Below are 55,742 nucleotides of genomic sequence, written 5' to 3' on the forward strand. Positions count from 1 at the left end.
TGGTTCCCGGAGGGGCCGGCGGCCATGCCGATCCGCCGGTGGCCCAGCCGGTGCAGGTGGTCGACGGCCAGTTCGGCGGCGAGGGCGTCGTCGGTGGAGAAGACGGGGGCGGGCACGCCGTCGGCGAAGACCCCGTTGACGCCGACGTACGGCACGCGGCGCTGGCGCAGGAGCTCGTACGCCTCGGTGTCCGCGCCGTCGACGGTGTTCGAGGCGGAGAGGAAGACGACCGCGGCGAGGCCCTTGTCGACCAGGGCGGAGATGAAGTCCCGCTCCTGGACCCCGCCGGAGAAGGCGGGGCAGACGACGGTCTTGAGCCCGTGGGGGGCCAGGGCCGACTCGATGCGCTCGGCGACGTCGGCGAAGAAGGGGTTCGAGACCAGTTCGGTGACCACGGCGACGAGCTGGCCCTGGGTCTGGCGCTCGTAGCCGAGTTCGGCCATGGCCTGCTCGACCGCGTCGCGGGTCTTCTTGGACACGCCCTGGCGGCGGTTGACCACCCGGCTGACGGTCGCCTCGCTGACCTGTGCGCGGGCTGCGACGTCGGTGATGCCGACCTTCATCGCGGTCCTTCCGTGATCGTGAGCGATGCCAGACCTCCGCGCGGTACGGCCAGCGAGCTGGGTCCTTCCGGCAGGAACGTCAGCGGGCCGTCCATCATAAGGCCGCCGTCCGGGCCGTGGACCACCTTCCTGACCCAGCCTCCACCGCCGGTGACCTCGATCATCAGCCGGTGCCGGTCGGAGCCGTTGACCAGGTGGAACTCCCGGTGGGCGGCGAGGTCGAGCGGGACCACGCGGTCCGCGTGGACGCTGATCAGGCAGCGCTCGCCGGCCGTGGCCCGCACCAGCGGGTACAGCTCGTCGGGGCGGCCGGGCTCGGTCTCCCCGTCGAGGAGCAGCCCGCGGTGGCGGTGCCACTGGCCCAGCCAGAAGGCGACGGCGGCGCGGTGGGAGTCCGGTACGCGGTCCAGCCGCACGGAGATCTGCGGGACGGAATGCAGGGCGCCGGTGAGCTGGCGGGCGACGGCCTCGACGGGGGCGTCCTCGGACCACAGCAGCATGTCGGAGTGGACGGCGCCGCCGATCGCGAGGAAGGCGGTGTCGAGGGTGCGGACCCGGTTGGCGGCGGCGTCGGCGGGGCAGTCGAAGGACCGCAGCATGTTGCCGTACGGGGCCATGCCGGGGCCGACGTAGGGCTGCCGCAGTTCGAGGAGCACCCCGGGGCGTACGGACTCCAGGGTGTCGCGCAGTTCCGCGAGCAGGGTGATCATGGCCTGGCCGACGTCCTCGCCGCCGTCGCCCGCGTAGGCCATGGCCTGGTCGAGGAAGTCGAGTTTGAGTCCGTCGAAGCCGAACTCCCGGATGAGCAGCGCAGACTGGTCGATGATCCGGCGGCGGACCTCGGGCCGGCGGGGGTCGAGGACGTGCGCGCCGGGGACGGTCGCGGGCCGGGGGGCGTACGGGGCCCACTCGGCGTGGCAGGCGGCGTCGGGGCCGAGCAGCAGCGGGGCCGTCCACAGCAGGTAGGCGAGGCCGTGGGAGCGGACCCGGGCGACGTGGGCGGCGAAGTCGGGGAATTTGACCGGGTCGGGGCGCCAGTCGCCGAGGCCGGCGTAGCCGCGGCCGTGCCCGAGCTCCTGCCAGCCGTCGTCGAGGATGACGGCCCCGCAGCCGAGGGCGGCGGCGGGTGCGGCCTGGGCCTCGACGGTCTCGGCGGTGACGTCCTGGTTGAAGGCGTACCAGGTGGAGTAGACGGGGGTGCGGGCCTGTTCGGGCACCGGCCGGGCGGCGCTGCGGGCGGCGAACCAGCCACGCAGGGCCCGCATGGCAGTGGCGACGGAGGGGGCGCGGGGGGCGAGGAGGATGCGGTGGGGTCCGGGTCCGGCGGGCAGTCTGAGGTGGACGACGTGGGTGTCGTTCTCCTCGGAGACCCCGAAGCGGACCTCGGTCTCGGGGACGGGGTCGGCCGCCGCGAAGGCGAGCAGGGTGCGGCCGGAGTGGTCGTACAGGCAGCCCGCGGCGTGCCCGTCGACGAGGGAGACGCGGGTGAGGCCCTCCCAGTCGGCGAGCAGGGTGCGGCGCCAGCCGCCCTTGGGGTGCCAGTACCCGGCGGCGTCGCCGAGGGGGACGGACAGCCGGATCTCGACGGGGGTGCCGCGGGAGGGGACCTCCAGCATCCTCAGTCCGCCGGGGAGTTCGGCCAGGGACCAGCCGGAGTCGGTGAGCGGGGCCGGGCCCGCGGGGCCCGCCGGGTCCGGGGTGGCTGCGCCCGGAACAGGCTTTCCCGGGGCTGGTGCTGCCGGTGCCTGGGCGAGTACGGCGACGGAGACCCCGTCGATGAGGGGGGCGTAGCGGGCGGGGGCGAGTCCGGCGGTGGTGACGGCCTCGGGGGCGGGGGGGCGGGGGCTCTGCACGGGGGTCACTCCTTGACGGCGCCGGCGAGCAGGCCGGAGACGAAGTGGCGCTGGAGCGCCAGGAACACGAGGGCCATGGGGATGGCGGCGACGGAGGTGCCGGCCAGGATCGCCCCGTAGTCGGTCTCGTCCAGTCCCTGGAGGGAGGCCAGGGCCAACGGGATCGTGAAGGACGCGCTGTCGCGCAGGACGATGAGCGGCCAGACGAAGTCGTTCCACTGGTAGAGGAAGAGGAAGATGGCCAGGGCGGCGAGGGCGGGGCGCATCGGCGGCAGGGCCACCGACCAGAAGAGCCGCAGTTCGCCGCAGCCGTCCATCCGCCCGGAGTCGAGGAGTTCGGCGGGCAGGGCCGCCATGGACTGACGCATGAGGAAGATGCCGAAGGGCAGCGCCAGATGGGGCATGATCACGGCCTGGTACGTGTCGAGCCAGCGCAGTTCGGCCATCATCGTGAACAGCGGGACCAGGGTGACCTGTCCGGGGATGACCAGGCCGAGCATGAGCAGTCCGAAGAGGGCGTCGCGGCCGCGGAAGCGGTAGACGGCGAACCCGTAGCCGGCCAGGGTGCAGACGGCTCCGGCGCCCAGGGTGTACAGCACGGCGATGACCGTGGAGTTGAGGACGACACGGCCGAACTGCGCCTCGCGCTGGAGGGTGGCGAGGTTCTCCGCGAGGTGCCCGCCGGGCAGCAGCGGCGGCGGGCTGTCGAAGATCTCGGCGGAGCTGTGCGTGGAGGCCACCGCGAGCCAGTAGAAGGGGACGGCGACCGCGGCGAGCGCGATGGCGAGTCCCGAGGTGAGCAGGAGGGCCCTGCCCTGGCGGGTGGTCATGAGCGGTCTCCCAGGACACGGAACTGGACCAGGCCGAGCAGGCCTATGAGCACGGCGAGGACGTACGCGATCGCGGAGGCGTAGCCGAAGTCGAAGTAGCCGAAGGCGTTGCGGTAGAGGTACACGCCGATGGTGAGGGTGGCGTTGTCGGGTCCGCCGCCGGTGAGGACGAACGGCTCGTCGAAGAGCTGGAGGGTGCCGATGGTGGAGAGCACGGTGGTGAGCAGCAGGGCCGGGCGCAGTCCGGGCAGGGTGACGTGGCGGAAGGTCTGCCAGGGTCCGGCGCCGTCGACGGCTGCGGCGTCGTAGAGCTCGCCGGGGACGGTCTGGAGTCGGGCGAGCAGGATGACGGCGTTGTAGCCGGTGTAGTGCCAGGTCAGGGCGAGGCCGAGGGAGATCTTCGCCCAGAGGGGGTCGGTCAGCCAGGGCACCGCGTCGAACCCGGCGAGGCCGAGGACCCAGTTGACGAACCCGTACTCCTTGTTGAGGAGGACGGAGAAGATGATCCCGTACGCGACCAGGCCGGTGATCATCGGCAGGAAGAAGCCGAGGCGGAAGACGGCTCTGCCGTGCAGCAGCGTGGAGTTGAGGGCCACGGCGAGGGCGGTGGCGAGGGCCAGCATGACCGGCACCTGGACGGCGAGGATGACCGCGGTGTTGGCCAGTGCGGTGGCGAACAGCGGGTCGTCCAGCAGCCGCAGGTAGTTGTCGGCGCCGACGAAGGTGTCCACGCCGGCCACGTTCTTGTGGAGGCTGAGGACGAAGGACCAGACGATCGGGTAGAGCTTGAAGGCCGCGAAGAGCAGGACGGCGGGCAGGACGAAGAGGTACGGGGCCGGGCGGCGCCGGCGCCGGGCGCGCGGGCCCGCGCCCGCGGCCGGGGGGCCGGGCGGGGCGGGGGCGCGGCGCCCGGCGAGCGTGGTGGGGCCGGACATCACAGGACCTTGCGGCCCGTCTGGCGGCCGAGCTGCTCGGCGGCGTCGCCCAGGACCCCGGCCGGGTCGGCGCCCTTGAGGAGGACCTTGGACTGGGCGTCGGTGACGAGCTTGAGGGCGCGGGCGTAGTCGGAGGTGTAGTTGTAGGCGGGCGAGGGGGCCTTGAGGGCCTCGAGGAAGATCTCGCCCTTCTTCTGGTTGCTGAAGAAGGCCGAGGGCTCGTGGAAGACCGGGTCCTCGTACGCCTTCATCAGGGCGGGGGCGATGCCCTTGCCGCGGTAGATCTGCACCTGGGAGGCGGGGCGGGTCAGGACGAACTCGACGAAGGACCAGGCGGCGGCCTGGTGCCTGCTGGTGCCGGAGACCGCGAGGTGGGTGGAGTTGACCGTGGCGGCGGTGGGGCCGCCGCGGCGGACGGCCGGGGGCAGCCGGACCTTCCACTTGCCGGCCTCGTCGGGGACCTGCTCCTCGACGATGCCGCCGAACCAGGTGGGCGAGGGGACGACGGCGTTGGTGCCCTTCTTCAGGGAGCTCATCAGGGAGTTCCAGCCACCGGACAGGTCGCTGACCAGCCCGGCGTCGTTCATGGTCTTGATGAGGGTCATGGCCTTCACGGCCTCGGGGGAGGCGAGGGTGATCTCGCCGGCGAGGTTGAAGTAGAAGGCGCCCTGGAGCTGGAGCAGCATCTGGAAGAAGTTGGCCGCGTCGGCCTGGGAGGCGGGCTTGTCGAGGCCGAGGAGGTGGGCCCCGGTCCTGGCCTTGATCTTCTTTCCGGCCTCGATGGTCTCGTCCCAGGTCTGGAGCGCCCCGGCGTCGACGCCGGCCTTCTCGAAGAGGTCGGCGCGGTAGTAGAAGCCGCCCGAGTTGGCCTCCCAGGGCAGGGCGTTGACGCGCTTGCCGTCGGGGCAGACGGTCTGCCACAGGCCCTGGGCGAAGGCGTCCTTGTGGGCGGTGGCTCCGAGGGGCCCGAGGTCGGCGAGGCCGCCGGGGAAGCGCTCGACGTAGCCGGGCAGGTAGTCGACTCCGATGTGCAGGACGTCGGCGAGGCCCTGGCCGCCGGCCGCGAGCCCGGTGGTGATCTTGTCCCAGATGGCCGGGTTGCCGATGTCCTCGACCGTGACCTGGATGTCCGGATACTTCTTGTTGAACTCCGGGAGCAGGAGCTTCAGTTCGGCGGCGGGCCCCTGCCAGGACCAGACGCTGATGCGGCCCTTGTCCTTGGCGCCGGCGGATCCGCCGGCACCCGCGCCGCCGCCCGCGGCGCCCGTGCCGCTGCACCCGGCGAGTCCGGCGGCGCCGGCTCCCGCGACCGCCGCGCCCGCCGCCTTCAGCACTCTGCGTCGTCCCAATTCCATGGCTGACCACCCCTGACCTGCTCGTGCTCCGCGGCCGTGCGGGCCGCAGATGTTGACGGCCGGGAATCTACCCACGCGAATGCAGCACTTACAAGGCTTGAGTGAAAACTTTCAGTCGGACACGACAATAGGTTCTGACGGATCCGTTGCAAGAATTCATGGACGGTTGCTAGCGTGCCGCGCGCCGCCACGTCCACCACGGCCGGCTCCGCCACCTGATCCGGGAGAAACCCGATGACGCGTTCCCGTGTGTCGCTGCTGTGCGCGCTCGCGCTGCTCACCCCGCTCGTACCGCTGACCCTGGGCGGGCCCGCCGCGGCCCAGTCCGCCGGGCGCTGCGGCGGCCGGGTGGCCCCCGCCCCGGCCCCGGCGGCGGCCCCCGCCCCGCTGGCCGTGGCCAACCCGGGCTTCGAAGAGGGCACCTCGGGCTGGGAGTTCACCTCCGGCACCGGGGTGGCCGGGAACTACCCGCACGGCGGGACCCGCCTCGCCTACCTGGACGGGGGCACGGGCATGAAGGTCTCCCAGACCGTCACCGCCACCGGCCACGGCACGTACGACGTCTCCGCGTGGACCGCGACCGGCGGCCCCGACGGCCGCTTCGCGGCCCGCGTCAACGGCGTCCCCGCGGCGGAGAAGGTGCTGCCCGCCGCGGCCAACTACCGCCGCCACACCCTCAGCCGGATCACCCTCGCCCCCGGCGACACCCTGGAGATCGCCTTCGAGTCCGGCCGGGGCTGGGTGAACGCCGACGACCTGATGCTCTCCCCCGCCTCCCCCGCGGACCCGGTGGTCAGCTCCTCGGACCCGAAGATCGTCGAGATGTTCGACTGGGCCAAGCGCAAGGCGAACAGCTGGGTCCACCTGCCCGGCACCACGGGCCCGCTGAACGTGGACGAGAACAACACCTCCGGCAGCGGCCCCGGCACGTACGGCGCCTCGTACTGGGCGGGCTACGCCAACCGCAGCGGGTACTACTCCCGCGACACGGCCCACCAGCTCGCCGGGGCGGGCGCCCTCGGGCTCGCGGCCGAGAACCGCGACATGCTGCGCGCGTTCGCCGCCTCCGCGACCGCGGAGCACAAGTACTACCCCGTATGGGCCCTGAACTTCGACAACCGCAGCTACCTGTCGATCGACTACCGAAGCCCCACGCGCTTCGTCCGCGAGGTGCCCGCCCCCTTCGAGCTGGTCCAGAAGGCCGCCGAGGCCTTCCGCTGGAGCGGGGACCGCACCTACCTCGACGACCCGGCGCTGTGGGAGTTCTACCGCAGGGCCACCGGGGAGTTCGTCACCCTCCACGACGGGGTCAAGGACAACGGCGCGACCCCCGTCGCCGAGGGCACCGGCGGCGGCATCTTCCAGGGCACCGCCAGCTACAACGAGCAGAGCAGCGAGCCGCTCGCCGAGGCCGGCGACGGCATCGGCTCCCAGTACCAGGCCTACCTGGCCATGGCCTCCCTGGCCCGCGCCAAGGGCGACTGCGCCCTGGCCGCGCAGTCCCAGCGGCGCGCCGAGCGGCTGAAGCGGTACTTCAACACGACCTGGAGCGGCAGCGGTTCGGGCGCCGACATGGTGCGCGGCTACACCACCGACGGGCGGGCGCTGACCGGCTGGGGCAAGGAGAACAGCTGGTTCATGCCGATGAAGCGGATCGTGGACCCGGGTCCGCGGCGCGAGGCCTACCTCGACTTCATCGACGAGCAGGCCGCGGGCGGGGACCGCCCCACCAACATCGAGGCGCTGACCTACCTGCCCGACACGTTCTTCGTGAACAACCGCAACGACACCGCATGGAAGTGGATGAAGCACGTCTACGACCGCAAGGACATCCAGCACGTCAACGCCCGCCAGGGCACCAACGGCGACTACCCGGAGGTCTCCTTCACCCTGGTCGGCCAGACCGTGGAGGGCCTGATGGGCGTCAGCCCGGACGCGCCCGCCCGCGCCCTGTCCACCCAGTCCCGGCTGCCCTCGGGCATGGACTGGCTGAAGATCGACGGCCTGCGGATCGGCGGCAGCACCTTCTCGCTGCGCCACGACGGGGCGGCCGGGTCCACGCTGGTGCACACCGGGGGCCCCGGCGCCTACACCTGGGAGGCGCGCTTCCCCGGCCGGCACGCGCGCGTCACCGTCAACGGGGTCCCGCGGCCGGCCCGTACCAAGGTCGTGGACGGAGCGGCGTACACGTACGCGGTCGTCAAGGTCGCGCCGGGGCGCTCGGCCTCGGTCCGGGTGGGCTGACCCGGACGGGGATCCGCGCAGGAGGGCGCGGCACAGACCGCCCTGCCCGCGGTAGGGGCGGGCAGGGCGCGGTACGGCCGGGTGCGGGGAGGCACCCGGCCGTACGTCGTACGGGGGCGGGAGCGGGGGCCGTCACAGCGGCGTCCAGGGGGGTTCCAGGGGCTCTCCAGGGCTCTTCCAGGGCCCGTCGAGGCCTCGTCGAGAGCTCTTCGAGCGGCTGTGGACACGATGTTCATGCGTCATCGACCGTTCATCGAGTCCACGCCCGTCCGCCGCCCCTGGGAGTTGCCGTGTTGCTGCGCGCCAAGCCGACCTGCCCGCCGAACGGCTCCCACCCGGGCCCGCGTCCCGTGCGGCCCCGCCCGGCCGCCGCCCGGACCCTCCGGCCGGCCCTGCACCGGGCGGCCGGTCCGGACCGGGGCCGCCCCCGCCGGCCGGCCCCGTCCGCCCGCCCCGCGCCCTGCACGGGCCCGGGCGCGGCGGTCCGGCGGCGCAGGCCCACCGCTGCGCACGGCGCGGAGAGCGCGCACGGCACCCCGCGGGCGGAGTGCGCACCGGTCGGGCTGAGCGCGTACGAGCTCGCGCAGTTCGAGCTCATCACGCAGGCCGCTGCAGTCGATGCGCATCCCCACGACGGCCCTGCGGAGGTCCGGCCCGAGCCCGTCCGCGCGAGCGGCACGGACGGCGCGGCGGGCCCCCGCACCCACTGGACAAGGGGCACACGAGCGCATGGCGGTACACGAACTGCTGACTCCTGCGCAGCACAGGCACCCGGACCGGGAGCCGCGGGCACCACGGGAGTTCACGGACCTGGCGTCCATGGACACCGGGATCCTGCTGGACATCCGCTACGCCGGCCCGCACAACTTCGCCGGACGGCCGCTGGACGGCTACGAGCAGCCCCTCTGCCTGCTGACGCGGGTGGCCGCGCGGGCCCTGGCGGCCGTACAGGCCTCGGTCGGCAGGCGGGGGTACGGGCTGCTGGTATACGACGCGTACCGCCCCTCACGGGCTGTCGCGGACATCGTCCGCTGGGCGGCCGACCCCCACGACCTTTCCAGTCGGCGGGAGTTCTACCCGAACACGGACAAGTCGCGGCTCTTCGCGGAGGGTTACATCCATCACCGCTCCGGACACAGCAGGGGCGGCACGGTGGACCTGACGCTGGTCGGCCCCGGGGGGCTGCCGGTGGACATGGGGACGGGCTTCGACTGCTTCGACACCCTGTCGCACACGCTCGATCCGCGCGTACGGGGGCCCCAGCGGGAGCACCGGCTGCTGCTCAAAGCCGAGATGGAGCGGGCCGGGTTCACCAACCTGCCCGAGGAGTGGTGGCACTTCACCCACCGCGAAGAGCCCTTCCCCCACACGTACTTCGACTTCCCGGTCTCGCCCCGGTCCTGCGGCTGACGCCGCGGGGGCCTGCGGGCACGGCGAGCCGGGCCCGGGGCAGCGCGGCCCGGGACCCGGAGGCCTCCGCGGGAGCGGCGGCCGGGAGGGGGCCGGAGGCGGGTACGGAACCGTCGGCGCGCGGGGCGCGGCGACGGGTGCGGGCGGCGTGCCGGGGTTCGCCGCGGCGCGGCTGAGGCGCGGGAGGAGGGCGAGGGAGCGGGGGGCCACCCGCCGCCTCGCCCTCCTCCCGCTGCTGCGCGTGTGCTGCTCTCCTTCGCGTGCGCTGCCGTCTCCGGCCCGTCCTGCCGTATGCGGCCCCCGGCCGTTCGGCGGGGCGGGCTGCGCCCCTACTGGGAGCGGGAGGGGACGCGGACGGCGGCGGGCTCCGGGTAGGTCGCCTTCTCCGCGTGCAGGACGGCCTTGATCTCCTCGCGGAACTCCGCGTCGAAGACCCGTACGGTCAGCAGCAGCTGCAGGGCGCAGGTGGTGGGGTCGAGGAGCGGGCGGGCCATCCGGGCGCCGCCCCCGCCGAGGCCGGTGAAGCCGGACCGGGCCGCGGCGAGGCGGCCGGCGGCCCGGTCGTCCAGGCCCGCGGTGGCGAATCCGACGACCAGCGCCAGCTCGGAGAGGTATCTTCGCGTGCCGCGGACCATCTCCTCGGCTCCCTGGAGGGTCTGCACGGCCCCGCCGGGCACGGTGTAGTCGTCTCCGGTGCGCTGGAGGCCGCGCCCCTCGTACACGGCCAGGGACTCCTCGAAGAGGCGGCCCGCCTCGTCGACGGCCTTCATGGCGCTGACGATCTCACCGATGTTCAGGTCCTGCATGTGCTGCCTCCCGGTACGTTTCCTTGCTGGCACCGACCGTAGGGGCGTGGGGGCTCCTGCGGAACACCCGTGCACCGGCTGCCTGGCAGTCGGCCGCCCGGACCCGGCCGGTTCCGGGGCCGGGTGGAAGATGGGGTGCATGAGCGCCTTCACCACCCGGGTCCTGGACCTGACCACCGGCCGCACCGAGACGGTGACCGACCTGACCCGGCTCTGCGAGGAGTTCCTCGCCGAGGCCGCTCCCGGCCGGGACGGCCTGCTGAACCTCTTCGTGCCGCACGCCACCGCCGGACTCGCCGTGATCGAGACGGGCGCGGGCAGCGACGACGACCTCCTCGCCGCCCTGCACACCGTCCTCCCGGCCGACGACCGCTGGCAGCACCGGCACGGCTCCCCCGGCCACGGCCGGGACCACGTCCTGCCGGCCCTCGTACCGCCGCACGCCACCCTCCCGGTGGTGGCGGGCCGCCTCCAGCTGGGCACCTGGCAGTCCGTCTGCCTGGTGGACACCAACAAGGACAATCCGCACCGGCAGGTGCGGCTCAGCTTCCTCGGCGGCTGACCGCTGCTCCGTCCGAGTCCTCTTGGCGGTCCCGTTCGGCCGCAGATCCGGGTCCATGATCATCAATTCGGTCCGGGCCCGGTCTGATGCTGCCGACCTCGGTGGCGAGCCTGGGAGGGCAGTGGTGATGACGCGGGTGCGCAGGGTGCGGCGGGTGCGCGGGGGCCGGCGGGCCGCGGTGTGGGGGGCGGCGGTCGCGGTGGCGGGGAGCCTCCTGGCCGGGGCCGCCGAACCGGCCGCAGGGGCGGCCCCGCAGGCCGCGGCGGCCGGGGCGGGGCTGCGGGCCGGCGGGCCGGGGGCCCAGGGGGCCGGGGCGCGGGCGGGGCTGCGGGCCCCGGTGGTGCTGCTGGTCGGGCGGGTGCTGGAGGGCGAGGCCGGGTCCGGCGCGGGGCCCGGCGCCGGTTCGTGCGCGGCCGCGGGTGCCTTCCGCTCGGGGCTGTGCCCCGGCTGGCGGCAGCAGAAGGTGCTCGCCACCGTGCGCGGGGCCGGCGCCGTCCTGCCCTGGGCCGCGTACGGCGGGGGCGGGGCCCGGGCGGCATCGGCTCCGGGGCCGGCCACGGATCCGGCCGGGCCGCTCGACATCGCGCTCGCCGGGCCTGGGGTGCTGGGCGAGGTGACGGTACGCGACGGGCGCGGGCGGCGGCTCGGCGGGCGGACCGGGCCCGACGGCCGGCGCTGGCTCAACACCGAGCCGATGCGGGCCGGTGAGACGTACACGGTGCACGTGGGCACGGAGAACGCGGCGGGCACCCCGGTCGGCGCGACCTTCGCCTTCACCACCGCCGCCGCGGACGGCGGGGAGCGGCTGTCGGCGGTGTTCGGGCCGCGCTCCGGCACGTACGGGGCGGGGCAGATCGTCACGGCGGAGCTCAGCGGGCGGGTCCCGGCCGCCGACCGCGACGTCCGCGCGCGGGTGGAGCGGGCGCTCCAGGTCGGCTCCGAGCCGCGCGTCGAGGGCTCCTGGCACTGGGTGGACGACCGTACACTCCACTACCGCCCCCGGACGTACTGGCCGGCGCACACCCTCATCCGGGTGCGCAGCGGGCTCGACGGGGTGGACCTGGGCGACGGGCGGCACGGCGGGCCCTCGGCCCCGCTGCGGCTGGTCATCGGCGACCGGGTGGAGGCCCTGACCGACTCGGCCGCGCACCGGATGACCGTACGCCGCAACGGCCGCGTGCTGCGGACCCTCCCGGTGACCACGGGCAAGGCCGGGTTCCTGACCCGCAGCGGGATCAAGGTGGTGCTGCGCAAGGAGCGCAGGGTGCGGATGCGGGGGGACTCGATCGGCATCAAGCGCGGCACGCGCGAGTACTACGACCTGAAGGTGCACTGGGCCACGCGGGTGACCTGGAGCGGGGAGTACGTGCACGCCGCGCCCTGGTCGGTGGCGGCCCAGGGCGAGGAGAACGTCAGCCACGGGTGCACGGGGATGAGCACCGCGGACGCCGCGTGGTTCTTCCGGACGGTGCGCGAGGGGGACATCGTCGAGGTGGTCAACAGCGGGGGCCGGCCCATGGCGCCGTTCGGGAACGGCTTCGGGGACTGGAACCTGGACTGGCGCAGCTGGCTGGCGGGCAGCGCCCTGGCGGGGCCCGCCACGACAGGACCGGCGGGGGTGGCGGGTCCGGCGGGGGCGGCGGGGGTGGCAGGTTCAGCGGGTGCGGTGCGTACGGAGGCCGTCACCTGAAGCCCGTACCGGTACGGGCACCCGCACGCGCGCAGGCGCAGGGCCCGGCCCCCGCTGCGCCGGACGGCCCAAGGCCCGCCCTCTACCGGATCAATCAGCGCTACCGCCCGCCCGGCCGCGGTTACATCGTCGCTGTCCGTCCGAACCCCCCTAGGGAGTCGACCATGCGTATCCGTACCTCCATCGCCGCTCTGGCCCTCGCCGCCGCGGGCCTCCTCGCCGCCGGTGGAACCGCCGTCGCCGACGCGCACGCCGAGGGTGTCGCCGTCGGCTCCCCGGGGGTGCTCTCCGGCAACGTGGTCCAGATCCCGATCCACGTGCCGATCAACGTCTGCGGCAACTCGGTCAACCTGCTCGGCGCGCTGAACCCGGCCGCCGGCAACGTCTGCGTCAACCACTGACCGGCCACGCCGGCCACGCCGAAGCCCCCACCCACGTCCGGGAGTTCCCATGCCACCCGCGCCCCTGCGCATCGCGACCCACGTCCTGGCCACCTCCGTCATCGCCGCGGGGCTGCTGTGCGCCGCCCCCGCACAGGCCGCAGCCCCCGCCCGGGCCGCGGACCTGCCCGCCCACTGGTGCACCGTCAACGGGGTCGAGGCGCCTCCCGGTCCGCAGGTGAACGGGACCTCCGGCCCCGACACGATCATGTGCGAGGGCGATGTCGAGAACGTCGTCCTGTGGGGCGGCGCCGGGAACGACAACATCCGCGTCAAGGGCATGGTGGTCGACTCCTCCGTGCTCGGGGGCGACGGGGACGACACCATCCAGGTGAACAACCTCTTCCCCCGCAAGGGCAGCGCCATGGTGCGCGGCGGGTTCGGCGACGACACGATCACCACCGCCCTCGTGGTGGGCACGGCCGAGTTCGGGGCCAACGTGCACGGCGACCACGGCGACGACACCATCACCACCGGCAGCGTGCTCGGCCAGCCGGGCGAGTACCAGCGCGGCGGCGGCCAGGTCTTCGGCAACGACGGCAAGGACATCATCCGCACCGGGAACGTGGACCTCGGCGGCCGGGTGGTCGGCGGCAGCGAGGACGACGTCATCGAGCCGAAGTCGGTGGGCCTGGAGTCCTCGGGCGTCATCCAGGGCGGGCCGGGCAAGGACAAGATCCGGGCCCGTTCGGAGCAGCCGACGACCTCGCAGGGCGCGCCGCAGCCCGCGAAGGCGCTGACCATCGGCCCCGGCTGGGGCCAGGTGGACGGCGGTCCGGGCGTGGACGAGTGCACCGTCGCCCACGCCTCGACCGGCGAGCGGATCCGCAGCTCGGTCTCCGGCTGCCCCTGATCCGCTGTCGTACGGGCCCCGGCCCGTGAGCCGTACGGGTCCCTGCCCTTCTGCCGTACGTGCGGCAGGGCGGGGGCCCGGTTCTTCGTACGGGCCCGGCTGCGCAGGGGGGACCTGGTCCCAGAAGCGGGCCCGGCTTCAGAAGTAGACCCGGTGGGCCCGGGCCTGCCAGGAGTTGGCCGGATGGGCAGGGCCCGGTCTGCTGTGGTCCCAGGTGGGCCGGCGGGTGCCCGCCGCGGGCCGGTGGTGCAGCACGTGCTGGACGTGCGCCGCCTCCTCCAGGCACCCGCGGCGGACCAGGTAGAGGAGGGCGGCGGTGAGCGCCGCCACCTCTATGTGGTCCGGGTCCCCGCCGACCACCCGTATCTCGTGGGGGCCGCTCACCAGGTCACCGGCAGGGTGCGGGGCCCGCGGATCAGCGCGCCGGTCTGCCATTCGAGGCTCTCCGGCGGGACCGCGAGGGCGAGCCGGGGGTAGCGGGCGAGGAGGGTCTCGAGGACGATCTCGGACTCCATGCGGGCGAGCATCGAGCCGACGCAGTGGTGCGGGCCGTTGCCGAAGGACATGTGGGCGATGGGCCCGCGGTCGAAGTCGATGCGGTCGGGCTCGGGGAAGACGGCCGGGTCCCGGTTGGCCGCGAGGTACGAGGCGTAGACGGCCTCCCCGGCCCGGATGGTCACCCCGGCCATCTCCACGTCCTGCATGGCCACGCGCGGCAGGCCCACCCCGCTGCGGTGGGGGATGTAGCGCAGCAGCTCGTCGACGGCCTGCGGGACCATGTCCGGTTCGGCGCGCAGCCGTTCGAGCTGCTCCGGATGGGTGAGGAGCGCGAAGACCATGTTGGCGCTGTTGTTGCGCACCGCGTGCGCCCCGCTGACGAGGATCGCGGTGGCGAGGGAGACGGCCTCGGCCTCGCTGATCTCCCCGGACTCGGCTGCGGCCGCGAGGACCCCGCCGAGGTCGTCCGGGCCCTCCTGCCGGTCGCGGAGCTCCTGACGGCGCAGGTTGAGCAGGTCGACCACGCTGTCGCGGACGGTGGTCTTGGCGTCGGCGCTGCGGGCGGGGGCCGCTCCGGGGGCCATGATGACGTTCGCCCAGTCGGTCATGTTGCGGCGCATCTCCTCGGGTACGCCGAGGAGGTCGCTGACCACTTCGAGGGGGAACGGGCCGTGGAGGTGCTCGACCAGGTCGGCGGGCGGGCCGTGCTCCTCCATCCGGTCGAGGAGCGCGTCGGCGGTCTGCTGGGCCACGGGCCGCAGCCGCATCATGCTCTTGCCGGTGAAGGCGCGGGCCACGACGCGGCGCAGCACGTTGAGGCGGGGCGGGTCGGCGTAGTTCAGGGAGGCCTTGAGGGAGGCGATGGCGTGCGGCGAGGAGGCGGTGACCGTACGGCCGACCAGTTCCCCGCGGCTGAAGCGGGGGTCCGTCGTCACCTGTTTGACGTCCGCGTACCGGGTCATGAGCCAGGCCGAGTCCTCGCCGTACGGCATCCGGATGCGGGCGGCGCGGGTCTCGCGCAGCCGGTCGTGGAGGAACGGGTCGAAGTCCAGGGCCTCCAGGTCCGCCAGGCGCCAGAAGTGCACGCCCTCGGCCGCCTGCGGACAGCCGCCCGGCGCCGGCTCCTGCGTCGTCCGAACGGCGGTATCCGGGTCTGAGGTCATCTCGGGTCTCCCAGGGGTCGTGGCGAGGGGTGCTCGCGGGGGTGTTCACGGGGGCCGCGCCGGGCCCGGGCCGGTCAGGGCGTAGGTGACGCACGGTGACCGGACCCGTGTGGGCGCGGTGGAGCGATCCCTTCCCGTTCGCCCGCATTCCGGCCCCGACACGCCCGGATGTCACCGGATTGGCCCAGGTGGCACCCGGTCCGCTCGACGCGCGCATTCATCCGGCGTCCGTGAGGCTGTGTCGGGACGCGAAAGGAGACCCCACGCGATGGCTACTCTGTGCAGACCGACGGTGTCCGTGCCCGAGCATGTGATCACCATGGAGCAGACGCTCGAACTCGCCCGCTCCGTCCACGCGGATCACCCCCAGCTCGACCTGGCCCTCCGGCTCATCCGGAACACCGGCGTCGAGAAGCGCCACCTCGTGCGCCCCATCGAGGAGACGCTGAGGCATCCGGGCTTCGAGCACCGCAACGCCGCCTACGTCACCGAGGCGAAGGCGCGCGTACCGGCCGTCGTACGGGCGGCCCTGGAGGACGCCGAACTCCGCGCGAGCGACATCGACGCGATCGTCTACGTGTCGTGCACCGGCTTCACCATGCCGGCGCTGACCGCCTGGATGATCAACAAGATGGGCTTCCGGACCGACTGCCGGCAGATCCCGATCGCCCAACTCGGCTGCGCCGCAGGCGGATCCGCGATCAACCGGGCGCACGACTTCTGCACCGCCTACCCGGAGGCGAACGCCCTGATCGTGGCCTGCGAGTTCTGCTCGCTGTGCTACCAGCCCTCCGACCTGGAGGTGGGCAACCTGCTCTCGAACGGCCTCTTCGGCGACGGCGTGGCCGCCGCCGTCGTCCGCGGCCGCGGGGGCACGGGGGTCGAGCTCCAGCGCAACGGCTCGTACCTGGTCCCGGACACCGAGGACTGGATCGCGTACGACGTCCGCTCGACGGGGTTCCACTTCCAGTTGGACCGGCGGGTGCCGGGCACGATGGAGCCGCTGGCTCCGGCCCTCAAGCAGCTGGCCGGACTGCACGGGTGGGACGCCGCCGACCTGGACTTCTACATCATCCACGCGGGCGGTCCGAGGATCCTGGACGACCTGAGCCGGTTCCTGGGCGTGGCCCCGGAGGCCTTCCGGTTCAGCCGGGCCACCCTGACGGAGTACGGCAACATCGCGAGTGCGGTGGTGCTGGACGCGCTGCGCAGGATGTTCGACGAGGGCGGGGCCGCCGACGCGGCGCGCGGGCTGCTCGCCGGGTTCGGCCCGGGGATCACCGCGGAGATCTCGCTCGGCTGCTGGACCTCCCCGGAGGACCGGGAGCTCGACCTGCTCGTGGCCAGGGAGTCGCTGCATGTCGACTGAGACGGCGGGCGCCGCCGGTCCGCGGCCGGGTGCGAACCCGGCCGCGGGCCGGGGCGGCTGCCCGGTCAACGGCCCGGGTACGGGCGCGGATGCGGACCGGGCCCGGGATCCGGCCCTGCCGCCCGTACGCGAGTGGCCGGCGCAGGAGCTGCGCGGGGTCGACTTCGACCCCGTCCTGGCGAACCTGATGCGCGAGGGACCGGTCACCCGGATCCAGCTGCCCAACGGGAACGGCTGGGCGTGGATGGTCTCGCGCTACGAGGACGTGCGGATGGTGACGAACGACCGGCGCTTCAGCCGCAAGGCCGTCGTCTCGCACAACGTCACCCGGCTGGCACCGCACTTCATCCCGGTGGACGGGGCGGTGGGCTTTGAGGATCCGCCGGACCACACCCGGCTGCGCCGGGCGGTGGCACCCGCCTTCACCACCAGGGGTGTGGAGCGGCTGCGCGAGCGGGCCCGCGGGATGCTCGACGAGCTGGTCGACGGGATGCTGCGCGACGGCCCGCCGGCCGACCTGACCGAGCGGATGCTCGCGCCGTTCCCGCTGGCGGTGGTCTGCGAGCTGATGGGCGTACCCGGGGAGGACCGGCCGCAGCTGCACGAGTGGACCGCGCTCATCCTCTCCTCCTCCGCCGGCGCGAAGGCGAGCGAGGCCGCCAAGGACCACATGTCCGCCTACTTCTCCGGCCTGTTGGAGCAGCGGCGCGGCAGCGGCGGCGAGGACATCGTCGGCCTGCTCGGCACGGCCGTCGCCGCGGGGGAGGTCACGGCCTCCGAGGCGGTGGGCCTGGCCCTGCTGATCCAGATCGGCGGCGAGGCGGTCACCAACAACACCGGGAACATGGCGTACATCCTACTGAGCCGGCCCGAACTGGCCGCGCGGCTAAGGGAGTCGCCGGAGCTGCGGCCGACCGCCCTGGACGAGCTGCTCCGCTACATCCCGCACCGCAGCGCTGTGGGGCTGTCGCGGATCGCGATGGAGGACGTGACCGTCGCCGGTCACGACATCCGGGCGGGCGAGGCGGTGTACGTCTCGTACCTCGCGGCGAACCGGGACCCGGAGGTCTTCCCGGACCCGGAGGAGATCCTCCTCGACCGCTCCCCCAACCCGCACGTGTCCTTCGGGTACGGACCGCACTACTGCCTGGGCGGGCTGCTGGCCCGGCTGGAGGCGGAGCTGATGGTCGACGCGCTGCTGGACCGGTTCCCCGGGCTGCGGCTCGCGGTGCCGGAGTCCGAGCTGAAGTGGCGGCCGGGCGCGCTGATCCGCGGGCCCGAGGGATTGCCGGTGGCGTGGTGACGGTCTTCGCGAGCTCCCCCGACGGGCTCCTGGTGCCCGCCGGGCACGGCCGGACCCTCACCACGCCCGCCCAGGAGGTCACCTTCAAGGTGACGGGCGAGCACTCCCAGGTCGCCTCGTCCTTCGAGGTGGTGGTGCCGCCCGGATTCGACGTCGGCGCCCACGTCCACACGCACAGCGAGGAGCTGTTCTACGTACTGGAAGGAGAACTGGACGTCCTCGCCTTCGAACCGAGGGTCCGCACCACCGAGGACTGGCACACCTGGCGCTCCCCCACGGGCCGGGGCCCCGTCCGGGCGGGCCCGGGCACCGTCATCGTGGTCCCCCCGGGCTGCCCCCACGCCTTCGCGAACCACTCCGCCGACCCGGCCCGCATGTTCTTCCAGTCCTCTCCCCCACCCGACCACGAACGCTACTTCGAGGAGCTCTTCGCCATCCTGTCCGCCCCGGGCCCCCTGGACGAACAGGCCATCGCGGACCTCCGGACCCGCTACGACATCGAACAACTGACCCCGCTGCGCCACAGCCGCGGCCACCAGCACTGACCGGCTTACGACCGGCCCCGGACCTCGACCGCGTGCCGCCCGTCCCCCGCCACCCGGCGGGAACGGGCGGCACGCACGCGTCTGCGGGGCCCCCCGAGGACAGCAGCTCCGCATGCAGGAAATCGCATGAGCCGCACAGCCGGCCGGCAACTCCGCTACCCGCGGGCTACCGCACGTCAACGTGCCCGCATGCGGAATCAACCGGCCAGCCCTGACAACCTGGTCCAGGCCGGGGAGGGTTCGTACCACCTGGTCCTCGACGCCGAGCTGGTCTCCGACGTGGCGCGCGGCGCCCTCACCCGTACCGGTTCCTGGGATGGCACGGGCGGCAGCCGGAGCGGAAAGTTCTCGGAATCGGCGTACAACCGTCCGGGCGGCTCGGCGGTCTGGGTTCTTGATCGTTTCGATCGAGAACCGTCACGGGGAAGAGGAAACCGCTCCATGCACGTACGTACCCGCACGACCCGCCGGCGGCTGGCTGCCGCCGTTGCCACCGCCTCGATGGTCGTTTCCGGCGGTCTCGTGGTTCCGCTGCTCGCCGCGAATCCGGCCCGGGCCGCGGCCGTTCCCGGGTGGAACGTCCCCGTCGGCGTCGGCGGGGACGAGTACAGCCCGCAGGCGACCGAGCTGGTCGTGCGTACGGACGGCTCGGCCGTGTCGCTGTGGCGTGAGGGGGACGACCTCTACGCCGCCGTCCGGGCGGCCGACACCGACCACTGGGGCGCCGCGCAGCGCCTGGCCGGCGGGGTCTCCGCGCGGTTGCCCCTCCGCCTGACCGCCGACGCCTCGGGCGGGGCCACCGCGGTGTGGGCGGAGTCCGCGGACGCCGGACAGGGTCGACCCGCCCCGGCCACGCGGCTGGTGAGCGTCTCGTTCCAGGGGCTGACCCGGTCCGCGCCGCAGGAGCTGCTCGCCTCCGCCGCCGGCAGCGTCGTCGACTCCTTCCAGGTGGCGGCGGGCCCCGAGGGCACCGCGCTCGCCGTCTGGTCCGCGGCCGCGGCGGACGGCGCGTCCTCCGGCGTGTACGCCGCTTCCCGTGCCGGTCAAGGGAGTTGGGGCGCTCCGGCCCCGATCGCCGTAGCCGTCGCCGGGGCCGGGAGCATCGACCGGGCCGACGTGGCGCAGACGCCCGCCGGGGACGCCCTGGTCGCCTACCGGCTCACCGGGGCGGACGGCCTGGCCGGCATCTCCGTGTCGGAGCGCAAGGGGACCGGCGGCGCCTGGAGCGCCCCCGCCGTCGCGGCGGCCCCGGAGGAGGGGACGGGCTTCCTGAACGCGGGCGCGGGCCCGGACGGTACGTTCGTCCTGGCGTGGTCGGTCCTGGTCGAGGGCGACGGCACCGTGTTCGCCTCCGTCAAGCGGCCCGGCGCGGCGTGGAGCGCGCGCTCGTACATTCCGGCCGACTTCAGCGACTCGCCCGTCACGGTGCCGGAGCCGCTGATCGCCCCCGACGGCGATGTGACCGCCGTCTGGTGGGAGTGGCGCGACCGCGGCGACTGGGTCAGCCAGACCGTCCAGTCGGCCACCCTCACGGCCGACCGCGGCACTTGGACGAAGACCCTGGTCAGCAGGGGCTCCGCGGACAGCTTCGTCGACGCGGGCATCGGCCCGGACGGCACCGTCCGCGTGGCCTGGACCGAGAGGCGCTACCCCTCCGAAGGCGGGGTCTGGGGCCAGGTGGTCACCGCCGCCCGCACCTCCGGCGACGACGCGTGGACCGCGCCCGCTACGGTCCCGCACGACCGCCACAACAGCCCGTGGGGGGAGACCACGCAGATCGCGGCGGGCCCCGACCGCTCCGCGACCCTGCTGTGGAACTCCGCGGACGGCCCGCAGTCCTCCCGTACGGCCTTCGGACCGCGGATCGGGCTCGTCTCGTCCACCGTCCCGGACACCGCGGCCCTCGCCGGCAGCACCGCCTCGACCGTGGCGTGGAACCCCGTGTGGCAGCTCAGCCAGCTCGCCGACTCCTGGCAGGTCACCCTCGCCGACCGTACGGGCAAGGTCGTCAAGACCTTCACCGACGACCAGCGCCGGCAGCGGATCGCGCTCAAGTGGAACGGCCGTACGGACTCCGGCGCCGTCGCCCCCAACGGCCCGCTGACCTGGCGCCTGACGGCCCGCGGACCGCAGGCGCCCACCGTCACCCCGCTCGCCACCGGAACCCTCGCGGTCACCGGCGGGGCCGCCGTGCACCGGGACTTCGGCTCCCGCACCGGCACCCCCGACGGCACCGGCGACCTGTTCCAGACCACCGCCACGAACCTGCGCGTCCCCTACGGGCACGCGGGCTCGGGCAACTTCAGCGGCAGCACCACCAGCAGCGGCTGGCCGGCCGGCTTCCGGCCCGTCCCCATGGGCGACATGAACGGCGACCGCTGCAACGACACCCTGGTCCGCCTCGCGAACGGCGAGATGCGCCGCTACACCCCCGCCTGCGGGGCCGTCCTCAAGCCCACCAGCCCGTACAAGGTCCTGGGCAGGGGCTGGAACGCCTACGACCAGCTCACCGGCGTCGGCGACGTCAACAAGGACGGCCGCCCCGACCTCGTCGCCCGCGACCCGAAGACCGGCGGCCTCTACCTCTACACGACCACCGCCGCCGGGATCCTCGCCCCGCGCACCGGACTGAGCTCCGGCTTCAAGGCGTACAAGCACATCGCCGGCGCCGGAGACCTCAACGGCGACGGCATCGGCGACCTCCTCCTCCAGGACACCTCCGACGAGCTGTGGCGGTCGTACGGCACGGGGGGCGGAAAGTTCGGCCCGCGCACGCTGCTCGCGAGCAACTGGGGCGGCGGCGCGTACAACGCGGTCGTCGGCACCGGCGACCTGACGGGCGACGGGCTGCCCGACCTGGTGGCCCGCGACACGGCGGGCGGCGTGTGGCGCTGGTCCGGCACCGGCAAGGGAACCTTCCAGGCCAAGACGAAGCTGGGTACGGGCTGGCAGGTCTACAACGGCATCCGCTAGGCAGCGGGGTGCACCTCAGGCCAGGGTCGCCACCGCGCCGCCCGGTTCGAGGGTCGCCTCCACTCCGGGGAGGTGGCGGGCCCAGGAGTCGAGGAGGGGGGTGAGCGCGGCGGGCTCCGGGGGGTTCGGGCCCAGGCCGACGGCGTAGTGGAGTACGCCGTCGGCCTGGGCGTACGGGTGCGGCCATGCGTGGAGTCCCGTCGCGCCCGCCGCTTCCAGCGCGCTCAGCAGGGCGCGCATGCGGCCGCGGGCGCGGCCGTCGCAGTCCTCGAACTCCGCGCGGCGCTGCGGGCGTACGGTGACGACCGCCCAGGCGGCGTGGCGGCGGTGGAGGGGCGGCGGGGCCGTCAGGTGCGGCCACGGGTCGGGGGATGCGGGGTCGGCTGCGGCCTGCTCCAGGAGCTCCCAGGCGCGGTACAGCTCCTCGGTGAGGAGGTCGCGGCCGGACGGTCCGACCTGGGCGGTGCAGCTGCGGACGGGGGTGGTGGGGGTCAGGACGGTCACGGGGGCGGGTGCCGGGGCGGATCCCGCAGCCGGTTCCGCAGCGGGGGCGACCGGGGCGGCCGTACCCGGCAGGGCGACCGGGTCGCGCCAGTCCCGGGCGGCCCAGGTGGCGAAGAAGTGACGGAGCAGGTCCGTTGCGGGGACGGCTCCTGCGCGGTGGCTTCCTACATCCTCGGTTCCCTCGGTGGGCCCGTCCGCAGGCCTGTCGGCAGGCAGGTCCGCGGGCCCGTCCGGAGTCCGGTTCTCAAGGCCCTGCGGGGCCGCGGGCTGTGGGGTCCGGTCCGGGATCGCAGGCGGGGCGGGTGCGGATGCGGGTCGGGGCGGGCCCGCCGGCCACTCCGCGACCGTGATGGCGGCCAGGACGGACCAGGCGAGGCCCGGGAGGCCGCCGAAGGGGGCCGAGTCCAGGCCGCGGGCCGCCGCCCACTGCTTCACCTGGCGGGCCAGGTGCGCGAAGGCCTCCCGGTGGGACTCCGGGACGGCCGCCCGTACCGCGTCGGCGTCGGTGACCGCGCTCAGCGCGAGGGCCGCCGCCTCCCCCAGTCCGGTGCGGCGGGCCACGGCCTCGGCCGGTGCGACCGCGCCGGTGGGCACGATGCCGAGGTCGATGCCCAGGCCGTCGAGGCGGGCCCGCAGGCCGGGGCCGCGGGGCCCGGTGACCTCGCGGATGCGGGAGAGGCCGGGCAGGGCCTCGCGGACCAGGGAGCGGATCCGCTCGGGGGCGGGCGCACCGGGGACCGCGGCGACCAGGTCGAGGTCCGCGCCGGGGGCCCCGCAGCCCATGCGGCGGGAGCCGGCCGTGTGGACGACCGCGTCGGGCAGGGCGGACCGGATGCGCGCGAGCGCGTCGGCCGCCGTCTGCGCGGAACGGGCCGCCGTGGGGGCTGTGGCGGCGGGAGGGGCTGGGTCTGCGGGGCCGTCGGTCCAGCGGAAGGCGCCCGTGCCCAGGGAGACCACGGCGCGGACGCGCATCGGTTCGGCGCCGCGCCGGGACAGCAGTACGAGCTCACCGACGCGCGCGTGTACGGGGGCAAGCCGGGCCGCGCAGGAGGCGGCGAGGCGCTGCGGGTCGCGGCTGCGGGCGAGGGTGAGGTGCGGGGTGAAGGCCTGGGTGCCGCCGTGGCCGGCGCGGTGGCCGCAGCGCGGGAACCGGCGGGCCAGGGCCGCGTGCAGCGCCGCCCACGGCTCCTCCCCCGCGGCTGCCGGGTCGAGCCAGACCGTGGCGTCCTCGCGGTGGCCGAAGGTGTGGACGCCTTCGAGGCGGGCGGTGAAGGGGGCCGACTCCGCCGCGGCGGCGGCGAGGAGGGGCGCGGCACGCTCGAACTCGGCCTCCGGGACGAACCCGAAGAGGAGGTTCACGTGCGGGGGCCAGCGGTCGACCTGCGGATCGTGCGCGGTCCGTACGGCTTGCAGGGCGGGCCACAGGTCGGCCGGCGGGATCCACGCGACGGCGGTACGGGGGACGGGGACGGTGTCCAGCGTGTCGGCGGGGGTGGCGCCGCTGGCGGCGAGGGTGGCGGGGGCGCGGCTGCCGGCGGGGGCGGTCGTCGCGTGTCCTGGTTCCCCTGCGCGAGGCGCGAGGGCCGACCGCTCGGGCCGGTTCGGTCCCGCGGCGGCCGGGGCCCGGCCGTCCCGGTGGTCCCGACCGTCCCGGCGCCGCTGCGGGCGGCGGCCCGCAGCCGCGCGGCCCGGGGCGGCCTCCGCGGATCCGTCCGGCGCCGCCTCCACGGCTCCGCCCACCGCGTCCGGGCGGCCCGCGTCCCCGTCCGCCAGCAGCAGCAGATCGGCCGTCACCCCGTAGTGGTCGGACGGGAAGAGGCCCTGCGGGTCGGGTGCGTCCCCGATGCGGGCGGCGCCGACGGCGCTCAGCCCGGGGCCGCCCAGGAGGATGCGGTCGAGGCGCGAGACCCGGCCGGTGAGGGAGGAGACGGCGGCGAGCGGGTTGGCGGCCGGGTCGAAGGTGGGGGCGGGGTCGCGGGGGCCGCGGGCCTGGGTCCACGCGTCGGCCAGGCCCAGGGCCGCTCCCGGTCCGCCGGGGGCCTCCGTACCGTCGTTGAAGTCGCCCAGCAGGACGTACGGTGCTGCCAGGCCGGACAGGCCCTCGGCGAGGCGGGCCAGTTCGGCGCGCCGGCGGGCCGGGCCGTTCTCCGAGTGGTCGCTGGTCAGGTGGGTGGCGGCGACCACGAGCGGGCCCGCGGCGGTGGCGACCGTGACCGCGGTGACGGCCTTGTGCGGGCCGAGCGCGTGCACCCCGGCCTCCTGTACGGGCAGCCGGCTGAGCAGCAGCAGCCCGTACGTCTCCACGTCCCGGCCGCGCGGATCCGTACCCAGGGTGTGGTGGCCGCGCACCCACGGCTCTCGCAGGAGGAGGTCGAGCAGGGGGCGTTCGACCTCCTGTAGGGCGATCACGTCGGCGTCGGCCGCCTCCAGAGCGGCGAGGAGGAGGGGCCGGCGGCGGGCGGTGGCGATGCGCTCGCAGTCGTAGCGGTCCCAGAGGGTGTTCCAGGTCAGGACGCGTACCCGGGCGGGGGCCGGTGCGGGAGCGGCGGGTCCGGGGGCGGTGGCTTCGGGCTCCGCGGGGCGCCAGTCCCCCGCCCGGTCCCGGCGGTGCGGGGTGCGCGCGGTGAAGAACGGGGCGCGCAGCAGCCGTGGGCGGCGGGCCCGGCCGGCCGCGGTGGCGTCCAGGGCGTCGGTGCCGGTCGCGCGGTCCCAGACGGTCTCGCCGTCGGCCTCGACGAACAGGACGCGGTGCCAGGGGATGTCGCCGCCGGGGGTGAAGGCGGCGAGCGGGATCCGCTTGGGTGCGGCGCCGCGCTGGCCGATGCCGAGCACGAAGCGCGCCGGGTCGAAGCGGGGGTCCCAGCGGACCCGGTGGAAGATCTCCTCGCTGGTGCGCATCAGTCCGTGTCCCCGTTCAGTACCCCGTCGGTGTCCTCTACGGCGCCGCCGGTCCCCACGTACCAGGTGCGGTGCGCCTGTCCGGGGTACGGCGGCTCGTAGCGGTGCACCTGCTCACGCAGGACCGCCTCCGGCACCGGGTGGGTGCGGACGGCGTTGCGGCGCAGCAGTTCGGTCTCGTCCGCGAGCAGTACGGCGTGGGTGGTCAGGGCCCCGCGGCGGGCGGCGACGGCGTGGACCAGCGCGCGCTGGCGCGGCCCGAGGGAGGTGGCGTCCCAGACCGCGTCCTCCCCGCGGGCGAGGGCGGCGTCGAGCCGGTCGAGGCCCTCGGCGAGCACGGCGCGGTTGGCGCGCTGGTCGGCGCGGGAGCCGCGGGCCTGGCGGAGGTCGTCGAGGCTGACGCGGGTGTGGGTCGCCGGGAGTGTGGCGGTGAAGGTGCTCTTGCCGCTGCCGGCGGGGCCGGTGAGGTGGACGAGGCGGGGGTGGCGTGTGGTGCGCAGCCCCCAGGTGGCGGCGACGGCCTCCGCGGCGGTGCCGATCCGGCCGAGGGCGAAGGCCTCGCGGGCGCGCGCCCAGCAGTGGTCGGCGGTGTCGGGGTCGAGTCCGGCGAGGGCCTCCCGCAGCCCGGTGCGCAGGGCGGCGAGGGGGTCGGGGACGAGCAGCCCGGCGTCCTCGGCGAAGAGGGCGGACCACTCGGTGTGCTCCCGGGCCTCCCGGAGCTCGGCGGCACCTTCCGGGCCGGTGCCGGTGCCGGGGTGGGCGGTGAGGGCCGCCGCGGCCACGGCGTGCAGGACGCCGAGGTCGGCGGCGAAGGACAGCCGGACCAGCCCCGCCCGCCGGTGCTCGTCGGGGTACGGGCGGTGGAGTACGGGGTGCAGCCCGGCGAGGTCGGCGGTGCGGCGGGCCAGCGGCATCCCGAGGGTGCGGGCGAGGCGGGGGGCCAGCCGGGCGCGCGGCACGGTCCGCAGCAGGACGGCGAGGGTACCGGCGAGCCGGGCGTCACCGGTCCGGCCGGCCAGCCCGAGCCGGTCCGACACCTCGGCAAGCGCCTCCCGGACCCGGGGATCGGCGGGGTCGGGGACGCCCCTGGTGGGGTCGGGGGCACCACTGCGGGCGGCGCCGGGCCGGGGACTGGCGATGCTTCCGCTGGCGGCGTGGGCTGAGGCGGGGGCTGCGGATTCGGTCGCGGGCCCGCTCGCGGGCCCGGCGGGTACGCCCACGGGTCCGTCGGCGGAGCGCCCCTCCGCTGGGACCGCGGCCAGGTCGGGTGCCCGGCCTGGGGCAGGTGCCGGGGCTGCCTCCGGGCCGGGGGCCCGGCCGTCCTCGACAAGGTCCGCGCCCGGGTGCGGAACACGGTCGGCGGACAGGGCGGGACCTCGGCCACCGGTGCGGTCCCCGGATCGGCCGTCGGTCCGGGGCGCGGCTGCGGCCGTGTCCTGGGGTGGTGTCGTCAGGCCCACGGCGTGGAGCAGGTCCGCGGGGTCGGGGGCGGCGCCCGAGCGGACCGTCCAGAGGGCGGCGGCGGGGCCGAGGCCGTTGGGGGTCACCGCGCCGTGCATCCAGTGGCTGTCGGTGGTGACGTGCCCCGGGCGGACCCATTTGGCCACCCGGTGGGGGAAGGCGGAGCGGTCGAAGCCCCCGGCGTCCCGTACGACGTACCCCTCCTGGCGGGCCGTGTCCGGGCGCAGGGACCGCAGTCGGCGCTCGGCCCGGTCGTCGAGGATGCCGCGCCAGAGGACGGGCGGCACGGGGATGCCGAGGCCGTGCAGGAAGCGGACGGTCCGGTCCCAGGGCAGGCAGTGGTCTCCGTCCCAGACCGAGAACCCGTAGAACCAGCTGTCGAGCCGCCCGTACGCCAGGGAGTGCCGGGCGTAGAGGTTCTCCCCGCAGATGCGGCGGCCCGGCGCGAGGGCCGGGCCGATGCGCCCCTGGAGGGCCTTGACCCAGGCGCGGGAGGGGTGGTGGCCGGAGTCGAGGGAGCGGGCGTGGAGCCCGTCCCGGTAGAGGGTGGTGTTCTCCCCGTCGAGCTTCTCGGTGACCACCACCTCGCGGCCCCGCAGCCCTGCCAGGCCGCCGGTGCGCACGTCGTCGGGCGCGGCACCGGGCGACCAGGGCAGATGGGGCGTACGGGGGTACTGCACGCGCATGTCCACTCACTCCCGGCCTGGTTTCGGTCGGTGTCCATGGTGGGCGGGCGGCAGGCGGTTATCCAGCGAATTCCGGCGGGGGCGGGCCGGCAGGGCCGGCCCGTGGGCGGTCCGGCCCCGCGGGGCGGTCAGTAGGCGCCGAACACGTTGTCGATCGAACCGTAGCGCGCAGCCGCGTAGTTGCAGGCGGCCGTGATGTTCGCGACGGGGTCGTAGGAGTCGGTCGAGGTGCCGGGCACGTGGTAGGCGCGGAACGTCGGGTCGATGACCTGGAGCAGGCCCTTGGAGGGGATGCCCGCGGCGGCGTTGGAGTCCCAGTTGTTGATGGCGAGGGGGTTGCCGGAGGACTCGCGCATGATGTTGCGGTGGATGCCCTGGTACGTGCCGGGGATGCCGTGCTTGGCCATGACCGCGAGGGACTCGCGGATCCAGCCGTCGAGGTTGTTCGGGTAGCTGGTGGTCTTCGCGACGGCCGTGCGCGCGGCGGAGCGGTCGGCGCGGGCGGGGGTGGCGGAACGGTCCGCGGCGGCCGTGCTCTTGGCGGCGGAGGCGGGCTGGGCCTTGGCGGGGTTCTTGGAGCCGATGGTGAGCTTCAGTCCCGGGCGGATATGTGACGAGTCCTCACCGATCACGTTCCGGTTGTCCTCGTAGAGCTTCTTCCAGCCGCCCTCGATGGAATGCACTTCGGCGATCCGGGAGAGGGTGTCGCCCGCGATCACGAAATAGTGCAGCGGGCCCTTCTGCGGGGCGGCGGCGGTCTTCGCGGAGACCGCCTTCGCCTTCGCCGGGGCGGCGGCCGGCGCGGCGTGCGCGGTCGTCGCGCCGAGCAGCGGCAGGGCGAGTACGGCGCCCCCCGCGCCGACGGCGGCGATCCCTCGGGCGAGCGGCGAGTTCTTCGTACGGCGGTGCTTCCCGGTGGCGGGCATGGTGGGTCCTCTCCCGCGCCTACGAGGTGAGCTGTCGGGTTCGGGCAGGAGATGCCCGGCCGCACCGCAGTGCGGCTTCACCCCGAGCCGGTCCGCACGAGTGCGTCCGGCGACTTACCTGGTTCCCCCGCTCCTGCCGTCGCGCTGGGTGGATTCGGTCGGCCGGGCGGCGGCAGGATTAGGCGTTCCACCCGGAATGACGGTGACGCTAAAGGAAATGCGAAGGAAAGGACAAGCCCGGAATTCATCGGGCGAATTCAGAAGGGCGAGGACGGATGATTGGATCATCGGGAAGGAGTCAGGCCGCTCACTCAATCCACTTCTGCGGACTGGCCACTTGGCTTTCTGTGACCATTCCGCTTCACCTTTCCAGTGATTCATGTCACGAGGTCGGGAGGGGCGTGAATTCTGGACGCCGGAGCGGCGCGACGAGACGCCAAGTCATCATATTGACGCCTAAATGCGCAATCGCGGTCAGCGGGCACCATTACCGACCCAATCGGACATATGGCGCCAGGGTGGGGCGGGGTGCGGTGTTCGGGGTGTTCGTGCCCGCCGGCGAGGCGTGCGCCATCGGCTGGTGAACCGGCTCGTGCCGGTCGGCCGGGCGCGGGCGGAGGCGGAGCGGCCGGCCCGGGAGATCACCGCGTTCCCGCGCCTGCGCCTGCGCCACGACCGGCTTTCGGTCCTGGAGCAGCAGGCCTGGACGAGGCGGAGGCGCTGCGCGCCGACGCGCCGTATGCCGCCGGTGCCTCGGCTATCCGTGGCTGAGGTCGATCACGCAGAAGACGTTTCCGTCGGGGTCCTCCAGCACCACGAAGTCCGGGTCCGGCGGGTAGCTGTCCCAGTCGGCCCGCCGGGCCCCGAGCGCGAGGAGCCGTCCGATCTCGGCGCGCTGGGCCGCGGCGTCGTCGGCGTACAGGTCGATGTGGGCCCGCGGGCGGCGCTGTACGGGGCTGTCGCTGCGGCCCAGCGCCACCCCCGGGCCCCCGCCGCCGGGCGGTACGAGTACCGCCCACCGCTCGGTCGGCTCGCCCTGGGGCACGTACCCCAGGGCCTCACCCCAGAACGCCGCGGCGCGCGCCACGTCCGACACACCCATCACGAAGGACCCGAGTCTCAGCATGACACCGAGTCAACCAGACCGAGCACAGAGCCGAATGACGGACAATCGTCCGATGACTCGGATGATCATCAGATGGGTGCGGCCGGTGTGCGCGGGCGCCGTGGTGCTCCTGGCCGGCTGCACCCAGTCCGGTACCCCCGCGGACGAGGTCCGGTCCGCCTCCCGTCCCGCCGCGGCGCCGGGCCCGGTGGCCACCGGCACGGCCGCGCCCGAGGGGGCGGCCCGGCTCGCCGAGCGGTACCGCGGGGCCGGGGGCATCGCCGGGGTGTACGGGATCCTGCGGGCCGAGGGCCCGGCCGGGGTCCCGCAGCTGACGGTGTGGATGAACGGCCCGGAGACCGATGCGCGCGCCTTCGAACGGCTCAGGGCCTCCGTGACGGAGTACCTCGCCCGCTCCGAGGACATGTCCCTCCAACGCGGCTACCTGCTGGACGTGTTCGGGCCCGACGGCCGCCTGCGCCACCGTCTCGACGCCCGCACCTAGGTCGTCCCCGCCGGCCTAGCTTCCCCCCAGGTCGGCGATGAGGGCCGGGAGGCAGTCCGAGGAGGTGTTGGTGCCGGCGAACACCACGGCCTTGATGCCCCTGCCCAGGTCGGCCGCCGCCCGCACCTCCCAGTCGCCCTTGGTCACGATCCGCACGTCGACGTCGCCCTTGCGCTCGCTCTTGCCCTCGGCCCAGCCGGCCTTGACCAGGCCGGCGATGGCGTCCGCGAACGACTTCTCCGGATCGGCGGCGTCACCGGGGTCGTCCGCGGCCCAGTCGACCTTGCACTCAGCGGCCTTGGACGACACCGTGTCGATCGACTCGTCCCGGGTGAACCCGGCCGCCTTCGCGGCCGCGTCGACCTCCTTCGCGACCGTGGCCGCCGGCACCTCCACACCGCTCCCGCCGTCCCCGCCGCCGCACCCCGTCGCGAGCAGGACGAACCCGGCAGCCGCAGCCACCGCACCGGTCTTGCGCACATTCCCCCCAAAACGCCACGCACGAAGGCCTGTTGCCCCCGTCGTACAAGTGTCTAGTTCTACACCGTACGGGTGACCGCGGCCGTGTCACGGGGGCCGTACGGCGAGTCGCCGGGGCGCCCGTGGGAGGAACGGGCCCATGGGCATGGGACGGAGAAGCCTGCTGGCCGGGGCGGCGGCCGCACTCGCGGCGGCGGGCACGGCAGCGGGCGGTGCGTACTCGGGCCGGGCGGCGGGCACGGGCACGGGTACGGGTACGGGTACGAACGGCCCGGCGGCGGCTCGGGCCGCGGACCTGGCCGCCCTCGCCGCCGCACTCGACGGCCGGCTCGTGCGCCCCGGCGAAGCCGACTACCCGAGGCCCGGCAGCTGTTCCAGCCGCGCTACGACGTACTCGCCCCGGCCGCCGTGGCCTATCCGGCGCACGACGCGGACGTGCGGACCTGCCTGGAGTTCGCGCGGGCGACCGGGACCACTCCCGTACCGCGCGGCGGCGGGCACGGGTACGCGGGCTGGTCGAGCGGGTCCGGCCTGGTGGTGGACCTCGGCGCGCTGGGGCGGGTGTCGGCGGGCACCGGCGAGGTGCGGGTGGGGGCGGGCGTGCGGCTCGGGGAGCTGAACGCCCAGCTCGCCGCCCGCGGCGAGGCCGTGCCGACCGGGCTCTGCGCCTCCGTGGGCGTCGCCGGGCTGACCCTCGGCGGCGGCCTGGGCATCGCCTCCCGGGCCTTCGGCACCACCAGCGACCAGCTGACCGGGGTACGGGTCGTCACCGCCGACGGCACGGTCCGGGAGGCGGGGCCCGGCGCGGACGCGGACCTCTTCTGGGCCCTGCGCGGCGGGGGCGGCGGGAACTTCGGGGTGGTCACGGAGTTCCGCTTCCGGACCCGGCCGGCCCCCGACTGCGCCTTCGCGGAGCTCCACTGGCCCTGGCGGGAGGCGGCCGGGCTGCTGTCCGCCTGGCAGCACTGGCTGGCCGCGCTGCCGGACCCCTTCTGGACCCAGGTCGAGTACACGGCCGGGGCCGGGCCGGCCGCGCCCGTCGTACGGGCGGTGTGCCTGGACGGGCGGGCCGAGCTGGAGCGGCAGCTGACCCGACTGGCCGACCTGGTCGGCAGCTCCCCGCAGGACCGGTACGTGGTCGTGCGCGGGTACGGGGAGACCCTGCGGGCCGTGTCGGGATGCGCGGGACTCACCGACCGGGGGTGCCGGCTGCCCGGCGTGCTGCCCGGCCGGGACCCGGCGGGCCGGCTGGGGCGGGAGGACTACGCGGCCCGCTCCGACTTCTGGCCCGCGCCGGGGCTGCCCGCCGCGGCGGCGGAGTCCGTGCTCGCGGCGCTGGCCCGGCACGGGGCGGAGGCGCCCGGCGGCGGGGTGGGCGTGGTGCAGTTCGACGGGGTGTGCGGGGGCGCCGTGAACCGGGTGCCGGCCGCGGCCACCGCCTTCGTGCACCGCGGCAGCGCCTTCCTCGCCCAGTACCTGGCGTACTGGCCGCGGGACGCCGCACCCGCGGAGGCGGCCCGGCACCGGGCCTGGCTCGACGGGCTGTGGCGGGGCCTGCGGCCCTGGGCGCCCGGACCGGCGTACCAGAACTACGCCGATCCGCAGCTGACGGGCTGGCGCGAGGCGTACTACGGGGCCAACCTGGCCCGCCTGGAACAGGTGAAGCGTGCCTACGATCCGGACGGGCTCTTCACCTTCCCGCAGGGCATCACCCCGGGCGCCACCCCGGTCGGGGCCCGCGGCTGAACCCCCGGCGGCACACGGGCAGCCGCCGCCCGGGCGGCCGCCCCGCGGCCTCACTCCCCCGCGGTCGCCACCGGAGCCGCTCCCGCGGTCTCCTCCACAGCCGTCTCCCCGGTCTTCCCCGCCGCCGGGCGGGCCGCGGCCAGGGCGGTTCTGAGGCGGCGGGCCTGCGTGACCAGCTGCGAGCTGCCGCCGCGGGCGGCCGCGGCGGCGAGGCCGGCCGGTTCGGCGAGGTCCGCGGCGGGCAGGACGGCGGCGCAGCGCTCCACGCAGTCGGCGGCCACGGCGAGGATCTCGCCGGCGCCGCGGGCGGCGGCCGCGCCCTCCAGCAGGGCGGGCAGGGCGGGCGCGAGGACCGTCCAGGTGGTCGCGTAGGCACCGGTGGCCGCGGCCGTACGGACCGAGTCCGCGACCCGGTTCGGCTTGACCGTGCCGAGCCCGAGCAGTTCGGCCAGGTCGGCGCCCATGCGGGCGGGGTCGAGCTCTCCGCGGGAGGCGAGGACGAGCAGGGCGTCCACCGCCGCGAGCCGGTCCTCGGTGTGGCGGGCGCCGAGCCCGCAGGCCACGGTGAGGTGGAGGGCGGGTCCGGCGGGGCCCCCGGCCTCGGCGAGCCGGGGCAGGAGCCGGGCGCCGCCGCGCTCCTGGGCGGTGGCGCAGCCCGTGACCTCGGGCAGCAGCCAGGTGGCGAGGGTCTCGCGGTCCTCGGGGAGCACGCCCAGGACGAGTTCGTCGGTGCCGGTCCAGTGGTAGCAGCGGTTGGTGTACGAGACGGGGCGGCTCAGGGTGTGGAACTCCTTCGGGAACTCCTGCTGGATCACCCGCTGCTCCCTGCCCTCCAGCACCACGTGCCGGACGGCGGCCCGGGCCCGCTCCCACCAGGGGAGGGAGCGGGTGTCGGCGGCGGGTTCGTGGACGCGGCGGAGCGGGGCCGCGGGGTCGGACACGCCCACGAGCCAGGCGGCGAGGCGCTCGCCCTCGGGGGTGCCGAGGGCGGCCGCGGCGGGGGCGGCCGCGGCGTCGCGGCGCACCCGCAGGAGGGCCTGCCCGAAGTCGACGGGCGCGGGCCGGATACCGCTGTCCTTGTACGAGGCGAGGCGGGCGATCAGGGTGGGCGGTTCGACCGAGCCGGTCTCCCGGTCGGGGGTCGCCAGGAGGAAGGGGAGCGGTTCGGTCTGCACGTGGAGCGCGGCTTCGCGCAGTCGGGCTTCGAGGATCCCCGCCATCGCGGCGTGGACGCAGTCCCCGCCGAACTCGCCGCGGCGGTCGGGGGCCACCCTGAGGTCGGCGGCGGTCAGGACGCCGAGGACGGCCGCGGCGACCTGGTCGAGGCCGTCGATCCGGTAGTCGCCCCGGCGGGTCTCGGAGCTCGCCCACCAGCGGTGGGCGAGGGCGGGGCGGAGGGCCTCGGCGAGGGCGGCCCGGTCGGTGCGGGCGTGCCGGACGAGGGCGTCGAGGGCGCGCTCGTACTCGGGGAGGTCCGGTTCCTGTGCCGTGAGCACGGCGGAGACGAGTTCCGCGGTCTCGGCGACGGTGTCCGGGGCGGCGGCCAGCGGGCGCGGGCCGGGGGCCGGGGGCAGGAACTCCTCGTAGGGCGGCTGCTCTTCGGCGGCCGCGGTGCCGAACACCTCGGCGGCCAGGGCCTGGTGGACGGGGCTGAGGAGGGCGGCGGACCCGGCGAGTTCGGCGCGCAGGGCCTCGAGGGCGGCCCCGTCGGGGGCGCCTGCGGAGGCGGCCTTGCGGGAGCGGGCCGGGCGGAGTCCGGTGGCGACGAGTTTGAGGGCCCGCTCCTGGATGCCGGTGTCCTCGTGCCCGAAGGCGGTGGCGACGGCGGGCAGCAGTCCGGGGACGGCCGCGGGGGTGCGGCGCAGCTCCTTGGCGAGGAGGGCGAGCTGGGCGCGGACGAGCTTCTTCTCGGGGCGGAAGAGGACGGCTTCGCTCATCTCGGCGATTGCGGCGGCGGGCAGTTCGCCGGCGGCGGCGAGCCGGGCCAGCACCTCCTGGGCGTGTCCGGCCACGGTGGAGGGGCCGTCGGCGGCCATCGCGATCCAGTCCGCGGTGCGGGCGCGCTCCTCCTCGGGGGTGGGGTCCAGGCGGCGCAGGAGGGCGAGGAAGAAGCGCAGCTGCTGCGGGCGGCCGCCGCGCAGCAGCCGGGCGAGGGTGCCGTCGACGAGCACGCGGCGCTCCACGAGGCCCTGTTCGGCGACTTCGGCGAGGGCGGTGGGCCAGTGGCCCCGGTCGTCCTGGTCCCCGTACCAGGCGAAGGAGTCGACGGGTTCGACGGTTTCGAAGAGCCGGGGGACGAGGTCCTGGAGGTACGGGGCGCTGCGCAGGCGGTCGGCGAGGCGGCCGGCCCGGCGGCGGGTGCCGTCGGGGCCCTGGAGGAGGTGCTGCGCCCAGCCGTGCACGAAGCCGTCGGTGGTGGGCACCGGGCAGCCGGCGGCCTCGACGAGTCCGGCGACGAGGGGGTAGTCGGTGGTGGCGAGGGCCGGGCGGGCGGCGAGGCGGTGGGCGAGGTCGCCGAGCCAGGCGGGGTCGCGGTCGGCGAGGAGGGCGAGGATCCGGGCGGCGGGCAGGGGGCGCCAGCCGCGCAGTTCGCGGGAGCCGAGCCAGGCGGCGGCGGAGGCGGCGCCGGTGTGGCAGCCCGCTCCGGCGAGGAGGAGGGCGCCGCGGGCCCGGTCGCGCTCCTCCCAGCGGCCGTGGGTCCAGGTGCGCAGTTCGCGGCGGAGGGCGGACAGTTCGGGGATCAGGGCGCGGCGGTCGGCGGGGGTGAGCTCGCGGATCAGGTCCGGTACGCGGGCCTCGCGGCCGGTGCGGACGGCGTCGAGGAGGGCGGCGCGGGCCGGGTGCGATGCGGGGGCGGCGGAGCCGGTGGTGGCGGACACGGGGGCGGCGGGGGCGGTCATCACTTGGCTCCGGCGTTCTGGAGGTCGCGCTGGGCGATGCGGACGGCGAGGGCGTGCTTGCAGGGGCCGCGGCGGCCGCGGTAGTCGGCCCACCAGCGGCAGGTGCAGCTGAGCGCACCGCCGGATTCCCTTACCTGGTACCGGCGTTCGCCGGACAGGACGGTGGAGACCGGGTCGGCGCCGCCGGTGGTGACGGCGCCCGAGGCGACGAGGGCGCGGGCGGCGGTCAGGCGGGGGTTGTGGCGCTCGGCGCGCTCGGAGTCGTAGGGCAGTTCGCGGTGGAAGTACGCGGCGTCGGCCACGTCGTACCCGACCCGGCCCGCGGTGCCGAGGCGGGCCAGGGCGGCCCGTACCCGCGGGAGGTCCAGGCCGGACTGGGCGGCCAGGTCGGCCGGGTCGATGCGTGGCTCCCAGGCGAGGAGTACGGACACCAGGTCGGCGTCGGCGGCGGCCTCGTCGCGGGCCAGGGACTCCAGTACGCCGCCCTCGCCGGAGAAGCCGCGGCTGGTCTCCGGGGACAGGGTGAGGGTCAGCCGCATCCCGGGCATGACCACCTCCCAGGCGGAGGGGGCGGGGGCGGCGCCGTCGGGGGCGGGGCCGTAGACGCGCAGGGCGGTGGCGTGCCGCAGGACCCGCTGGAGGGCCGCGAGGCGGTGCGGTCCGGGCAGGCAGACCGCGCCGGGCAGCGGGCGGGTGGTGGGGCGCAGGGTGCGCCCGGCGGGGACCACCCACATGACCTGGCCGGTGCGCGGGCCCGTGGCGCGCTCGGGGGTGGGCAGGGAGCGCAGGAAGCGGACGGCCTCGGCGGCGGACAGCTCGGCGCGCAGGTCGAAGCCGGTGCAGATGACCTGGGATTCGGCGAACCCGCGCAGCCAGCGGTCGGGCAGCGGGACCTTCTTCTCCACGACGGGGCCGTCGAGGGTGGTGACGGCCAGCTCGTCGGGGCCGACGCGCAGGTGCAGCGGCTCTTCGCCGGTGAGCCTCGAAAGGGCCTCGCGCAGGGGGTTGTTGACGTCGACGTTGGTGGTGCCGTGACCGGTGTCGGCGCCGCACAGGCCCTCGGGGAGCACGTCGAGCCGGGCGTACACCCCGCAGCAGCCGGAGAAGGACTCGAAGCGCAGGCGGTCCCCGTTGGCCGTGACCACCGGGTCGAGGCTGCGCCACAGGGTCCGCTGGTAGTAGCGGGCGGCGGCCACGTCGGCGACGGCGAGCAGTCCGCGGGCGGCGGCCTGGGGCTCGCTCAGGAAGCCCGAGAAGAAGCGGGGGTGGGCCTCCGCGCCGGCGGGCGTGAGCCCGGCGGAGGTCTCCAGCCCGAGGCGGCTGCCGTCGCGGGTGGATTCGAGGGAGGACAGGCCGGAATAGGCGAATGCCTGTACGGATCGCGTCATGGGAGGAACGCTAGGAGGCGCCACTGACAACGCAGTTGCCCGGCGGTCCGGGCGGGCCGCGGCGGGGCCCGCGGGCGGTGGGAGCAGGGGCCAGGGAGTCCGGGGCCGGGCCGTGGACGGCCGGTGTCAGGCGCGCGGGGAGGCCGGGCGCGGGTAGGTGCGGGACTGCTTGACGCTGCCGAAGGCGAAGCTCGACTCGATGGACGCGATGCCGGGGATGGCGTGGATCCGGGTCCGGACGAGGACCTCGTACTGCTCCAGGCTCTCGATGACGATGCGCATGAGGTAGTCGCTGCTGCCGGCCATCAGGTAGCAGTCCTGGATGTGCTCGATGAGCCCGACGGCCTCCTCGAAGAGGCGGACCGCCTCCCCCGTATGCCGTTCCAGGCGGACGCGGACGAACACCGTGATCGGCAGCCCGAAGGCGGCCTGGTCGACCATGGCCGTGTAGCCGCGGATCAGCCCGGCCTCCTCCAGCCGGCGGACGCGCCGCAAACAGGGGGACGGGGAGAGCTGGACGCGGTCGGCGAGGTCCTGGTTGGAGAGCCGGCCGTCGGCCTGGAGCTCCCGGATGATGTGGAGGTCCACGGAGTCCACGGCCGTCCACCTTCCCTTCCTGTTCCGATTCGCCCGTTTCCCGACGGCTTCTTCGGCGATTCTTGGCAGATTCTGCCCCCAACGTATTCCTGGGGGGCAGAACTAGCAATCGCCTGCCCCCGCCGAGGGCCTAGCGTTGCCGGAGCCGCGCGGCCTCTCCGCGCGTACTGCACCGCCGTGCGGCCGTACCGCCGTACAGGCGCGCCGCCGTACAGGCACAGCGCTGCACCGCCGTGCAGACGCACCGCCGTGCAGCCGTGCAGCCGTGCAGCCGTGCAGGGAACGTTCAGGAGGAGGGCCGCTTGGCCGTCGTAGAGAGCCGCACCGCCCGCAGCACCCCCGGCGCCCCGCCGCAGGCGCTCGGCATGGCCGCCCTCGCGCTCACCGTCACGATCTGGGGCGCCTTCGCCCTGAGCGCCCGGGCGCTGAGCGCCTCCACGCTCCTGCCGGCCGATGCCGCCCTGCTGCGCTACGGACTGCCGCTGGCGGTGCTCGCCCCCGCCCTGTGGCGGCGGCGCCGGCAGATCGCCGCGGTCCGCCCGGCTGCGGCCCTCAAGGTGGCGTGCGGGGCCGGGGTGCCCTTCTTCCTCGCCGCGATGCAGGGCGGTTCGCTGACCTCGGCGGCCTTCGTGGGCTCGCTGGTCCCGGGGATGGTCCCGCTGTTCGTGGCCCTGCTGGTGGCCGCGACCGGCCGGGGGCTGCCCCGGGGCTCCCAGGCGGCCGGGCTGGCGCTGATCGCGGCCGGGGTGGCCGCGCTGGTGTGGCGGTACGTCGTCCCCGTGGACGGGCGGGTGCTCGCCGGGTCCGGGCTGCTGCTGGTGGCGAGCGGGCTGTGGGCGCTGTACACGGTCGGGCTGCGCGAGGTGGAGCTCGACCCCGTCGGCTCGATCGGGCTGCTCTGCCTGCCCTCCTTCCTGCTGGTCGCCGTACTGGCCCTGACGGGGGCGCTGCCCACCGGCATGGCCTCGGCCGCGGGCTCCGACATCCTGCTGTTCCTGGTCGTCCAGGGGCTCGGGGTCGGGCTGTGCGCCGGGCTGCTGTACGCGTACGCCATCCGCCGGGTCGGTGCGGAGCGCAGCTCCGTGGTCGGCAGCCTCAGCCCCGTGCTCGTGGTGCTGCTGGCCGTGCCCCTGCTGGGCGAGGCCCCCACGGCCGCCGTGCTCGCCGGCGTCCCCCTGATCACCGCCGGGGTGGCCCTCGCCAACCGGCGCCCCCGCCCCTCCCGAACCGAGGACCGCACCGATGCTTGAGCTGCTGCCGCCCCCGCCCGTGGACCCGCTGTGGGACCTGGCCGCCGAGTACGGCGCCGACCCGCGGCCCGAGCGGCTGAACCTGGTGCTGGGGGTGTACCGCGACCAGAGCGGCACCACCCCCGTCATGGGCGCCGTGCGCGAGGCCGAGGCCCGGCTGGCCCGGCAGGCCGAGTCCAAGGAGTACCGGGGGCTGTCGGGGAACGCCGCCTTCAACCGGGCCATGCTCGCGACCGTCCTGGGAGGAGGCGCCCACCCCGGCCGGGCCACGGCGGTGCAGACCGTCGCCGGCACGGGGGCGCTGCGGCTGCTCGCGGACCTCATCTGCCGCACCCGGCCCGGGACCACGGTGTGGATCAGCGACCCGGCGTACGTCAACCACCGCCCGATCATGGAGGCGGCGGGCCTGACCGTCCGCACGTACGGCTGGCTCGACGCGGCCGGCGCCTTCGACGCGGCGGGGGTGCTGCGCGACCTGGCGCAGGCGCGGCGCGACGACGTGGTGCTGCTCCAGGGCTGCTGCCACAACCCCACGGGCGCCGACCCGTCCGCGGAGACCTGGGACGCGCTCGCCGGACTCGCGGGCCGAAACGGCTGGGTGCCGCTGGTCGACCTCGCCTACCACGGGCTCGGGGACGGGCTGGAGGCCGACCTCGCGCCCACCCGGATGCTGGCCGAGGGGCTGCCCGAGCTGCTGGTCGCGGTCAGCTGCTCCAAGAACTTCGGCCTGTACAGCGACCGTACGGGCTGCGCCGTGGTCCTCGGCTCCTCCTCCCGGGCGCTGCGGCACGTGGAGACGGCGCTGCAGAACGCGGCGCGGACCCTGTACTCGATGCCTCCGGAGCACGGCGCCGCGGTCGTGGCGACGATCCTGGAGGACCCGGGCCTGCGGGCCGCGTGGCGGGCGGAACTCGACCTGATGCGGGGGCGGATCGAGGCCAACCGCGGGGATCTGACGGCCCGTCTGGCCGATCTCGGGCACGGGGAGCAGGCCTCCGTGCTGGCGGGGCAGAAGGGCATGTTCTCGATGCTGCCCCTGACCGGCGATCAGATGGCTCGGCTGCGCGGTGAGTTCGCGGTGTACGGCACGGGTTCGGGCCGGATCAACATAGCGGGCCTGCCCGCGCACCGGATCCCGTACCTGGCGCAGAGCATCTCGTCGGTCCTCGGGGCCTGACCGGGGCTGCAGCGGACTGCGGGCGGGGCGGCGGGCGGACCGCCCCGCTCCGGGCCCCCCTGGCGGCGCCTGTCGGGACATGTGATCGGATAGCCGGATGACGAGGACCCTGTACCTGTTCTGTTCAGCCGCTCCGCCCGTGTTCGACGTGGCCCGCGTCATCGAGGACGCGCAGGCGCGCGGCTGGGACGTGTGCCTGGGGCTGACCCCCTCGGCCGCGGGCTGGCTCGCCGAGAGCCTGGACGGGCTCGCCGCCCTGACCGGGCACCCGGTGAAGTGGCAGTACCGGCACCCCGCGCAGCCCGACCCGTGGCCCGCGGCCGACGCCGTGCTGCTCGCACCCGCCACCTTCAACACGGTGAACGCCTGGGCCCTGGGGCTGACCGACCGGTACGTGGTGGGTGTGGTCTGCGAGGCGATCGGCAAGGGGATACCGCTGGTGACGGTGCCGTGCGCGAACGCGGCCCAGGTGCAGCACCCGCAGTTCGAGCGGAGCGTGGCGGTCCTGCGCACGGCGGGCGTGCGCGTGCTGTACGGGGAGGAGGGCTTCGTCCCGCACCCGCCCGGCACGGGGGACCCGGGCGGCTACCCGTGGACGGCCGCCCTGAACGCCGTGGACGCCGCCTGGGACCCGGCGGCTCCGTAGCCCGCCGGCGGCCGCGGGCTGCCGGGAGCTGCGGCCCGCGGCGGGGTGGGCGCCGCGCGGCCCGTCAGCCCCGGCGCCCCGCAGGCCCGGTGCGGGCCAGCAGGACGGCCGCGGCCGTCACCGCCCCGCAGGCCCCGAAGACCATGAAGCCCCGGCGGGCCCGCACGGACAGCACCGAGCGGCTGGACATCACCGAGAGGATCGAGGCGCGGCTCAGCAGCGAGCCCGCGGAGGCCAGGGAGAGCGCGGAGCCCACCGAACCCGCCGACAGGGCGCTGCCGACGGAGCCCACGGACAGCACCGACCCGACGGAGCCCACGGACAGCACCGACCCGACGGAGCCCACGGACAGCACCGATCCGACCGATCCGACCGAGAGCACCGAATCCTTCGACCAGAGGGAGAGGAACGATCCTCCGGGGCAGTCCCCGTGACGCAGTATCGACAACGCGCGCTCTTCTGCCATACGGCCATCCTGCCAGAGGACCTACGCCCCCGTGCGGACCGCGGACGGCGGTGCAATTCTGGCCGTATGAGCACCGAAAGCCCTGAAAGCATGCAAACGGACCGCACCGGCACCGCCGCCGTCCCCGGGAGCGCCGGCGCCCCGGTCGTCGTCGCCGTCGACGGCTCCCCGCACAGCCTCAAGGCCCTCGACTGGGCCCTGGAGGCGGGCCGCGCGGCGGGAGCGGGGGTGGTGGTCGCGCACGTCCTGCCCGACCATGCCCAGCTGTGGCAGGCCCGGCGCACCGCCGTGGTCGGGGAGCCCGGCGAGGAGCCGCAGGACCCGGTCGCGGCGGCCGTCCGCGAACGGCTCGCCGGCCGTGCGGACCTCCCGGCGGTCCGCTACGCCGCCCTGACGGGAGACGTGCCCGGGGCGCTGCAGAAGGAGGCGGAGGGGGCCCGGATGCTGGTGCTCGGCTCCCGCGGGCGCGGCGGCTTCGCCAGCCTGCTCCTCGGCTCGACCAGCCGCGCCTGCGCGGCGCACGCGCCCTGCCCCGTGGTGGTGGTCCCCCACGACTCCCGCACGGCCCCCGCCCCCGCGCCGGCACCCGCGGACGGCGCGCCCGCCCCGGCCGCCCGCCCCGCCCCCTCCGCGGAGCCCTCCGCCCCGCCCGTGGTCCTGGGGCTGGACCCCGCCGAGACGGCCGACGAGGTCGTCGCCTTCGCCTTCCGCCAGGCGGCCGTCCTCGGCGGCGCGCTGACCGTCGTCACCGCCTACCCGAACCCGGCCTCGCCCCTGTCCGTCGTCGGCGCCGCCGCGCCGGGGCCGGGCGGGGAGCCGGAGGCCGTACCCCTCGTACGGGAGGTGGAGCAGGCCCAGCAGGAGCGGCTGGCGGCCCCCGCCGCCGCCCACCCGGCCGTGCGGGTGTCCGGCGCGGTGGCGGCGGGCGAGGCGGCGGGCCTGCTGATGGAGCACGCCGAAGGGGCCCGCCTGCTCGTCGTGGGCCGCCACCGGCGCCGCCTGCGCCCCGGCTCCCTCCTCGTGGGCTCGGTCGCCAACGCGGCCCTGCTCCACGCCCCCTGCCCGGTCGCCGTCGTACCGGTCGGGTAGGCAGAGCCACCCGACCCGGATCACGGCGGCCCGGGGAAAGGAGCTGTGCCCCGGGCCGCCGGGTCGGCAGAATCTCCGGTGTGAACGACACCGCAGCAGACGACCCCCACCTCTGGCTCGAGGAGCTGGAGGGTGCCGCCGCGCTCGACTGGGTGCGGGCGCGCAACGCCGAGACGGCGGCGCAGCTGGCCGGGGACCCCCGGTTCGACGCCCTCGCCGCCGAGGTGCGGGAGGTCCTGGACGCCGGGGACAGGATCCCGTACACGCACCGCCGGGGCCGGTTCCTCTACAACTTCTGGCAGGACGCGGAGCACGTGCGCGGGGTGTGGCGGCGCACCACGCTGGCCGAGTACCGCGCGGAGCGGCCCGCCTGGGAGGTGCTGCTCGACCTGGACGCGCTGGAACGCGCCGAGGGCGTGGCGTGGGCCTGGGCGGGCAGCCGGGTGCTGTACCCGGAGTACCGGCACGCGCTCGTGCTGCTCTCGCCGGAGGGCACGGACGCCTTTGAGGTGCGCGAGTTCGACCTGGAGACGAAGGAGTTCGTCGAGGACGGCTTCCGGCTGCCCGCGGCGAAGACGCAGATCGGCTGGATCGACCGGGACCACGTGTACGTGGGCACGGACACCGGCCCCGGTTCGACGACCGATTCCGGCTATCCGCGGACGGTGAGCCGCTGGCGGCGCGGCACCCCGCTCGCCGAGGCGGAGCTGCTGCACGAGACGGCGCCGGAGCACCTGTCCCTGGCGGCCTGGCACGACCCGACCCCGGGCTTCGCCCGCGACTTCCTGGTCAGGAACCGGGACTTCTGGAACTCCGAGATGTTCCTCCTGCCCCCGCAGGGCCCGCCGGTCAAGATCGCGGTGCCGGACGACGCCCGCGCGTCCGTGTACCGCGACTGGCTGCTCGTGACCCCCCGCTCGCCCTGGCTCGGGCAGCCCGCGGGCGCCCTGCTGGCCTTCCGCTTCGAGGAGTTCCTCGCGGGCGGGCGCGATCCGCAGGTGCTGTTCCTGCCGGACGGGCGGACCGCGCTGACCGGCCAGTCGTGGACCCGCAACCACCTCATCATCGAGACCCTCGTGGACGTGGCCACCCGGGTGGAGGTGCTCACCCCCGGGCCGGACGGCTGGACCCGCCGCCCCCTGGCCGACGTGCCGCCGCTGTCGTTCGCGGTGGTGACCGACACCGATCCGGACACCGGCGACGAGTACTTCCTCGACATCACCGGGCACCTGCTGCCCTCCACCCTCTACCGGGGCGAGATCGGCGCCCCCGGTGAGGTGGTCGGCCGGGCCGCGGCCCGGTTCGACAGCGCCGGGATGTCCGTGCGCCGGTACTTCGCGCGCTCCGCGGACGGGACGCGGGTGCCGTACTTCGTGGTCGGCCGGGAGGACGGCGGCCCCGGGCCCGCGCTGCTCACCGGCTACGGCGGCTTCGAGGTCCCGCTCGTGCCCGCGTACGACCCGGTCTGCGGCCGGGCCTGGCTGGCGCGCGGCGGCACGTACGCCGTCGCCGGGATCCGCGGCGGCGGGGAGTACGGCCCGCAGTGGCACCGCAGCGCCCTCAAGGCGGGCCGGGAGCGCGCGTACGAGGACTTCGAGGCCGTGGCCGCCGACCTGGCGGCCCGCGGGATCACCACCCCGGCGCAGCTCGGCATCGAGGGCGGCAGCAACGGCGGGCTGCTGATGGGGGCGGTGCTGACGCGGCGCCCCGAGCTGTTCGGGGCGGTGGTCGCGAGCGTGCCGCTGCTGGACATGCTGCGCTTCCACCTGCTGCTCGCGGGGGCGAGCTGGACGGCGGAGTACGGGGATCCGCGCGATCCCGCCGACCGGCCGCACCTGGAGCGCATCTCCCCGTACCACAACCTCCGCGCGGACCGGCCCTATCCGCCGGTGCTGCTGACCACCTCGACCCGCGACGACCGGGTGCACCCGGGGCACGCGCGGAAGGCGGCGGCCCGGCTGCGGGAGCTGGGCCACCGGGTGCTGTTCCACGAGAACACCGCGGGCGGGCACGCAGGCGCCACCGACCATGCGCAGCTGGCCTTCCAGCAGGCGCTGGTGCACACCTTCCTGTGGCAGAACCTCGGGGGCGGGCCGGCGCCTCAGGGGGCCGGCTGAGGCGGCGCCGGCAGCTCGCCCGGGGTGCGGGAGGCGACGGCGCGCCGGTCCGCGAGCCGGGCGGTCAGCAGGCAGTAGGCGGGGGTGAGGACCAGTTCGAGGACGAGCGCCTGCCAGGGGGCGTCGGCCGCGGTGCCGGGGTCGGCGAGCTCGCCCGCGGCGGCGGCCACGGCGAAGGCGATCAGGTTGTTGACCGTGTGGGCGGCGATGACGGCCTCCAGCCCGCCCGTGCGGATGACCAGCCAGCCCCACCACATCGCGGAGTAGCACAGCAGGAGGAAACCGGAGAGCTGCCCGAAGCCGTGCGCGAGGGCGAAGAGCACCGAGGCCACGGCGATGCCGGGCCAGGGGGAGCGCAGGAAGCCGCCGAAGAGCTGGGGCAGCCAGCCCCGGAAGACGAATTCCTCCGCGGCCGCCTGGAAGGGCACGACCGCCCCCAGCACGAGCAGGCTGACCAGGAGCGAGGACCAGCCGGGGAAGTCGAGCTCCAGGGCCGCGGTGCCGTCCTCGGCCGCGCTCCACGCCACCAGCAGGCCGGTCTGGAGCAGCAGGACGGGTGCGGCCACGGCGGTGCAGAGGCCGAGCCAGCCCCAGCGGATCCGGCCGAGGACGGAGGCCACCGTACCGGCCGGGCGGCGCCCGCACAGGCGGACGCCGAGCAGCACGGCCGGGATGCCGACGGCGATGGCCGCCAGCTGCACGGCCAGTTCGAGGGCCGGGTGGGCGAGCAGCCGGTCCGGGTCCGGTCCGGTGTAGTCCAGCCCGAAGACGGCCGCGGCGAGGCCCGCCAGGCCGAACGCGACCACGGCCCCGACCACGAGGAGCCCGGGGACCAGCAGGAGCTCCGCGATCCGGAGCAGGGCGCCCTGGCGGCCGTTGCGGGCCTGCTCGTGGTAGCGGGAGGCGGGCGGGGCGGCGGTCGGCCCGGGCGGGGGCGCGGGCGGCCAGCCGGGCGGAGGGGCGCCCCAGCCCGGGTACGGGCCCGCCGCCGCGCCGTACGGGTGCCCGGGGGCGTACGGCTGCCCGCCGGGGTGCTGCGGCGGGTGCGCCTGGCCGTGCGGCGGCGGGGCCGGGTGGGCCTGGGGCGGCGGCCAGCCGGGCTGCGCCGGGCCCGCGGGCTGCTGCTGCGGCCCGGCCGGGGCGGCGGAGGGCGGGGCCCAGGGGTCGCGCTCTTCGTTCGGGCGGCCCGGTATGGGTGCCTGGGGCATGGGGTGTGCGCTCTCGTTCTTCTCGTACGGGCGGGTCCTGCGGGCAGATCGTACGGGCGGGCCGCGGGACCGGCGCGGACCGGCGGCCCGGCGCCGGGGCCCGTCAGGCCCGTTCGAGCACGGCGGCGCCGAAGGAGACGTCGAAGCGGTCGCACCAGATGGAGACGCTGGTGAGGCCCTCCAGGTCCGCCCCGGCGGGGACGGGGTAGTTCTGGTCGCCCTTGTTCCCCTTGAGCGCGCCGAGGCTCAGGTGCCGGCCGTCGTCGAAGACGTGCCAGCCGTCGCGGCCCTCCAGCACGGGCGCGTCCGTCAGCCAGACCCTCAGGGCGGGGCCGTCACTGGTGTCGAGGTCCTCCAGTCTCAGGACCCGCGACCCGTCGGCCAGCCGGAGCAGTTTCACCGTGCCGGTCGTGCGGTGCTCGTGGCTGACGAGCGTGCCGGACGCCAGGGTCTGCGGGGCCGCCGGAGCGGGCGGACTGCCGCTCGGGGCGGCATCCGGCGCCGTCGGCGCCGCGGAGGCCGACGGCAACGCCTCCCGCACGGTCCTGTCCGTCCACAGCTTCCACGGTTCGAACCAGTACAGGCCGAAGGCCACCGCGACGGCCGCCACCGCCAGCACCCCCGCCACCAGCTTCCCGCGCCGCCCGTTTCCACGTCCCATGTGCCGTTCCCATCCCTCGTCTCCACCGCGGACGGAATCGTTCCGCCGCTGCCCGCGCCTGCGCATTCAACGCCACTGAGGGCTCCGGCTGCCAGGCGCCGGGCGGGTGGCGGCGCGGGCCGTGGCGCGGGCTGTGGCGCGGGCGTACAGCTCGGCCGCGTACGGCCCGAGAACCGTACTGGTCGAGCGGTCGTCCGTGTCCCCGCCCGTGAGGACGCCGACGATACGGCCGTCGCGGGCGGTCCAGGCGCTCCCGCTCGTGCCCGTCGTGAAGCCCGCGCAGTCGAAGCGCTGGACCCGCGGGCCCTGGAGCACCGAGCGGGCCGTGCAGGTGTGCGGGGAGTCGCGCGCCACCGGGTACCCCGTGACCGTGACCTCCTCGCCCGTCCGCCCGGTCGTGTCCAGCGGCTGCGCGCCCGTGACCTCCTCGACGGTCCGGCCGCGGGCGTCGGGGGCGAGGCGGGCGAAGGCGAGGTCGTAGTCCCCGTCCCCGCCCTCGGACCAGCGGGGGTCCTCGAAGACCTCCTCGATGCGCCAGGTGCCGTACGGAGTGCGGCCGTTGGCGTACCCGGGGACGAACAGCGCCCCCGAGCCGCCGGCCTCGACCCCCGCGCTGAGGCAGTGGCCCGCCGTGGCGATCAGGTCGCGTCCGGGGCTGCGGACCACCGTCGCCGTGCAGAAGTGCCCGCCCGACAGGTCCTTCCCGAAGAGGGTGCCGATGTTCGCACCCGGGCGGACCGGGGGCTTCGGGCCCGGGGGAGCCTTCGGCTGCGCGGGCCCCGGTTCGGCCGCGGCGGAGTGCTCCCCCGCCCCGGCCGGCGGCACGGCCCAGGTCATCGCCGCCGAGACGGCCAGCGCCGCCGCCGCGCACAACACCCCAGTCGCCAGGCCCCGCCTGTCCACCCGAACGCCCCCCGCCCTTCCGCACCCGCACGCCGCCGGAGCCCCGCCCACAGCGCCCCACGTGCAAGAACGCACCGCGTCCGGGCCGGGTTCCCGGTCCCGGAACCCCGTGACGGAACGGGCCCCCGCCGCACATACTGGCCCCGTGAACCCGGATACCCCCGAAATCCGCGGCGCCGCGGAGCGGGCCCGCGCCTGGCTCGGCAGCGAGGGCCTGACCCAAGTCGGCCCCGACGCATGGGCGGACGCCGGGGCCCCGGGACAGGTCCTCACCGCCGCGGAGGTGGCGCACGGCTGGGCGCGGGCCGCCCTCACCGATCCGGGACTGGCGGCGGCCGACCGGCTGGGCATCGGGTTCGGGCTGCTCGACCTGCTCGACGAGCACCGGGTGGCGCGCGAGCTCGGGCTGGCGCTGGCGGCACCCGAGGACCCGCTGCCGCGCGGGGCGTTCTGGGCGGCGTACCGCGGGCGGCTGGAGGCTCCCGGGGAGCCGCGGGCGGCGGTGCATTCCCTGTGGGTGGACTGGTTCGAGGACCGGACCGCGGCCCCCGCCGCCTTCGCCGAGGTGCTGGGCCGGGAGGTGGGCGCGCTGCACCGGCTGGCGGACGCGGGGGCGACCCGCTGCCCGGTGGTCCCGGCCGGGCGCAGCCCGCAGGATCCACCGGCGGGCACGGCGGGCACGGAGGCAGCGGCAGGCACGGAGGCGGCGGGCGCGGACCGGGCCGCCGCCCTGCTGCGGCGGGCCGGCCGGGTGCTCGCCGTGTCCGGGCCGGTGCCGTGGCCCGTGAAGCACCCCGCCTACCTGGCGGCGGCCCGGATCGGCGCCCTGCACCCGGCCCTGTTCCGGGGGGTGCTGCACAGCTACCACGACGTGTACGGGGACCTGGAGCCCGCGGCCGCCCTCGCCCTCCTGGAGGGGCTGAGCCTGCCCTGCGGCACCCGCCACTTCGCGGAGCTGCGCGCGGTCCTGGCGGCCGGCCACCGCAACCACCGGCACGCCCCGGCGGCCTGGGCCGCCCCGCAGTCCCGCTGAGCGCCGTACCGGGCGCGGGCGTACGCCAGTACCGGGTGCAGGCGGGCGTACGGCGGTGCGGACCCGCGCACGTGCGGTGTCCCGCGTACGCGTTCTGAGTACCCGTACTGAGTACGCGCCCCGATGGCACGGCGGCCGCGGGCGGGTCGAATGGGGCCATGACCGAGAACGCGCCGCGCGCCCCCCGCATCCAGCAGAACGTCACCCTCGCCGGGGCCGCCCTGGCCGGGGCCCTGCTGCCCCTGGTGGTCGGGGTGCTGATGGCCAAGGCCGTGGGCGCGGATCCGCTGGCGCCGGTGAACGCGCTGGTCACCGGCGGTCAGCGGGCCCGGGTCGCCCCGGCGGAGCTGCGCCGCTGCGTGGTGCGCCAGGCGGGGCGGGTGCGGGCGGCGGGCCGCGGGCGGCTCGTGCGGGGGCCGGGGCGGGCTACGGCGGGCCGAAGGTGAGGGCCAGCCGGGGCGCCGCGTCCGCGGCCGCCGCCTCAGAGGACCACAGCCACAGCGCGTCGCTGCCGGTGCTCGTCAGGGCCAGTGAGTACGGGCCGCCCAGGGCGGCGGAGAGGGCGGCCGTGCCGAGGGCGGCGGTGTGGGTGGCCGAGCCCTCGGAGACCGGCGGGAAGCTCCCGAGGGCCGGGCTGCCGAGGGCGGGCCGGTTGGCGTACGTGGTGCCGTCCTCGGTCCAGCTGCCGGAGACGGGCACCGCGGGGACGGTGTCGGTGGTCCCGGCGCCGCTCTGCGTGCTGGTCCTGACCTGGAGGACGGCGGACTTGAGGACGGTGCCGGGCGGGGCCGCGGGCAGGGTGAAGCGCAGGTAGCTGAGGTAGGCGGAGCTGCCGCGGACGGCCAGGGAGCTGCTGGAGCCGTAGTTGGAGTCGGGGGCTCCGGCGTTGGCGTAGGTGTCCTCGGCGGCGGTGACGAGGGTGACGGAGTCGGCGGGCGCCCCGGCCAGGTCGTAGTGGCTGCGGATCTGGGCCTGGGTCAGGGCGGTCGGGTAGACGGCGGTCTCATCGAGCTGGCCGGCGAAGAAGGTGCTGAGGGGGGCGCTCGGCCAGCCGGCGAGGTTGTCGGCCCCGGCGTGCCAGTACCCGGCGTAGTTCTGGTGGCCGGTGACGTTGAGGGTGCCCTTGATCTGGCCGTCCACGTACAGGACCATGCCAGCCGGCCCCTGGGTGGCGGCGACGTGGTGCCAGGCGTTGTCGTTGTACGCCTCGCCCGCCGGGGTGGTGACGGTGCGGGTGGCGCCGGTGTAGACGCCGAAGACGAGCCGCCCGTCGTTGGTCATGTACAGGTGCTTGTCGTACTGGCTGCTGTTGCGGGTGGTGTTGTTGCCGAAACCGAGGAGCTTGCCGCCGCGGGTGGTCCCGGTCCGGAACCAGGTCTCCAGCGTGTACGCGGCGCCGACCGTGGTCCGCCGGTCGCTGTGGACCTGGGTGTCGGTGCCGTTGAACCCGATGGCCGTGCCGGGTCCCGTGACGGCTCCGGGGCTCTGGCGCAGGGCCGGGGAGTAGACGTGGATGCCGCTGGTGTTGCCGGTGGCCGAGGAGTCGGCCGCGTAGGGCAGGACGGGGTCGTCGTAGCGCCAGTAGAGGGCGGCGCCGTCGGTGCGGATGCGGTCGGGGTAGGCCTGGACGGCGGTGGGGACGGTGACGGCGGCGGTGGCGGAGGCGGGGCTCGTGTTGCCCGCGGCGTCCGTGGCGGTGACGCGGTAGGTGTACGAGCGGCCGGGTGTGACCGCGGTGTCGGTCCAGGAGGCCTGCGGGCGCTGGAAGAAGAGGGAGTCGGCGGCGACCGTGGCGACGGGGGCGGCCCCGCCGTCGCGGTAGATGCGGTAGCTGAGGCGGCTGTCGTCGAGGTCGAGGCTGGTGCGCCAGCGGACCTGTACGGCGGTCGGGCGGACGGCCTCCGCACTGGCGACGGGGGTGGTGGGGGCGCCGGTGTCGCCGGTGGAGGCGAAGCGGGTCAGGCCCTGCTGGGCGCTGCCGTTGACGGTGGTGTACTCGCCGCCGACCCACAGGTACTGCACGCCGGCCTTGGAGCCCACCGTCATCACGCGCGGGCCGATGCCCTCGCCGATGCCGTCGTTGGTGTCGGGGGCCCAGCCGAGTTTGCCGGTGGCGGTGGTGGGCTGGGCGAGCAGGTGGTAGCGGCGGCCGTCGGGGAACTCGCCGACGCCGGAGCAGTCGTGGGCGTGGGAGGCGCTGTACAGCACGCTCTGGTAGGAGAGCACGGCCTGCGTGGCCCCGAGGCAGGTGTCGCGCCAGCGCTGCCCGAACCCGTCGAGGTCGAGGGCGATGCGGCCGTCGAAGACCCCGCCGCCGGTGCCCTCGTTGGCGGTGTAGAAGCCGGTCGCGTCGGTCTCGATGTCCTTGACCACGGAGGCGTTGGGGATGAAACCGGCCGGATAGGCGCGCACGAGGGCGCCGGTGGCGGCGTCGGCCACGGCCAGGGCGTGCGAGGCGGCGCCGTTGACGGTGAAGAAGTCCCCGCCGAGGAGCACGTGCCGGCCGTCGGGGGTGAGCTCGACGGCGCGGCCAGGTTCGTCGGCGTGCGCGGTGAAGGGGCGTACGGCCCCGTCGGCGGCGGCGACCGCGGCGAACCGCTGCCGGCTCTGTCCGGAGACGGTCTGGAAGTCCCCGGCGGCGTAGACGGTGCCGTCGGTGGCGGCCAGGGCGCGGACGGTGGCGGAGAAGGCGGGGCGGAAGGAGGCCCGGGGGGTGCAGGTGGCCACGTCGATGGCGGCGAGGCTGCTGACGGGGGTGCCGTTGACGGCCCCGAAGTAGCCGCCCGCGTAGAGGGTGGTGCGGTCGGGCGAGAGGGTCAGGGCGCGGACGGTCGCGGTGCCGGAGGCGACGGTGAAGGAGAGCCTGCAGGAGGTCGGCGCGCCGGTGGCGGCGTCGAGGGCGGCGAAGTTGACGGCCTGCTGGGCGGATCCGGCGGCTCCGGCGGGCGGCCGGACCTGGGAGAAGGTGCCGCCCGCGAAGACGGTGCCCCCGGCCTGTGCGAGGGCCCAGACGACGCCGTTGGTCTGCCAGGTCGGCAGGGCGTCGGCGGTGAAGGCCACCGGCGGGGTGAGGGCTGCGGAGCGCGGGGCGGGCAGCAGCGCCGCCGCGGCGGCGAGGAGCAGGGCGAGGGCCAGGGCGAGTCCGGCCCGCGCTTTTGCGGTGCTCCTGGGGAGCGCGGGGCTTACGGGCCTGCTGAGCGTCCTGAGCCCGCTGGGCCTCCTGGGGCTCCTGGGGCTGCGGGAGTTCAGCGGCTCCCCCGGTGCGCCCGGCACTCCCCGTGCTCCCGGCTCTTCCGGTCTTCTCGGTCCACGCATGAGAGCCCCCCAGGTCCGTGACGGAATCGAACGGAGACGTCCGGCGGTACGGGCGTACAGGTCTGCGGCCTTCGCCCGTACGGGCGAAGGATATGCGCGTTCCGTCCCCGGTAGGGGCGAATTGCGGGATCTGGTGCGCAGGAGTGCGGCGGCCCGTCCCGGGGTGCGGGGCGAAGGCATCTGGCTTTGACTGGTGCGGAAACCGGCTGTCGGGACGCGCTTGGAGGAGACATGGCAGGACGCTGGTCACGGACGGCCGCGTACGGACTGCTCGCGGCGGTGGCCCTGGGCGCCGTCTCCGGCTGCTCGGAGGACGGGCCGGGCTCCACCCTCGCGAGCCAGGCCGCCTCGGTGGCCGCCTCGGCGGCGGCGGACCTGTCGCGGGCGGCGCAGGACGCGGCGGACAAGGCGAAGCAGCAGCTGGCCGCCGTGAAGGACGGCATCGACGCGAAGGACGAGGTCACGCTCGGGACCCCCTCCATGGACGGCGCGGGCCGGACCACGGTGGCCGTCACCGCGCGGAACACGGCGGGTTCGTCCTCCTCGTTCGCCGTGCAGGTCGACTTCAAGGACGCGGACGGCAAGCTGGTGGACACGGTGGTCGTCACGATCGCGGACGTCCCGGCCGGCCAGTCGAAGGAGGGTACGGCCCGCAGTTCGCACGAGCTCCCGGGCACCGTCACGGCCTCGGTGCCGACGGCGCTGCGCTACTGAGCGCGGGGCCGGCCCGGCCCCGGGCCGCCGCTCCCCCACCCCCGTGCGGACCTCCGTCCGCCGGGGGTGAATCCTTTTCGCACCGCCCGGCCTCCTATGGGCGTGTACCCGTACCGGCGGACGCCGGATGCGGTGCCGGAGACGAGACGGATGTCCGTACGGCTGCCCGTACGGACACGCTGGGAGGAAGAGATGACGGTGGCGATCGCGGTGGGCGTGGCGGCGGTACTGCTGTGCACCTGCACGTTCGTGGTGCTGCGGCGGCGGGGGCGGGCCCGTGGCTGAGGGGTCCTGGCCGGACGAGCGGCTCGTCCTCGCGGCCCAGGGCGGGGACGTCGACTCCCTGGCCGCGCTGGTCTCCGCCTCGCACCCGAACGTCCGGCGGTTCGCGCACTCGCTGTGCGCCACCCCCGAGGACGCGCAGGACGCGGCGCAGGAGGCGCTGATCATCCTGTACCGGAAGATCGGCAGCCTACGGGCCTCGGGCGCGCTGGCCTCGTGGATGTTCCGCATCGTCCGCAACGAGTGCCTGCGGCGGGCGCGGGCGGTGGGGCGGGGTCCGGTCCCCCTGGGTCCGACGGGCGGGTACACCGGTGACGGGCCGGGCCGGGAGCCCTCGGGGCCCTCGGCGGAGGAGGAGTTCCTCCAGCGGCTGGAGGCCGGGCGGGTGGCGGACGCCATCGCCGGACTGCCCGCGGACCAGCGGCGGGTGCTGGTGATGCGGGACGTGCAGGGGCTGGGCGGCCGGGCGGTCGCGGAGGCGCTGGGGATCGGGACGGCCGCGATGAAGTCCCGGCTGCACCGGGCCCGTACGGCGGTCCGTACGGCCCTCGCCGAACCGGTGCCCGCGGGAGCCGTCCCCGCCCGGCCCGTCCCCGCCGGAAGGGGGGGTACGCGTGAACGCGCGGGCCTCTGACACGGGCCCCGACTTCTCCAGCGCCTCCCTGCCGCGGCACCTGGTGCGCGGGGTCCTGGGCTTCGGCGGCCTGGCGGGCGGGATGGCACTGGCCGCGGCCCACGGGCCGGTGGGGCTGCTGCTCCTGCCGGTGGGCGTGCTGGCCCTGCGGGGCTGCCCGGTGTGCTGGACGGTGGGGCTCGTGCAGACCCTCTCGCGGGGGCGCCTGCGGCGCTCCTGCACGGCAGGGGGCGCCTGCACGCTGGAGGCAGCGCCGGACCGGTCCGGCTGAGCCGGGGGGGCGGGGCTGCGGGCGGGGGGCGGGACCCGGGCGGGGGGCGCGGCGCGGCGGGGCCGGGCGGGGGGGGCAGGCCCCGGCGGGGCCGGGCCTTGTGGTCCCGCCCCGGCCCGCCGCCCCGGCCCCCTGCCCCGCCCTCCCGCCCCGCCCTCCCGTCAGAGGCTGTGGGCCGTGATGTCCCCGTACGAGGTGGTGGCGCGGACGCTCAGGCCGGCCGCGGCGCCCTCGGAGTTGCGCAGGGAGTTCTGGATGCGGCCGTAGTCGGTACGGGCGTCCAGGGAGGCGGAGACCCCGCGGGCGGCGCCGACGGAGACGTTGCCCGCCTGGGTCTGCAGGACCACCTCGCCGCCCGTGGCCTCCCCGATGCGGATGTCGCCCTTCGCGGTGGTGACCTCGGCGGAGCCGCCCAGCCGGCCGACCGAGACGTCGCCCGCCTGGGTGGCCAGCCGCAGCCCCGAGGCCTCGTCGATCTTGACGGCGCCCTGGGCCCCCTCGAAGACCACCTGGCCCAGCCGCCCGACGGCCCGGAAGTCGGCCGCGGCCACCTTCACCTCGGCGCTGGAGCCGGCCGGGAGCTGGACCGTCACCTCGACCGAGCCCGAGCTGCCGAGGAACCGGTTCTTCGGCGCCGGGGCGGCGATCCGCAGCACCCCGTCGGAGAACTCGACCGTCATCTGCTCGGCCGCCTTCACGTCGCGCCCCTTGGAGGGGATCAGCGGCCGGACGTCCACCGTGGCGTCGCCGCGGTTCGCGGCGATCAGCTGCACGCGCCCCGCGGGGATGTCCACCACGGCGGAGATGGGGGCGGCGGTCTCGAACTTCTCCATGGCGTACTCCCTGCTCCGCATTCCGCGACTTAGCCTTTCTGACACCAGAAACGCTACGTTGCATTCGAAGACACGGCAACAAGAACACCTAGCGTTTCGATCATTTGCCCATTTCAGAGCCTATAAATCGTTGCAACGGGAACCAGATTAACGCAACACTCCCGAAGGAGTTCGTTGCAACGACCTGAAGGTGAACGCCATGATCGCCTACCGGATCCCCGTGCGGGCCCGGCCGGGCCCGCGCGAGGCCCGGCACAATGCCCTGATGATCACTTCGCCCATACCCCCCGTCGTCCCGGCCGGCCGCATGGCCGCCATGGAGCAGCCCGTCCTCGCCCTGTCCGGCGGCCTGGAGCTGCGCCCCTGGCGGGCCGCGGACGCCGGCGCCCTGGTCGCCGCCGGGCGGGAACCGGCCATCCGCCAGTGGAACCGGCTCGTCGTGGCCTCTCCCGGGGAGGCGCGCGAGCGGATCGCGCGGATGCACGAGCGCTGGCGCGGCGAGCAGAGCGCCCTGTGGGCCCTCGCCCCGGCGGGGGGCGGGGAGCCCGTGGGCCTGATCGGGTGGGGTGATATCGACCTGGCGGGCGGCAGCGCGGAGGTCCTGTACTGGCTGCTGCCCGCGGGCCGCGGCCGGGGCGCCGCCACCGGAGCCCTGCGGCGCCTGAGCCGGTGGGCGTTCGAGGACCTGGGGCTGCACCGGCTCAGGCTGTGCCACGCCGTGGCGAACGCGCCGTCCTGCCGGGTGGCCGCGCGGGCAGGATTCGCTCTCGAGGGCACCATGCGCAGCGCGCTGCTCCACGAGGACGGCTGGCACGACGAGCACCTGCACGCCCTGGTCCAGGGCGATATCTGACCCGGCGGCGAGAGGCGGGGGCCGGGCCCGGGGCCTCAGCCGGGCGCCTCGTGGCCCCCGTCCCGCCCGGCGGCCGCGTCGAGGAGTGCGGCGCGCCCCCTCAGGGCGGCGACCAGGGCCGGCAGGGCCGGGTGCCGGCCTGCGGCCCGGACGGCCAGGCCGATGTGGCGGGCGGGGGCGGGCGGGGCCAGGGGGATGCTGCGCAGGCCCGGGACGGGCGGGTCCAGGGCCACCGAGGGGGTCAGGGTGACGCCCAGGCCGGCGGCGACCAGGGTGCGGGCGAAGAAGTAGTCGGTTGTGGTGCCGCGGACCTCCGGGGCGAATCCGGCGCGCTCGGCGTGGCGGCGCAGGTAGGCCTCGGTGCGCAGGCAGCCCAGCACCCAGGGCTCCGCGGCCAGTTCGGCAAGGTCGAGCACGGCGCGCCCGGCGAGGGGGTGGGCCGCGGGCAGGACGGCGTACAGCGGGTCGGCCAGCAGCGGGATCCACTCGGGGGCGGGGCCGGGGCCGCCGGGCAGCGGACCGTCGAAGCGGTAGGCGAGGGCCGCGTCAGCGGCGCCCCGGCGCACGAGCGGCAGGCTGTCCTCGGGCTCCGCCTCCCGGATGTGCACCTCCAGGCCCGGGTGCCCGGCCGCGAGCCGGGCCAGGGCGGCGGGCAGCAGGGCGCGGCCCCCGCTGGTGAACGTGGCCAGGGTGAACTGCGTGCGCCCGGTGGCCAGGCGGTCCACCTGCCGCCGGGCCCCGGCGAGTTCGGCCGCGACGGACTCGGCGGCGCCGACCATGATCCGGCCGGCGGGGGTCAGGGTCACCCCGCGGGTGCTGCGCTCGACCACGGGGGTGCCGAGGCTGCGCTCCAGGGCGGCGACGTGCTGGGAGACCGCGGAGGGGGTCAGGCTCAGGGCGGCGGCGGCCCGGTTGAAGCTGCCGTGCTCCGCGACGGTCCGCAGGACGCGCAGCCGCTGTACGTCGATCAACAGTTTTCCTTGGGGCGTCACCATCAGGTCGGTAGTTCTGCTGATGACTGTAGGAGGCCACGATGGGCCCATGCAAAGCATCTGCGTGATCGGCGGAAACCGTTACTTCGGCAGGCTCCTGGTGGGCGGGCTCCAGGCGGCGGGACACCGCGTCACCCTTCTGAACCGCGGCTCCGCTCCCCCGCCCGCCGGGGTGGAGCACCTGGTCGCCGACCGCGACGACGGGGCGGCCCTGGCGGCCGCCCTCGGGGCCCGGACCTTCGACGCGGTGGTCGACCAGGTCTGCTACACCCCGGTGCAGGCGGCGGCCGCCGCCCGCGCCTTCCGGGGGCGGACGGCCCGGTACGTGATGACCTCCACCATCGAGGTCTACGACCCCGCGAGGGCCCGCCTGCCCGCCCTCCCGCCGCCCGGCACCCCGGTGCCGGAGTCGGCCGTGGACCCGGCCGGCTGGCCGGTGGACCTGCAACTCCCCTGGCAGGACGGCGCGTTCCGCGAGGCGCACTACGGCGAGGGCAAGCGGCAGGCCGAGGCGGTGCTCACCCGCGCGGCCGGGGGCGGGCCGGGGGCCGCGGGGGTCGGGTCCGGCTTCGCGTTCGCCGCGGTCCGCAGTGCCCACGTACTCGGGGGCGGGGCGCAGGAGTTCACCGGCCGGCTGGCGCACTACGCGGAGCGGATCTCCCGGGGCCTGCCCGTGGACGTGCACCGGCCGGCGCTGCCGAGCGTGTTCG

The 55,742-nt window shown here is 75.6% G+C and carries 48 protein-coding genes and 1 riboswitch (2 of these 49 only partly in view); of the genes, 25 read left to right on the top strand and 23 right to left on the bottom strand.

Annotation, left to right across the window (positions count from 1 at the left end; all coding sequences use genetic code 11):
- The 5 genes in view from ACZ7JZ_RS11810 to ACZ7JZ_RS11830 are tightly spaced (at most 5 nt apart) and all read right to left on the bottom strand, a layout consistent with a single transcriptional unit that may run on beyond the window.
- On the bottom strand, nt 1-563 hold the 5' portion of the coding sequence (locus ACZ7JZ_RS11810; protein WP_470936587.1) for a LacI family DNA-binding transcriptional regulator. It extends 433 nt beyond the left edge of the window; the window shows 563 of its 996 coding nt (coding positions 1-563); it begins with the start codon at nt 561-563; the stop codon falls past the left edge of the window.
- Nucleotides 560-2,416, bottom strand: coding sequence for a glycoside hydrolase family 36 protein (locus tag ACZ7JZ_RS11815; protein ID WP_470936590.1), 1,857 nt, complete (start codon nt 2,414-2,416; stop codon nt 560-562). The genes ACZ7JZ_RS11810 and ACZ7JZ_RS11815 overlap by 4 nt, the downstream gene beginning before the upstream one ends.
- Before the next feature lie 5 nt (nt 2,417-2,421).
- Nucleotides 2,422-3,246 carry a carbohydrate ABC transporter permease gene (locus ACZ7JZ_RS11820; RefSeq protein ID WP_470936593.1) on the bottom strand — a complete coding sequence of 275 codons (825 nt, stop codon included), beginning with the start codon at nt 3,244-3,246 and terminating at the stop codon, nt 2,422-2,424.
- Nucleotides 3,243-4,181: a carbohydrate ABC transporter permease gene (locus ACZ7JZ_RS11825; RefSeq protein ID WP_470936596.1), complete on the bottom strand. Its 939-nt coding sequence runs from the start codon at nt 4,179-4,181 to the stop codon at nt 3,243-3,245. Before ACZ7JZ_RS11825 ends, ACZ7JZ_RS11820 begins: the two co-directional genes overlap by 4 nt.
- Entirely contained in the window at nt 4,181-5,536 is a 1,356-nt protein-coding gene (locus ACZ7JZ_RS11830; protein ID WP_470936599.1) for an ABC transporter substrate-binding protein, read from the bottom strand. The genes ACZ7JZ_RS11825 and ACZ7JZ_RS11830 overlap by 1 nt, the downstream gene beginning before the upstream one ends.
- Nucleotides 5,537-5,770: 234 nt before the next feature.
- On the opposite strand from ACZ7JZ_RS11830, the gene ACZ7JZ_RS11835 reads away from it, so the two are divergent.
- Together ACZ7JZ_RS11835 and ACZ7JZ_RS11840 are read left to right on the top strand one after the other, a co-directional pair.
- A complete protein-coding gene (locus tag ACZ7JZ_RS11835) occupies nt 5,771-7,780 on the top strand; it encodes a carbohydrate-binding protein (protein WP_470936602.1) in 2,010 nt (669 codons plus the stop codon).
- A gap of 729 nt (nt 7,781-8,509) precedes the next feature.
- On the top strand, nt 8,510-9,190 hold the full coding sequence (locus ACZ7JZ_RS11840; RefSeq protein ID WP_470936605.1) for a M15 family metallopeptidase: 681 nt from the start codon (nt 8,510-8,512) through the stop codon (nt 9,188-9,190).
- Nucleotides 9,191-9,519: 329 nt separating this feature from the next.
- Here the strand turns inward: ACZ7JZ_RS11840 and ACZ7JZ_RS11845 are convergent, their stop codons facing one another.
- Nucleotides 9,520-9,996 carry a hypothetical protein gene (locus tag ACZ7JZ_RS11845; RefSeq protein ID WP_470936608.1) on the bottom strand — a complete coding sequence of 159 codons (477 nt, stop codon included), beginning with the start codon at nt 9,994-9,996 and terminating at the stop codon, nt 9,520-9,522.
- A 130-nt stretch (nt 9,997-10,126) separates the two neighbouring features.
- Between ACZ7JZ_RS11845 and ACZ7JZ_RS11850 the strand changes: the two genes are divergently transcribed.
- The 4 genes from ACZ7JZ_RS11850 to ACZ7JZ_RS11865 all read left to right on the top strand — a co-directional run bounded on the left by ACZ7JZ_RS11850 (nt 10,127) and on the right by ACZ7JZ_RS11865 (nt 13,541).
- On the top strand, nt 10,127-10,558 hold the full coding sequence (locus ACZ7JZ_RS11850) for a secondary thiamine-phosphate synthase enzyme YjbQ (RefSeq protein ID WP_470936611.1): 432 nt from the start codon (nt 10,127-10,129) through the stop codon (nt 10,556-10,558).
- 127 nt (nt 10,559-10,685) lie between these two features.
- Nucleotides 10,686-12,248 carry a L,D-transpeptidase gene (locus ACZ7JZ_RS11855; protein WP_470937401.1) on the top strand — a complete coding sequence of 521 codons (1,563 nt, stop codon included), beginning with the start codon at nt 10,686-10,688 and terminating at the stop codon, nt 12,246-12,248.
- 164 nt (nt 12,249-12,412) lie between these two features.
- Nucleotides 12,413-12,649, top strand: coding sequence for a chaplin (locus tag ACZ7JZ_RS11860; protein WP_470936614.1), 237 nt, complete (start codon nt 12,413-12,415; stop codon nt 12,647-12,649).
- 49 nt (nt 12,650-12,698) lie between these two features.
- Nucleotides 12,699-13,541, top strand: a complete 843-nt coding sequence (locus ACZ7JZ_RS11865) for a hypothetical protein (protein ID WP_470936617.1) — start codon at nt 12,699-12,701, stop codon at nt 13,539-13,541.
- Nucleotides 13,542-13,679: 138 nt separating this feature from the next.
- Here ACZ7JZ_RS11865 and ACZ7JZ_RS11870 read toward each other — a convergent pair whose 3' ends face one another.
- Nucleotides 13,680-13,925, bottom strand: coding sequence for a hypothetical protein (locus tag ACZ7JZ_RS11870; RefSeq protein ID WP_470936620.1), 246 nt, complete (start codon nt 13,923-13,925; stop codon nt 13,680-13,682).
- Nucleotides 13,922-15,202: a cytochrome P450 gene (locus ACZ7JZ_RS11875; protein ID WP_470936623.1), complete on the bottom strand. Its 1,281-nt coding sequence runs from the start codon at nt 15,200-15,202 to the stop codon at nt 13,922-13,924. Before ACZ7JZ_RS11875 ends, ACZ7JZ_RS11870 begins: the two co-directional genes overlap by 4 nt.
- Before the next feature lie 268 nt (nt 15,203-15,470).
- Here ACZ7JZ_RS11875 and ACZ7JZ_RS11880 point away from each other — a divergent pair, with 268 nt between their 5' ends.
- From ACZ7JZ_RS11880 to ACZ7JZ_RS11895, 4 genes are all read left to right on the top strand, one after another.
- On the top strand, nt 15,471-16,571 hold the full coding sequence (locus ACZ7JZ_RS11880; protein ID WP_470936626.1) for a type III polyketide synthase: 1,101 nt from the start codon (nt 15,471-15,473) through the stop codon (nt 16,569-16,571).
- On the top strand, nt 16,561-17,874 hold the full coding sequence (locus ACZ7JZ_RS11885; RefSeq protein WP_470936629.1) for a cytochrome P450: 1,314 nt from the start codon (nt 16,561-16,563) through the stop codon (nt 17,872-17,874). The genes ACZ7JZ_RS11880 and ACZ7JZ_RS11885 overlap by 11 nt, the downstream gene beginning before the upstream one ends.
- Nucleotides 17,871-18,419: a cupin domain-containing protein gene (locus tag ACZ7JZ_RS11890; protein WP_470937404.1), complete on the top strand. Its 549-nt coding sequence runs from the start codon at nt 17,871-17,873 to the stop codon at nt 18,417-18,419. Before ACZ7JZ_RS11885 ends, ACZ7JZ_RS11890 begins: the two co-directional genes overlap by 4 nt.
- A gap of 441 nt (nt 18,420-18,860) precedes the next feature.
- Nucleotides 18,861-21,392, top strand: coding sequence for an FG-GAP-like repeat-containing protein (locus ACZ7JZ_RS11895; RefSeq protein WP_470936632.1), 2,532 nt, complete (start codon nt 18,861-18,863; stop codon nt 21,390-21,392).
- A gap of 15 nt (nt 21,393-21,407) precedes the next feature.
- Here the strand turns inward: ACZ7JZ_RS11895 and ACZ7JZ_RS11900 are convergent, their stop codons facing one another.
- The 4 genes from ACZ7JZ_RS11900 to ACZ7JZ_RS11915 all read right to left on the bottom strand — a co-directional run bounded on the left by ACZ7JZ_RS11900 (nt 21,408) and on the right by ACZ7JZ_RS11915 (nt 28,993).
- Nucleotides 21,408-24,794, bottom strand: coding sequence for an RNA repair domain-containing protein (locus ACZ7JZ_RS11900; RefSeq protein WP_470936635.1), 3,387 nt, complete (start codon nt 24,792-24,794; stop codon nt 21,408-21,410).
- The gene (locus ACZ7JZ_RS11905; protein ID WP_470936638.1) at nt 24,794-26,941 is read right to left on the bottom strand and encodes an RNA ligase family protein; all 2,148 of its coding nucleotides are present in this window, start codon (nt 26,939-26,941) and stop codon (nt 24,794-24,796) included. The genes ACZ7JZ_RS11900 and ACZ7JZ_RS11905 overlap by 1 nt, the downstream gene beginning before the upstream one ends.
- A gap of 128 nt (nt 26,942-27,069) precedes the next feature.
- A complete protein-coding gene (locus ACZ7JZ_RS11910) occupies nt 27,070-27,867 on the bottom strand; it encodes a transglycosylase SLT domain-containing protein (RefSeq protein WP_470936641.1) in 798 nt (265 codons plus the stop codon).
- A gap of 18 nt (nt 27,868-27,885) precedes the next feature.
- Nucleotides 27,886-28,025, bottom strand: a riboswitch (cyclic di-AMP (ydaO/yuaA leader).
- 599 nt (nt 28,026-28,624) lie between these two features.
- Nucleotides 28,625-28,993, bottom strand: a complete 369-nt coding sequence (locus ACZ7JZ_RS11915) for a VOC family protein (protein ID WP_470936644.1) — start codon at nt 28,991-28,993, stop codon at nt 28,625-28,627.
- Nucleotides 28,994-29,045: 52 nt separating this feature from the next.
- Between ACZ7JZ_RS11915 and ACZ7JZ_RS11920 the strand changes: the two genes are divergently transcribed.
- Nucleotides 29,046-29,477, top strand: coding sequence for a hypothetical protein (locus ACZ7JZ_RS11920; protein ID WP_470936647.1), 432 nt, complete (start codon nt 29,046-29,048; stop codon nt 29,475-29,477).
- 15 nt (nt 29,478-29,492) lie between these two features.
- Here ACZ7JZ_RS11920 and ACZ7JZ_RS11925 read toward each other — a convergent pair whose 3' ends face one another.
- Complete coding sequence (locus tag ACZ7JZ_RS11925) at nt 29,493-29,957, bottom strand: hypothetical protein (protein WP_470936650.1); 465 nt, start codon at nt 29,955-29,957, stop codon at nt 29,493-29,495.
- Between the two features lie 408 nt (nt 29,958-30,365).
- Between ACZ7JZ_RS11925 and ACZ7JZ_RS11930 the strand changes: the two genes are divergently transcribed.
- Nucleotides 30,366-31,703, top strand: a complete 1,338-nt coding sequence (locus ACZ7JZ_RS11930) for an FAD-binding oxidoreductase (RefSeq protein ID WP_470936653.1) — start codon at nt 30,366-30,368, stop codon at nt 31,701-31,703.
- Nucleotides 31,704-31,753: 50 nt separating this feature from the next.
- Here the strand turns inward: ACZ7JZ_RS11930 and ACZ7JZ_RS11935 are convergent, their stop codons facing one another.
- From ACZ7JZ_RS11935 to ACZ7JZ_RS11945, 3 genes are all read right to left on the bottom strand, one after another.
- A complete protein-coding gene (locus ACZ7JZ_RS11935) occupies nt 31,754-34,603 on the bottom strand; it encodes a DUF6493 family protein (protein ID WP_470936656.1) in 2,850 nt (949 codons plus the stop codon).
- On the bottom strand, nt 34,603-35,991 hold the full coding sequence (locus tag ACZ7JZ_RS11940; protein WP_470936659.1) for an SWIM zinc finger family protein: 1,389 nt from the start codon (nt 35,989-35,991) through the stop codon (nt 34,603-34,605). The genes ACZ7JZ_RS11935 and ACZ7JZ_RS11940 overlap by 1 nt, the downstream gene beginning before the upstream one ends.
- Nucleotides 35,992-36,117: 126 nt before the next feature.
- Nucleotides 36,118-36,588 (bottom strand): Lrp/AsnC family transcriptional regulator, encoded by a 471-nt coding sequence (locus ACZ7JZ_RS11945; protein ID WP_470936662.1) that lies wholly within the window; start codon nt 36,586-36,588, stop codon nt 36,118-36,120.
- A gap of 302 nt (nt 36,589-36,890) precedes the next feature.
- Between ACZ7JZ_RS11945 and ACZ7JZ_RS11950 the strand changes: the two genes are divergently transcribed.
- The 3 genes from ACZ7JZ_RS11950 to ACZ7JZ_RS11960 all read left to right on the top strand — a co-directional run bounded on the left by ACZ7JZ_RS11950 (nt 36,891) and on the right by ACZ7JZ_RS11960 (nt 39,661).
- Nucleotides 36,891-37,838: an EamA family transporter gene (locus ACZ7JZ_RS11950; RefSeq protein ID WP_470936665.1), complete on the top strand. Its 948-nt coding sequence runs from the start codon at nt 36,891-36,893 to the stop codon at nt 37,836-37,838.
- On the top strand, nt 37,831-39,015 hold the full coding sequence (locus tag ACZ7JZ_RS11955) for an amino acid aminotransferase (protein WP_470936668.1): 1,185 nt from the start codon (nt 37,831-37,833) through the stop codon (nt 39,013-39,015). The genes ACZ7JZ_RS11950 and ACZ7JZ_RS11955 overlap by 8 nt, the downstream gene beginning before the upstream one ends.
- 97 nt (nt 39,016-39,112) lie before the next feature.
- Nucleotides 39,113-39,661, top strand: a complete 549-nt coding sequence (locus ACZ7JZ_RS11960; protein WP_470936671.1) for a flavoprotein — start codon at nt 39,113-39,115, stop codon at nt 39,659-39,661.
- 64 nt (nt 39,662-39,725) lie between these two features.
- Here ACZ7JZ_RS11960 and ACZ7JZ_RS11965 read toward each other — a convergent pair whose 3' ends face one another.
- The gene (locus ACZ7JZ_RS11965; RefSeq protein ID WP_470936674.1) at nt 39,726-40,127 is read right to left on the bottom strand and encodes a hypothetical protein; all 402 of its coding nucleotides are present in this window, start codon (nt 40,125-40,127) and stop codon (nt 39,726-39,728) included.
- Nucleotides 40,128-40,217: 90 nt separating this feature from the next.
- Here ACZ7JZ_RS11965 and ACZ7JZ_RS11970 point away from each other — a divergent pair, with 90 nt between their 5' ends.
- Both ACZ7JZ_RS11970 and ACZ7JZ_RS11975 read left to right on the top strand, forming a co-directional pair.
- The gene (locus ACZ7JZ_RS11970; RefSeq protein WP_470936677.1) at nt 40,218-41,216 is read left to right on the top strand and encodes a universal stress protein; all 999 of its coding nucleotides are present in this window, start codon (nt 40,218-40,220) and stop codon (nt 41,214-41,216) included.
- A gap of 71 nt (nt 41,217-41,287) precedes the next feature.
- Nucleotides 41,288-43,333 carry a prolyl oligopeptidase family serine peptidase gene (locus ACZ7JZ_RS11975; RefSeq protein ID WP_470937407.1) on the top strand — a complete coding sequence of 682 codons (2,046 nt, stop codon included), beginning with the start codon at nt 41,288-41,290 and terminating at the stop codon, nt 43,331-43,333.
- On the opposite strand, the gene ACZ7JZ_RS11980 is transcribed toward ACZ7JZ_RS11975, so the two are convergent.
- The 3 genes from ACZ7JZ_RS11980 to ACZ7JZ_RS11990 all read right to left on the bottom strand — a co-directional run bounded on the left by ACZ7JZ_RS11980 (nt 43,318) and on the right by ACZ7JZ_RS11990 (nt 46,105).
- Nucleotides 43,318-44,541 carry a lysostaphin resistance A-like protein gene (locus ACZ7JZ_RS11980; protein WP_470936680.1) on the bottom strand — a complete coding sequence of 408 codons (1,224 nt, stop codon included), beginning with the start codon at nt 44,539-44,541 and terminating at the stop codon, nt 43,318-43,320. The genes ACZ7JZ_RS11975 and ACZ7JZ_RS11980 overlap by 16 nt on opposite strands.
- A 103-nt stretch (nt 44,542-44,644) precedes the next feature.
- Nucleotides 44,645-45,202 carry a DM13 domain-containing protein gene (locus ACZ7JZ_RS11985; RefSeq protein WP_470936683.1) on the bottom strand — a complete coding sequence of 186 codons (558 nt, stop codon included), beginning with the start codon at nt 45,200-45,202 and terminating at the stop codon, nt 44,645-44,647.
- A gap of 66 nt (nt 45,203-45,268) precedes the next feature.
- A complete protein-coding gene (locus ACZ7JZ_RS11990) occupies nt 45,269-46,105 on the bottom strand; it encodes a trypsin-like serine peptidase (protein WP_470936686.1) in 837 nt (278 codons plus the stop codon).
- Between the two features lie 145 nt (nt 46,106-46,250).
- Here ACZ7JZ_RS11990 and ACZ7JZ_RS11995 point away from each other — a divergent pair, with 145 nt between their 5' ends.
- Both ACZ7JZ_RS11995 and ACZ7JZ_RS12000 read left to right on the top strand, forming a co-directional pair.
- The gene (locus ACZ7JZ_RS11995) at nt 46,251-47,138 is read left to right on the top strand and encodes a hypothetical protein (RefSeq protein ID WP_470936689.1); all 888 of its coding nucleotides are present in this window, start codon (nt 46,251-46,253) and stop codon (nt 47,136-47,138) included.
- Nucleotides 47,139-47,296: 158 nt separating this feature from the next.
- Nucleotides 47,297-47,584: a hypothetical protein gene (locus tag ACZ7JZ_RS12000; protein ID WP_470936692.1), complete on the top strand. Its 288-nt coding sequence runs from the start codon at nt 47,297-47,299 to the stop codon at nt 47,582-47,584.
- Here the strand turns inward: ACZ7JZ_RS12000 and ACZ7JZ_RS12005 are convergent.
- Complete coding sequence (locus tag ACZ7JZ_RS12005; protein ID WP_470937410.1) at nt 47,565-50,273, bottom strand: CBM96 family carbohydrate-binding protein; 2,709 nt, start codon at nt 50,271-50,273, stop codon at nt 47,565-47,567. The two genes, ACZ7JZ_RS12000 and ACZ7JZ_RS12005, sit on opposite strands and share 20 nt — an antisense overlap.
- Before the next feature lie 411 nt (nt 50,274-50,684).
- Here ACZ7JZ_RS12005 and ACZ7JZ_RS12010 point away from each other — a divergent pair, with 411 nt between their 5' ends.
- The 4 genes from ACZ7JZ_RS12010 (at nt 50,685) to ACZ7JZ_RS12025 (ending at nt 52,354) form a co-directional block, all read left to right on the top strand.
- Nucleotides 50,685-51,167, top strand: coding sequence for an FxLYD domain-containing protein (locus ACZ7JZ_RS12010; protein ID WP_470936695.1), 483 nt, complete (start codon nt 50,685-50,687; stop codon nt 51,165-51,167).
- Nucleotides 51,168-51,299: 132 nt separating this feature from the next.
- A complete protein-coding gene (locus ACZ7JZ_RS12015) occupies nt 51,300-51,452 on the top strand; it encodes a hypothetical protein (RefSeq protein WP_470936698.1) in 153 nt (50 codons plus the stop codon).
- Nucleotides 51,445-52,083: an RNA polymerase sigma factor gene (locus ACZ7JZ_RS12020; protein WP_470936701.1), complete on the top strand. Its 639-nt coding sequence runs from the start codon at nt 51,445-51,447 to the stop codon at nt 52,081-52,083. The genes ACZ7JZ_RS12015 and ACZ7JZ_RS12020 overlap by 8 nt, the downstream gene beginning before the upstream one ends.
- A complete protein-coding gene (locus ACZ7JZ_RS12025; RefSeq protein WP_470936705.1) occupies nt 52,064-52,354 on the top strand; it encodes a hypothetical protein in 291 nt (96 codons plus the stop codon). The genes ACZ7JZ_RS12020 and ACZ7JZ_RS12025 overlap by 20 nt, the downstream gene beginning before the upstream one ends.
- A 161-nt stretch (nt 52,355-52,515) precedes the next feature.
- Here ACZ7JZ_RS12025 and ACZ7JZ_RS12030 read toward each other — a convergent pair whose 3' ends face one another.
- On the bottom strand, nt 52,516-53,187 hold the full coding sequence (locus tag ACZ7JZ_RS12030) for a DUF4097 family beta strand repeat-containing protein (protein ID WP_470936708.1): 672 nt from the start codon (nt 53,185-53,187) through the stop codon (nt 52,516-52,518).
- Nucleotides 53,188-53,494: 307 nt separating this feature from the next.
- Here ACZ7JZ_RS12030 and ACZ7JZ_RS12035 point away from each other — a divergent pair, with 307 nt between their 5' ends.
- On the top strand, nt 53,495-54,040 hold the full coding sequence (locus ACZ7JZ_RS12035; protein ID WP_470937413.1) for a GNAT family N-acetyltransferase: 546 nt from the start codon (nt 53,495-53,497) through the stop codon (nt 54,038-54,040).
- A 35-nt stretch (nt 54,041-54,075) separates the two neighbouring features.
- On the opposite strand, the gene ACZ7JZ_RS12040 is transcribed toward ACZ7JZ_RS12035, so the two are convergent.
- Entirely contained in the window at nt 54,076-55,011 is a 936-nt protein-coding gene (locus tag ACZ7JZ_RS12040) for a LysR family transcriptional regulator (protein WP_470936711.1), read from the bottom strand.
- Between the two features lie 70 nt (nt 55,012-55,081).
- Between ACZ7JZ_RS12040 and ACZ7JZ_RS12045 the strand changes: the two genes are divergently transcribed.
- Nucleotides 55,082-55,742: the 5' portion of a Rossmann-fold NAD(P)-binding domain-containing protein gene (locus ACZ7JZ_RS12045; RefSeq protein WP_470936714.1), read on the top strand. 305 nt of this gene lie beyond the right edge of the window; only the first 661 of its 966 coding nucleotides appear in the window; its start codon is at nt 55,082-55,084; the stop codon falls past the right edge of the window.

Source organism: Streptomyces sp. NPDC038213 (assembly GCF_055600495.1).

Bases quoted from the DNA above. Each gene is read 5' to 3' on its own strand.
- ACZ7JZ_RS11820 (WP_470936593.1), bottom strand. From the start codon at position 3,246: ATGACCACCCGCCAGGGCAGGGCCCTCCTGCTCACCTCGGGACTCGCC.
- ACZ7JZ_RS11825 (WP_470936596.1), bottom strand. From the start codon at position 4,181: ATGTCCGGCCCCACCACGCTCGCCGGGCGCCGCGCCCCCGCCCCGCCC.
- ACZ7JZ_RS11830 (WP_470936599.1), bottom strand. From the start codon at position 5,536: ATGGAATTGGGACGACGCAGAGTGCTGAAGGCGGCGGGCGCGGCGGTC.
- ACZ7JZ_RS11835 (WP_470936602.1), top strand. From the start codon at position 5,771: ATGACGCGTTCCCGTGTGTCGCTGCTGTGCGCGCTCGCGCTGCTCACC.
- ACZ7JZ_RS11840 (WP_470936605.1), top strand. From the start codon at position 8,510: ATGGCGGTACACGAACTGCTGACTCCTGCGCAGCACAGGCACCCGGAC.
- ACZ7JZ_RS11845 (WP_470936608.1), bottom strand. From the start codon at position 9,996: ATGCAGGACCTGAACATCGGTGAGATCGTCAGCGCCATGAAGGCCGTC.
- ACZ7JZ_RS11850 (WP_470936611.1), top strand. From the start codon at position 10,127: ATGGGGTGCATGAGCGCCTTCACCACCCGGGTCCTGGACCTGACCACC.
- ACZ7JZ_RS11855 (WP_470937401.1), top strand. From the start codon at position 10,686: ATGACGCGGGTGCGCAGGGTGCGGCGGGTGCGCGGGGGCCGGCGGGCC.
- ACZ7JZ_RS11860 (WP_470936614.1), top strand. From the start codon at position 12,413: ATGCGTATCCGTACCTCCATCGCCGCTCTGGCCCTCGCCGCCGCGGGC.
- ACZ7JZ_RS11865 (WP_470936617.1), top strand. From the start codon at position 12,699: ATGCCACCCGCGCCCCTGCGCATCGCGACCCACGTCCTGGCCACCTCC.
- ACZ7JZ_RS11875 (WP_470936623.1), bottom strand. From the start codon at position 15,202: ATGACCTCAGACCCGGATACCGCCGTTCGGACGACGCAGGAGCCGGCG.
- ACZ7JZ_RS11880 (WP_470936626.1), top strand. From the start codon at position 15,471: ATGGCTACTCTGTGCAGACCGACGGTGTCCGTGCCCGAGCATGTGATC.
- ACZ7JZ_RS11885 (WP_470936629.1), top strand. From the start codon at position 16,561: ATGTCGACTGAGACGGCGGGCGCCGCCGGTCCGCGGCCGGGTGCGAAC.
- ACZ7JZ_RS11895 (WP_470936632.1), top strand. From the start codon at position 18,861: ATGCACGTACGTACCCGCACGACCCGCCGGCGGCTGGCTGCCGCCGTT.
- ACZ7JZ_RS11900 (WP_470936635.1), bottom strand. From the start codon at position 24,794: ATGCGCACCAGCGAGGAGATCTTCCACCGGGTCCGCTGGGACCCCCGC.
- ACZ7JZ_RS11905 (WP_470936638.1), bottom strand. From the start codon at position 26,941: ATGCGCGTGCAGTACCCCCGTACGCCCCATCTGCCCTGGTCGCCCGGT.
- ACZ7JZ_RS11910 (WP_470936641.1), bottom strand. From the start codon at position 27,867: ATGCCCGCCACCGGGAAGCACCGCCGTACGAAGAACTCGCCGCTCGCC.
- ACZ7JZ_RS11915 (WP_470936644.1), bottom strand. From the start codon at position 28,993: ATGCTGAGACTCGGGTCCTTCGTGATGGGTGTGTCGGACGTGGCGCGC.
- ACZ7JZ_RS11920 (WP_470936647.1), top strand. From the start codon at position 29,046: ATGACTCGGATGATCATCAGATGGGTGCGGCCGGTGTGCGCGGGCGCC.
- ACZ7JZ_RS11935 (WP_470936656.1), bottom strand. From the start codon at position 34,603: ATGACCGCCCCCGCCGCCCCCGTGTCCGCCACCACCGGCTCCGCCGCC.
- ACZ7JZ_RS11940 (WP_470936659.1), bottom strand. From the start codon at position 35,991: ATGACGCGATCCGTACAGGCATTCGCCTATTCCGGCCTGTCCTCCCTC.
- ACZ7JZ_RS11955 (WP_470936668.1), top strand. From the start codon at position 37,831: ATGCTTGAGCTGCTGCCGCCCCCGCCCGTGGACCCGCTGTGGGACCTG.
- ACZ7JZ_RS11960 (WP_470936671.1), top strand. From the start codon at position 39,113: ATGACGAGGACCCTGTACCTGTTCTGTTCAGCCGCTCCGCCCGTGTTC.
- ACZ7JZ_RS11965 (WP_470936674.1), bottom strand. From the start codon at position 40,127: ATGGCAGAAGAGCGCGCGTTGTCGATACTGCGTCACGGGGACTGCCCC.
- ACZ7JZ_RS11970 (WP_470936677.1), top strand. From the start codon at position 40,218: ATGCAAACGGACCGCACCGGCACCGCCGCCGTCCCCGGGAGCGCCGGC.
- ACZ7JZ_RS11980 (WP_470936680.1), bottom strand. From the start codon at position 44,541: ATGCCCCAGGCACCCATACCGGGCCGCCCGAACGAAGAGCGCGACCCC.
- ACZ7JZ_RS11985 (WP_470936683.1), bottom strand. From the start codon at position 45,202: ATGGGACGTGGAAACGGGCGGCGCGGGAAGCTGGTGGCGGGGGTGCTG.
- ACZ7JZ_RS12000 (WP_470936692.1), top strand. From the start codon at position 47,297: ATGACCGAGAACGCGCCGCGCGCCCCCCGCATCCAGCAGAACGTCACC.
- ACZ7JZ_RS12010 (WP_470936695.1), top strand. From the start codon at position 50,685: ATGGCAGGACGCTGGTCACGGACGGCCGCGTACGGACTGCTCGCGGCG.
- ACZ7JZ_RS12030 (WP_470936708.1), bottom strand. From the start codon at position 53,187: ATGGAGAAGTTCGAGACCGCCGCCCCCATCTCCGCCGTGGTGGACATC.
- ACZ7JZ_RS12035 (WP_470937413.1), top strand. From the start codon at position 53,495: ATGGCCGCCATGGAGCAGCCCGTCCTCGCCCTGTCCGGCGGCCTGGAG.